This window comes from Vibrio sp. 10N.239.312.C11 (genome assembly GCF_041466065.1).
GTDB lineage: Bacteria > Pseudomonadota > Gammaproteobacteria > Enterobacterales > Vibrionaceae > Vibrio > Vibrio tasmaniensis_A.
In genome coordinates this window covers 1-41,797 of record NZ_JBFSRZ010000045.1, presented here as the reverse complement: position 1 = coordinate 41,797, position 41,797 = coordinate 1, and the positions used below count along the sequence as shown (strand labels likewise).

Genomic DNA, 41,797 nt, shown 5'->3' with positions numbered 1-41,797 from the left:
GCTTTTAGCCGAACCCTTCGGGCAGCGTTTGCTGGTCATTTCTACTACGTTATCGACTTCTCATGGAGGCTAGCTACACATCAAATCCTCTGCCTTGTATAAATACCCAGCAACTCGCTGCAAAAATCAGCTCGAAAGGTCAACACGCCCTAGTTATTATGGTTAAAATGAACCCGCCGCTTAGTCACTCTTAGTTACCTAACAAGAATAGCTTTGGGTTCATTTAGCTTCAGTTCAAAAACTGTCGATTATTTCGCTTGGCTATTTAAATAAGCTCTGTGTGAAATATCCGTCCATGAGCGCACTTGCTCTAGGTAGCTTGCTTGTGAAGCTTGGATCTCTTTCGCCAGCTCATCTTTCTCAGCATGTGCAGCAAGTAGGCGATCGTTCGCTTCTTTCAGCGCCGACATTACTTCTGGCGGGAAATCTTTAACTTGTACGTCTGGGTATTCTGTTTTCATTGAAACCCAGTTCTTGCCACTTTCGTGCGTTGCTTGTGTGTACATGTCGTAAGCCGCCGTACGCATTGCAACACGCAAGATTTCTTGTAGGTCTTCAGGAAGCTTGTTCCATGTACGCTTGTTCACTAGGAATTGAAGCTCTGAACCCGGCTCATGCCAACCGGTGTAGTAGTAAGGCGCGATTTTGTGGAAGCCCATTCGTAAATCAAGAGATGGACCTACCCACTCTAGTGCATCGATTGTGCGACGCTCTAGAGATGTGTAAAGCTCACCTGGGGCAATATTGGTAGGTTTAGCGCCTAGCTCCGCTAGAATCTCACCAGCAAAGCCAGGAATACGCATTTTCAGACCTTGTAGGTCTTCCACACTGTTGATCTCTTTTTGAAACCAACCGCCCATCTGGATATCCGTATTACCACCTGGGAACGACATCAAATTATGTGGAGAGTAAACCTGCTCCATCAACTCCATACCACCACCGTGATAGAACCACGCATATTGTTCAGCTGGCGTCATACCGAAAGGCATAGAAGTGAAGTAAAGCGTGTTTGGAACTTTACCTTTCCAGTAGTAAGAGCCTGAGTGCCCCATGTCGTATTGACCAGACTTAACCATGTCAAAAACGCCAAGCGGTGCTTTGTGTTTGTTCGCAGAATCGATTCTGATTTGCAGTCGACCGTTCGACATTTTCTCAGCCATCGCAGCCATGTTCTTCGTCGCGTCACCGAATACAGGGAAGTTTGGTCCCCATGTTTCAGCAAGCTTCAAGCGATAAACCTTATCAGCAGCAGTTGCACCAGTAGCGACCAAAGCTAAACAAGCCGCTGCAGTAACTGCAACGTTTTTAAAAACTCGTGTGAGGGAGTTAGAAATGAGACTCATATTCACGTCCTTTGTTGGGTTAACACTCTTTCTATGAGCATTTTTTATGATTCAACATAAGAGTGCACCGTGATGTAGCAACAAGATATCAGGGAGAGCACGCACGACGGACTCACATAAACTGCGTATTAGACCAAAGGATTACGTAGAACTACGTAGGAGATAATTTAGCGATGTCGATTTTAAAGGCTCTGGGAGATTCGTTAGGGTAATTAGTATTGATAAATACCTAAGTAGTTATAGTGAAACTGCATTAACAATTGATTTCCATTTCGTGAGGAAGCTCTATTCTCGCCACACATCGAATACGCACTTAAATGCATTCAACCCATGAGAATCAAAGTTTCAGAGAATCAGACGCCCTACTTTGGTGCTTACTGATTCGAAACATGGGACACGCGAAAGACAGGTGAATAACGGAAGGGGCCAGCCGATTGGAAGTAAGGCTTCTGGGGCTAGGTTCGAATGCTAGGTTTGAATATGAGTATGGGTTTAGGGGGTTGGATTTAGATATTGAGATTAACATGATCCGTCAGATACAAAAAAGCCTCGATAATCGAGGCTTAAAAACTTTAACGAAGCGAATGTAATCCCGCGGGATTACATAGCTTTGTAGATAACCTTGTTACCTGCAAGTTGCTCTTTCGCTACTAGGTTTTCTTCAAGAAGTTTTTTCAATGCGCCTGTTGCCCATGAAGCTGCTTTCGCGTCTTCTTGACCAGCTGCTAGGCCGATACCTTTAGGGTTAATGCCTTCAGCATTGCTAACAACGATGTCTAGAACTTGTTGTTGCTTAGGAGTCAGTGCTACTGCAACTTCTTTAGTTGCTGCTACTGCTTTCTCTACCGCTGGTTTTGCTGCTACAGTTTTTTCTGCTACAACTTTCTCTGCGACAGGCTTCGCTTTTTTCGGCGTTGCCACTGCTTTAACTACAGCCGCTTTAGTGCGTTTCTGCAGTTTAGCCTGCACCTTACGCTTATGAGCAAGTCTCATTGAATATTTCTCCAGTTCACTGCTCTTTTCGCAGTGGTGAAAATTTGAAGCGCGATTTATACCAAAAAACCGGAGCTATTTGTAGAGTGAAGCGTCGAAAGTCGACGAAAAATACCGATATTGTCTACTAGCGTCTATTATTTAATCATCGACTTATCAATTCAGGGTCATATACACTGGTTATCCATCCAGACAAAAATATGAAAATTTGGTGTTGCCTATGGACACTCGTCACCTTACAAATTTCTCTTTGCCTTCATTCAAACGTTCGTATCGTATTCTCGCCATCATTTTAGGCTTCGTTTGCTTGATCGTTGCGCTCTACAGTGACAACCCAAAGTTACTGATCGTGGGTGCTTTTTGCATTATTGCCCTACTAGGAACTGGCTATTATTTAATGTTGCGCAGCAGAGTGATGTTCACCCTCACACCGACTCATTTTCAGCAGCATTTTTATAAAGGCGGGTGGGTTTTAAAATGGAATAACATCCAAAAGATTGGGTTTTGTACCTATGAGCAAGATGGATGGCACCAACCTCTTCCTTGGATTGGTATCAAGGTTAAAGATTACTCGCCCTACCTCGATTCGATTTGCCCAAAAATAACCTGCGAATTATTGCTCAGCCAACGAGCACTTTTGTACTTGGGAGCGAAGCAAGCGGGTAAAGAATCGAACTTTGAAGATATGGTTTTAGACTCATCGCACTACCACACTCGTTGTACCGAAAACGGGTGTGTGGAATTAAGCCAATATAAAGAATCAAAGAATACCGACGAAGTGAGTTTCAGCACTCAACAAACGCAAATGGATGCGGATTCATCCGATAAAGCAAATAATCACAACGCGGTGATTAAAGATTATTCAGGATTACAGGCGATGCTTGCCAACAGGATGAAATATCAAAGAGGCTTCCACGGGTATGACATTTTCATATCAACCCATGATCTGAATATCAGTGGGGAGGAGTTTGTTGGACTGGCTCGACGCTACTTGGCGGCAGCCGAACGTCTTTCTGATTAAAATTAAACAGGTTTAAAAGTAAAACCGCACGCAATAAAAAAGCTTAGCTTCCGTAACAAAAGCTAAGCTTCATTTTCAATCGTTCTTATATTAAATCAAAGATTTAATTAATAAAGAGGCATCTCGTCGGCAACGAATGGATTTGATGCGCGCTCACGACCAAATGTAGACTCTGGACCATGGCCCGGTACAAATGTCACGTCACTGCCTAGCGGCCAAAGTTTAGTCTTGATTGAAGCAATTAGCGTGTTGAAGTCGCCTTGCGGGAAATCCGTGCGACCAATAGCACCGTTAAATAAAACATCACCAACAAACGCCATACGCGCTTGCTCACTGAATAGCACGACGTGACCCGGAGTATGACCCGGCGTGTGAATCACATCGATAACTTGGTTACCAAAAGTCACTTTGTCGCCCTCTTCTAACCAAGTGTTTGGTTCAAAAGCTTTACACAGTGGGAAGCCGAACATCTGGCTTTGATTCTCTAGACCTTGAAGCCAAAAGTTATCGGCTTTATGTGGGCCAACAATGTTCACGTTCAAGATTTCAGCAAGCGGTACTGTTCCGCCCACATGGTCTAGGTGACCGTGAGTCAATACCAAATTCACCACTTTAACACCTAACTCTTCGATGATAGCAGCCAGTTGCTGAACATCACCGCCCGGATCGACAACAATGCCTTCCATTGTCTCATCACACCACACAATTGAGCAGTTTTGAGAGAACGAGGTAACAGGGACAACTTGATACTTAAGAGACATATACAAACCTTAGAGGGCAAACTGAAATTTGGGCAAACTATGACATTGGATGTCTACTTTGACAAGTACCTAGCATTCGCTCGTAAATTCAGCTTAACGCTACCAACTGCGGGCTGGACCTGTATCAATATGGATAAAGTTGCTACGTGCATAATAACCGACGCCACCCGCATTCAAGCTTTTAGCAACGTCTCTTAATTCTTTTAGGTTAACGCCATCAATACGGAAATCGATCGCTTTACCTAACATGTGGTAGCTCTTCTTGGCTACGCCACTCGACTTTGAGCGCAGTGCTTCATTGGTCGCTGGAGAACGGTAACCAGAGATGATTTGAACTTCTTTTTGAATACCCAGTACATTTTGAATCTGAGTGATCTGATCAAACAGGTTCTTATCCATTGGATGAATCTCATTACGACGGAAATCACGGCACAGTTTGCTTAGACGAGCCATTTCATCACCAACATAGTTAGTACCATCGAAATAACAGGTCTCTAATCGTTCACCTGTGTGAAGATTGTTCATGCTAATCGTTCTTGGTTGATCAGGGTATGAAGCAAAAGCGATAGAAGGAGTAATTGAGGCGACAACAGCAGTACCACCAGCGTAAGTCAGAAACTGACGGCGTGAAAATAAACTTTGAGACATACAGCAAAAAAACCAATTAGATCGAACGAAAAATGCACGATACATAATGGAAATTGCTGCGTCAACGTACAAAAACCGCCCAAAAGGTTAGTAATTGTAACCTTTGCACGATTAGTTATTGATCCACATTATAATTTTATCAATAGAAGCTTGGTTGTCATTTTTTGGTCAAGATCACCCTTATTGGCTTCAATGATGGTTAACCACCCTCTTTATCATATTGGTAGATGTCACCACGATACTGTATGCCCCCTTCTTCAAACAGCACGGTTTGATAGATGATATGCACGGGGATTCGCTTCTTGAGGCGAACCTTAGTATTAGGAGCAAGATCGTTACTTTGGTTAGGTACTTTCCTTACCTTGGTGGCAAACAACAATTCAGCCAATTCCTCTGCATGTTCGACACGTATACAACCTGAACTGTAAGCACGGAAGTCATCATTAAACAGGCCTTTACTTGGCGTATCGTGCAGATAGATAGCTCGCTTGTTGGGTGTGTTGAACTTGTACAAACCTAATGCATTACGTGAGCCCGCCTGTTGACGAATTCGATATGGGAACGAATTGAAATTGATGGTCTGCCAATCAATATCTGTGGTGTCGACGGTTTCCATGGTGCGCCAACCATCAATCACTTGAAAGTTGTGTGTCTCTAGGTAGCTTTCGTCCGCTTTTACTTTAGGCAAGATGTCTTTGACCATGATTTTCCATGGCACGTTCCAAGTAGGATTTAAGATAACCGAATCTAGGTTTATCTCTAAAAGCGGTGTTTTTCGCGACTTTCTGCCCACGACAACTTTGGACTCAAAGACCTCTTCACCATCTTCCCAATACTTCATATCAAAACTAGGGACATTGACGACGATGAGAGAGTCTCTGTCTCTTGGCCACAAACGAACACGTTCGGCATTGAGAGCCAGCGAAGTCAATCGTTCATCAAAGCTCATGTTGATCCATTTGATCGTATCCGGCCCAACGATCCCATCGTCTGTAAGGCCGTGCATTCGCTGAAAAGACTTAATCGCTGTTTGCAGATCTTGGTCAAATACAGGGAAATCGACCGCGATCATCGAGGTATCAACACCAAGCAAAGCAATGCGCTCAACAAGAATAGTTTTGTCTGAAAGCTCATCACCTAAGCGTTTCAATCCTTTCTGTCTGTATCGCTCTATATTGAGTTCAGACGCAGTTTCTAGCACGGAGTAGGTCGCCTTGAATTGGTCAAAATCCCCAACAGGCGGCGCATAGGACAATACCATTTCTAATAAGTAATCGTTGGTGACACTGCTTTTCAATCTCATCAGGATATGTGGAGAAGGCGCAGGCAACTTGGAATGCAGCTTGCCCGAGAAATACCACTCTTTACCGGCAAGTGGCGCATTCTCAACGTAGCTTAAGTAATAGATAAAGGTGTCGGTTAACAAGATATCCAATTCTTGCCATTGACCACGAGATTGATACTGGCGGATTTGTTTTAACTGACGATCAAAAAGAGGCGCCATTTGTGCTTGTTCTAAAAGCGACAATTGGAATTCAAACGCCTTAACAAGTTCAGGCGAATCCCAAAGAATAGGAAGAGAAGAGTCTTGATAAATGCTCTGGGTTAGCTCTGGATAAATCAGCATAAAAGAGAGCTCTGAATCAGCCGGAATAAATCGGCTCTCGTCAGAACTCGTATAGCTCCATGCATGCACAGAAACTAACACCAATAATCCACAGAAGTATTTTGCTAACATGCTTAACCCCATCACCAATCATCTCATAAGTATGGCAAAGAAATAGGAGTAAGCATGTTATTTTTTAAGGAGTTTTATGAACTAGATTGCACTCCAGTGGTTATCCCACTGGACCGATGATTGCTGAGTTGATTTCTCATAAGGCTTGTGTTGGCTCACCACACTGCCCGCTCCAGAGCTGAGTCGAAATTCACCATCAAGCAGCACGGCACCAGAAGCATCAGACAGCGCAGATAGCTCTACCAATTCTTGGGTTTCTTTAGACCAAATACCGTAGCAGTTGCCTCTTGGCGAAGTCGCAATAATCCAATCATCTGACGCCGCAATACTGGCGATATAGTGATTGAACCTTGCCCATTGCTCTGGTTCTGCATTCAGTGATTCAAACTGCCCACCTTTAGTATGCATCGCCAACAGCGAAGGATACTCGTCTGGCTCGCCACGATATTGCTGACCACAAAGTACAGTTTCAGCACCATCATGGGCTAAGTGTCGAATGCTCAGCTTCTTATCCAACAATTCAACCTGATCAAGCAGCACACCTTCAGGTGAAACATAACTTAAACTCGGTTGCATTGAATTCAAGTTTTTCGGTGTTCTACCGTCAGTATGAACGCCGCCAACACCAATCGCGAGATTACCATCCGGCATGATGATCACTTCATGAGGGCCAATACCAAAGCCAGTGAACTCCTCGACCTTACGATAGCCTTGTGAGACATCGTAAACACCAATCACACCTTGGCTGCTGTCGGTTTTCCCTTCCGTGGCATACAGTAACTTGCCATCTAATGAGTAAACGCCATGACCATAGAAGTGGCGATTGTTACCTTTCACGACCATCTTGATCTGCTGACCATTTTTATAGTCAAACACCATAAAATAGTCACCAGGACGACGAGCAAATACCACCGCATGTGATGATGTTGGGCAAATCGCGACGCCATGGCCACGATCGGGAATCGGCAATTGACTCAGCGGCATACCATATTCGTCAGCCACAACCGCTGAATATTGGCCACGACCATTCAGCGCACAGCCGATCAGTTGAGGATCATTAGATGTGCTTGCGGCGCCAAAACGACTAGCGCAGCCAAACGGAAGTACAGGTACAGCTGCACAACCCAGTGCAGCCTTGAGTAGCGTTCTTCGTGCAGTATCAGTCACCATCGGTAGCATTAAATCCTATTACCACGCCAAGCTCTATCGCCACTTCTTCATGAATCAAGTACTTCAAACGTTCTAGTTTGTTGTATTGAGTCAGCACATTTCGGTAGCCCTCTTTGCTCTGCAGCAACTCGAACAAACTAGAGTCTGTAGGCCAGGTATCTAGCGTTAGCGTGAACTGATCAGCAACACGATCAGCCAGGTCGTTTAAGCCCTTCTCTCTCAACAAGCCGTCTAAGCCATTGCCATCGGCTAGGTACAAATTCTGAAGTGCTGCTACATTCGCTTTTAGTTGAGTCATCGAAGTTTGTGCACGCCATGATTCTGAGAAGTAAGGACGCGGATGACCGATTTTAGCCATTGGGCGACTCAGCTTTTTCATACTGTAATCAAGTTGGTTGGTCAATAAAGCGATGTATTCAGACTCCCAACGAGTCTCGTCTAACGCTAGCCAAGGGTTAACCTGCCATGCCTGTGCAATCGAAGATGACTTAATCGCTAAGTTTTCAGTAATCGCTTGTGATGATTGGCAGCCTAGTGCTTTGTCTTGAAGTAGTGGCGATTGCTCGTCATAAAGCGACCATTCCAACGCGCCTAGCCCTTGAACGGTAACACTCTGCTGCGCGATTTCGTCTTGAGACCATGCTTTATCCTGCTGAGTCAATTGACGCATTTTAAGACCGGTGGTGTTCTTCTTATCTGGCCAAAATTGAATATTCCAGCTCTCTTCAAGTGCCGCTGTTGGGCCTCTTTCTTGTCCTTGCAGTGCCATCCAACTGTTCATGGTGAGCTGCCACTGATTTTTCAAAGCATCTAACTCAACATCATTAGTTTGGCAGTAACCCTGCATCAAGACTTCTAGCTCGTTGGCTTGCTTGGCGAATAGGACGGCTGAATCAAACTCTTGTTGATAGACACTGCGACTGATGTGATCGGTCGTATCTGCTTGATAAGAAAAACCATTAACCTCAGATGAAGCAGCTTGCTCACCCGATGATTGGCAGCCTGCCATGATTAATACCGACAAAGGCATTAACAAAAATTTATGCGTCATGCTGTTACCTTACTTCCTAATTTTTCTTTTAATTATATGAGTTCACTAAATACCAAACGACCGCTGAACTCGTATTCCTACACGTTCAGCGGTTGTGTTCTTTGGGTTAACTCGATCTTTGAATGTCTGAATCTCAGACCGACTATAGCGAATTCAAAAACGCCAGTAGTGCTTCACGCTCAGTGGCATTCAAAGACAGAACGTTTTGTTTCGCCATTTCTGCTTCACCACCGTGCCAAAGTACCGCTTCCATAACGTTTCTTGCGCGACCGTCATGAAGCAGGAACGTATGACCATTCACTTCTTTGGTATAGCCTAATCCCCATAATGGCGTCGTACGCCACTCTTGGCCATTGGCAAGATATTCAGGGCGATTGTCGGCTAAGCCTTCCCCCATATCGTGCAACAACATATCGGTATACGGACTGATTAATTGCTTAGACAACGCAGGTAACCCTTCACGCTCTGCTGTGCGAATTTCAGCTTGGTGGCAACTCTGACAACCAACGTCTTTGAATAATTTTTTACCTTGCACGACGGCTGGGTTGTCGACGTTGCGACGAATAGGGACCGCTAAATGCTGCGAATAGAACTCAACAAAATCTAGAATATTGTCGCTGACTTCTGGCTCGCCACCATTCGGAAAATCATCACAGGTTGATTGCGCTGATGTGCAGTTTTCATTCGGGAATAAGCGACTCGTTAAGCCCAAATCACCGTTAAACGCCGCCGCATTTTGCTGCATTAGGTTTGGCTGGCCAGCTTTCCAACCGAATCGACCCAACGCCATTTCGTTAGTTTGAACATCAAGAACGTAGTTCGCTTTGCCTGAAACACCTTGCTTGTCGGCCAACTGCTGTTTAGCAAATCCGAGAATCGTTTCTTGCGGGATGCTTTCAAGTAAACCAAGGCCAATCATTGGCGGCGCAACACGAGCTGAAAACTCAGTTTTAGGATGCATCTCGCCAAAGGCAAGATCAGTAATCTTTAAAATTGGTTTACGCAAAGTAACGACTGTACCGTCTTTGAATTCAACAGGAACATCGGTGTAGCTGATGTTCACTTTGCCCTCGGGTTTTACACCTTGAAGCGCGAAATCTTGTAACTGGCCGCCGTAAGTTGGTTCAGGAATACCACCATCACGAATGAAGGCTTGTCTCTGTTCTGGCGTTTCAGCAGGGATACTTAAGCGGACCAACAATGAAACCGCGTTCTGGTCATCTTTTTCAGGCGCATGACCACGACCATCTTTGATATGGCAATTTTGACAACCGTTGGTATTGAATAGTGGGCCTAACCCATCACGTGCATCGGTTGATGACGGCGCAGGAACCCAAGGGTTTCTAAAGAAGCTGTTACCTACGCTGAAATCCAAGCGTTTGCTCATTGGAAGGTTGGCTGCAGGAAGAGAAAAAGCGTTCGCGCCTTCTTTCTTTACTGTGGTTTTTCCACCAGAGTAGGTTTCATGGGCGTGCAACGGAGATAAGAAAAACAGTGCGGTTAATAGTGAGGCTGAGAGATACGACTTCATACATTGCCTTGCTGTGTTTTTGATTTTAGTTTTTATTAGGGAGTAACTTTTTTGAATAACAAACAATTAAGGGCTCAATAAGAGCCCTTACAATAGTTTTGGACTCGGGTTCTTAAAACTCGTGATCCGCTGTGTCTGGGTTTAGGCTATCAATGCCAATAACACCAGCAGCACGCTCGATTGCAGCGGTTTGAGACACTAGCGCAACAATCGTTTTGTTTACGAGTGCGTTACCCGCAGCGTTGTCAGCAGCAATTAGCTGATCGAAGTGCTGGTTATTTTTCTCTGCTGACACAACAAGTTGACCAACTTGTGCACGTGCTAGGTCAAACTGCTTTTGAATCTCTTTCGCCGCTTGCTCGTCTTTTTGCTCAACGAGGTCAAACAGGCTAGGACCAGAAAGTAGAGAACCATCTTCACGCTTGTACAAGCCAGTGTATACGTTGTAGATACCTTGCTCGTTGTAGTAATGAGAGTTATGCGTGTTATCAGAGAAACAATCATGCTCGTCTTCAGTAGAGTTTGCTTCTAGTGCAACTTTCATACGCTCACCCGCTAGTTCACCTAGAGATAGTGAGCCCATACCAAATAGCATTTTACGTAGACCGTTCTCGCTAGATTCAGAAAGAAGCTCTTGACGGTAGTTGCCTTTCTCGCCTTCAGCCCACTGCTTTTCCATCCACTCTAGGTCTTGGATAAGTAGTTCAGCTGATGCTTTTAGGTATGCGCCACGACGGTCACAGTTACCATTAGTACACTCAGCACCAACAACGAAATCAGTGTAAGCACGCTCACCTGCACCGCTGTTAGTACCGTTTAAATCTTGGCCCCAAAGTAGGAATTCAATCGCGTGGTAGCCTGACGCTACGTTCGCTTCAGAACCACCGATCTCGTTCAGGTCTGCAATTAGCTCTGGAGTAATGTTAGTTGCGTCTACTGTTGTCTGACCAATTTGGAAAGTCTTATTTGCAACGATGTTTGCGCTAGCGCCTTCGTTACCAAGTTCATATTGGTAATCAGTCGAAACGTAATCGATAAGGCCTTCATCTAGCGGCCATGCATTTAATTGGCCTTCCCAATCATCTACAACAACGTTACCAAAGCGAAATACTTCAGACTGTTGGTAAGGTACACGAGAGTCTAGCCAAGCTTGCTTTACTTGTTCGAAATTGCCAGCAGAAGGAGAAGCTAAGAAGGTATCAATAGAAGAGTTCAACGCTTTTGCTGTAATTACTGAATCTGCAAACACTGCATGAGCAATATCGGCGTAATGTTCTACAACTTGATCTTGAGTTACTGCTGCAAAAGAAGAAGCAGAGGCAAAAATGAGTGACGAAGTTACGGCTTTTGTCACTAAAGATTTAATGGTCATGAAGCATCCTTGTTGAGCTTTGAATTATTATTCGTAGTAATAGTGCAAACCATTATCATTTACACTACAGATTTGAATAATACAAACTTACAATTTTATTGCAAGATAAATACAAAAAAACCTCACATTTGTGAGGTCTTTAAATACTTTTGTGCTATAGCAATAAAAGGAAGCTTATCAAATATCCAGATTATGCTTACCGTGTGAGACTTTCGCCTTCAGGTAACTCTCATTTCCCGACTTGATATGTGCAGAAGTATTCACCACTTCTTCAATCTCAATACCGAAAGATTTCAGCTCATTGATCTTCTTAGGGTTGTTAGTAACCAAGCGGATTTTTGTGGTTCCTAAAGCGCGAAGCATTTCTGCAGCTTCGGTAAAGTCGCGTAAATCATCACCAAAACCTAGGTGGTTATTCGCTTCATATGTGTTCATGCCTTCGCTTTGCAGACGGTACGCATCGATTTTGTTATACAAACCAATACCACGACCTTCTTGGCGTAAGTAAAGAATCACTCCCCCCGTCTCACCCATAATTCTGATGGTTTCATCTAACTGCTCACCACAGTCACAGCGAGAAGAATGAAAAACATCACCAGTCAGGCACTCAGAGTGCATACGAACAAGAGGTATGTCTTGTGTCTTATCCGCTGATTTAAATATCACAGCAACATGCTCTTTATCTGTTTTCAATCCATGAAAAGACAGAAGTTCAGCATCAATACTGCTTGTTACCCCTACTTTGAAATCTATTCTGGCACGCACTTCCGCCATAGCTATACTCACTTGAAAATTCGATGTATTTAACAACACTACACTATATGTCTAGGCAATATTTTGTAGCTAACTATCTAATGATAGACACTATGAGGCTGTTAACAATTTTTTTCAAGGTCGACCACGTACAAATTGTTATATTATAACAATTAATTTTCTGGGTAACAAAAAACCCCACGTTGGGATGACCAACATGGGGTTATAAATCAATCAATTGCGGCTAAGACTACACTTTTTGCGGAACGATCAGCTTAGTTGAGTTTGCTTCCAGATAACAAGCTGCACCCAAGCATTCTCTAATTCACTTAACTCTTCTTGTGTCAGTGTAGAGATGCTCGACTTTGCACTGTATTTTTCTGCCCATTTATCAGAACGGACATGAGTATAGAACTCTTTTTTTAAATTTGAGATTACGTTATCCACAAACACATCCTTATATAACAGTGCTTAGCCTTTATAATCCGTTAATATTACAAAATACAGCTCAATTGGTAAACAGTAATACACAATTTTTATGAGTCCTTCCTAACACTCGCTACTGACAAATATACAAACAAAAGAAATAATAGGCTCGGTAACAACCAAAGTAATATGTTTGAAACACTCATTGCTGGCTTATAAAGCACAAATTCACCAAACCTTTCTGTCATGTACTGAGTGATTTCATTGTTACTCTTCCCTGCTTTCACCATATTGAATACAACAAGGCGTAAATCTTTTGCTATGGGAGAGTTCGACTCAATCAGATTTTGATTCTGACATTGTGGGCAGCGCAGCGATTTTGCCAAACTAATAGCACGCTGTTGTTGATTAGGGCTTTCAAACTCAAATAACTCTACCTGAATGCTTGTATCTTTATCAGTCGCCGTAAACAAGTCCTCGGCTATTACAGGGAAGTTGACGACAATAGCAGCGCTAAGTATGAGCACTATGTTGAGCAGGAACTTCATCATCCATTTTTACCTTTAAAATAGTGAGCGAGTTCTTTGCGCCAAACCGATTCATTAATCACACCTAGCAACTTCTTAACTATTTGGCCTTCAGCATCGACTAAATACGTCTCAGGAGTCCCTATGACACCGAGTTCTAAAGCCAACTTCCCTTGAGGATCACTGATCACAGTTGCGTACGGATTGCCGTCGTTGGACAATACATTAAGCGCAGCACCGGGGTTATCTCGATAATTGAGACCCACAATTGGAATGCCTTTCTTCTGCAGTTCGAGTAAAAAAGCGTGCTCGGTTTTACATATTCCGCACCATGAAGCCCATACATTGACCAGTTGGTAAGGATGTTGAGTAATATCAGTAAGCGTAAGCTTAGCCGTTTCAGAGCTTAATATTTCAGAGCTTAATGCTTCAGAATCGAATGACTCATCAGTAACGAGTTTTTCTGCCGTAAATTCAGGGAAAGCCCTTTTTTGATCTGAAACGCTGGTCGTTTGTTGCTTATTGTCGAGCGCATATGAAAATGCAACGACCAAAGCAACAGCCACTGAAAATAGAGCAATGAGTTTATTACGAACGCTGGTATGCATACTGTGCAGCCTTAACGGTTTTCTTTTTACGATTGGTCAGTGAAAGCACAGCACCTAGAATTGAGAACAGCCCACCAAGCCATATCCAACGAGCATACGCTTTGTACTGAACTCGAAATGCGTAAGCGGTAGCGTCAACTTTCTCACCCATGGTGATATACACATCGCCATGCCAGAACCATTTCATTGCGGGCTCGCTCATGTTCATCACTCGAACTTGATAATGTCTTCTTTCAGGTGTAATGGAAAAACTTTGCTCACCAGTTTCTAGCTTAAGTATCGCCTTCTCTGCGGTAAAGTTTGAGGCGACATAAAGCTCTGTATCTTCATGAGCAAGCGTCCAATCCATGAACTCTACTTGTGCTCCTGGGCTCAGTTTATAGCTGCGCTCAAACGAGTGGTAGCTATTCATTGCCGCACCTACCGCTAATACCGCGACACCAACATGGGCAAATGTCATCACCCAGACTTTTCGTTGGAACTTGGAACTGCGCGTTACCGCTAAGCCATAAACATGAGTGAGTAAAACCCAAAATGCGAGTGCCCATGTCATCAGAGCCATCACTTGTCGTTGGACTTGTTCCACTTGCCAAGAATAACAAACGTAACCCAATGCCAACGACATAAGAACTAACAATGAAATAACACCTTTGGTTGCTTGAGGTTTAACACTCAACAATGGGGCTAAGCCAACCACGCCAAGTGCAAGCAAAGCCAAAGGTGCAATCAACAGATTAAAGTATGGCGCACCGACCGATATGTTACCCAGCCCAAGGAGCTCAAAGACCATTGGATAAAATGTACCAAACACCACAACAGCGGTCGCTAATACAAAAATGAGCACCGCAACTAGGCTTAAAAAGCTCTTACTGGCGAAGCTAGTAATCGGGTTAGATTCAAAAGATTCCCCTCTGATGATAAGAAGAGAGAAAGAGCTCACTAGCACCAACATCAATATGAGTAGTAATGCGATACCTTTAGTCGGGTCTACAGCAAAAGCATGTACCGATGTGAGTACGCCAGAACGAACAATAAAGGTGCCTAAGATACTCAAACAAAATGTAATAAAAGCAAGGCTTAGAGACCACTTCAGAAGCTGTTGTTTGCCCTTGGCAACACCTAAACAATGCAACAAGGCTGTCGAAGTGAGCCATGGCAACAAACTGGCATTTTCAACAGGATCCCAGAACCACCAGCCGCCCCAGCCTAATTCGTAATACGCCCACCAAGAGCCAAGAATGATCCCTGCGGTTAAAAAGATCCAAGCGACTAGACACCAACTGCGACAATGAGCAACCCAATCAAATTCAATTGGCTCAACCAGCAAAGCGGCAACTGAAAATGCCAGCACCACAGAAAAGCCGACATAGCCAAGGTAAAGTAGTGGCGGGTGAAAGATCAGACCGACATCTTGCAGCATTGGGTTAAGGTCACGCCCTTCTAGCGGCAAGATCGAATTCATTTCAAATGGGTTTGATGCGAATAACGTGAACCAAGCAAATATCGCGAGCAGTAGATTCATTACCCACAACACACGGCTTTGGTATTCATTCGAATAGTGTTTTTGTAAGGCAATCACGCCAGACCAGACGCTGATCGTCAGTACCCAAAATAACAAGGAACCTTCATGGCCTGCCCATACGGCTGCTAGCTTAAAAAATGAAGGTAATTGAGTATTTGAATGTTCAGCGACATAGAGAATAGAGAAGTCATCACTGACAAAAGCATAGCCAAGCAATGCGACAGAAGTGAGAGAAAACAATGCACTTGAAAGAGAGAAACTGCGGATTAAACTTATATTTTGCGTCCGTTTGTTTAGCATTTGATAAAACGAATGCACACCAATAATGCTACTGAGTACAGCAATCAACACTAAACTAAACAGCCCCAAAGAACCGACCATATCACCTCAATAAGGCTCCGCTAGAGCAGAGCCGATCTGAACACGCATCTCATGCTTACTAAAAGCATGTTCATTAATAAGCAGATGTTTAGTATCCGACATCTGCTCACTAATAAACTTGCGCGAAATTAAGCTATCGTTAACTGCCCTGCATAAAGAACAAAAGTTCGCAGCATTAATACGCCCATTAAGCTTAGCGAAGTCACGGAGAAAATATACACCGAGCTATGGCGGATTGAGGTTGGTGTCACTGCATTCAACAACAACGGTAAAACCATGCCGACACCTATGACCCCATACCAGAACCAACTCGCCCAGAAACCACTGCCAATTGCATTCCATACTGCTTGTTCACTTTGACCACCAGCGAAGATTAGCCCAGTAAAGAAAGTAATAAGAACAAACAACTCAAACATCACTACCGGACGTTCAAATCCGTGGATCCATGAAATACTCGGGCTATGAGGTGATTCTTTAAAGACCAACACACCAAATAAAATACACGCCGCCGCTCCCGAAGATAAGCTCGAGAATAAGAACAAAATCGGCAGCACTGGGTTATTCAATAGTGGGAAAGTATTTAAAGCTGAAAGCAAGAATCCGGTATAAGCGGCAAGCATAAGAGCAAGAACAGCTAAGAATATTTCCAGAGCATTCTCAAACACTTCTAATTTGCCAATCCAATTACCGACAAAATCAAGTCGTCCTTTTAGCCATGCTTGATCATTCAAGAACACGACTATTTGATCTCTAAATATAATGCCGATCCAAAGGAATAAGATCACCATATATACTTGGAATAAGATCACACCCATCGACATCACAGACGTTGGATTATAGAAGATCATGATCTTCCAAAATGACAGTGGTTTTGTCAGATGGAAAACCAAGATCAGCAGGCCTGAAATGATCCCAAATGGCGCAAGAAAAGCTGTCGCCTTTAACACACCATTATGAGCAGGATCGCCTTCAATAACCTTGCGCTTAAGGTAAATGGAGATCATTACGGCACCCGCCGACATCCCCGCGAGAAATAGATAGATTGCTATAATCCAGTCCCATACCACGGTACCAGACTGAAAAGCTGCGTCCCATGCACTCATAATCAAATCTCCCCTTTTTGGTGTGGCACTTTATAGAGTTTTGGTTGAGTGCCTAGATAGGCTTTATCTCTGTAAACCACCTCGGATTGAAGTACTTGGTTTATCTCACTCTTAGGGTCATTCAAATCGCCGAATGTCAGCGCTTTGGTTGGGCAAGATTCGACACAAGCAGGCAACTTCCCTTGTGCTAGATTGGTATCACGACAGAAGTTACATTTATCGGCTGACTTGTTCTCTGGATGGAAAAAGCGCACTTGATATGGACACGCTAACAAACAGTAACCACAACCGACACACTTCTCTTGATGAACGTCGACAATGCCGGTTTTTTCATCTTTGTAGGCTGCACCTGTTGGGCAAACCATGACACACGGCGCGTTATCACAATGTTGGCAAGAGTTACGAGTAAAACGGTAATCAACATTTGGATATTCGCCTTGGGGTTCGCTCTTAATAATTTCTAAGCGCGACACGCCTTCAGGCACTTTATTCACTTCACGACATGCTTCTGTACAAGCAGTACAACCAATACACGCGGTTTCGTCATGAATCATTCCATAACGTTTAGCACCATCTTCTTGAACATTGGCTAACGTTTTACGACTTGTCACCGCCGCAGTTCCCGCTACACCCGTGGTAAAAATAACGGCACCAGCGCCTGCTAAAAAGTTTCTTCTTGAGCAGCTCATAGATTACTCCCCTTCTTTCTTCTGGTTGAAGTCTGAATGGCAATCCACACACAGCTTAATGGTTTGCTTTTTATCTAAGCCCAACACCTTTGCTTCAGTCGCATGAACATCATGACAGTTTGAACACGTTAAGTTTTGCGCGTGAACATCGTGGGTCCAGCTAGCTTCACGCAGATCATCAGGTTTGTGACAATCGATACATTGGCTATTGGCATCCAAAATTAAGCTAGGATCGAGGAAAACCTTTTCGGTTCCTGGTTGTGATTGAGCCGCGCGATACTTCACCACTTCTGGTGCACCTTCACGGTGATCGGGGCTAATTGAACTATGACAATCGGTACAATTTACTTCACGGCCAAGTAAAGCGTGTGCACTTTCACCATGTGAACCCAATACCGTTTCTTTTGAATCTTTATGGCATTGAACACACTTGTAGTCTTTGTCGCGGATTAATTCGACTTCATGTCTTGTTGATTCTCCTACTGGCGTAACAGCAGGCTCAGCAACAGCATGAATGGAATAACCATAGAGGCAGAATGCTAGAAGGGATTTAAGCATTATGACTATGGCCAATTTAATATTGCCCATTTTATCCTTTCCTTATACCGGCATTATTTAACTCTCAACTAAATAATATTCCGGTTAAACAAAAGTACCCTTAAACGATATTATTACCGCTTAAATGATATCAATTCTTATTTTGGATAAGCCACAACGCTTTCTATAGTTAGAATATACCTCTAATTAGGTAATACGAAATTTGGATAGGTTAATCTGTGAACGCAATCACCCTATTTATACCATGGTCAATCTAGGTAATTGATTGTTATATATGATAATAATTCTCAATTAAATTTTAATGCCACTAACCGGCAATACCTCTTTAGGGGTATATAAACTTCAACGTGATTGAAGTCACTACCGTTAATTGATCTAAGACAAGCTATATCCAACACGTAACAAAATGTGTTTGTTTATGAATTAATATAAACAGGAATTCTCCAGTTCTTAATTTGAATAGCAAACTCACAACGCTTGGTATAAGAATCAGTATATTGGAGATATCACTGTGAAAAAGCATTGGATACGTAATTCGGTCACAGCACTATTAATGGTTAGCGCATCACTAGCAAGCGCGACCAGTTTTGCTGCGTCTGAACAAAAAGAAATTGGCGACCCTCGTAACGACCAGTTCGAGCAAAACCACCCAGATCAATATCATTCATGGAGACAGACTTCAGAAAGCGAAGTTATTGAAGACGCACTAAAAGAAGATCCAAACATGGTCATCATGTGGGCTGGCTACGGCTTCGCAAAAGATTACAACAAAGCACGCGGCCACTTTTATGCCATTGACGATGTAAGACAAACACTTCGTACTGGCGGCCCAACGGACGAAAGCTCTGGTCCAATGCCAATGGCGTGTTGGAGTTGTAAGAGCCCAGATGTCGCTCGTGTTATCGAAGAGCGTGGCGAAGATGGTTATTTTGAAGGTAAATGGGCGCGTCTTGGCAACGAGATCATTAACCCTATTGGCTGTTCAGACTGTCACGACACCCAAAGCGAAGGCTTTAAGAATGGTGAGCCTGCACTGAAGGTGACTCGTCCTTACGTTGAGCGTGCATTTGAAACGATTGGTAAAAAGTTTGATGAGCAAAGCCGCTTAGACCAACAAGCTTCTGTTTGTGCTCAGTGCCACGTGGAATACTACTTCACAGGGCCAACCAAAGGTGTGAAATTCCCTTGGGACCAAGGTACAACCGTTGGCGACATGGAACGCTACTATGATGCAATCAACTTTAAAGATTGGACGCATAAAGTATCGAAAGCACCCATGCTGAAAGCGCAACACCCAGGTTTCGAAACATGGCGCGAAGGTATTCACGGCAAAAACAAAGTTGTTTGTGCTGACTGTCATATGCCGAAAGTGACCAAAGAAGATGGCACCGTTTATACCGACCATAAAGTGGGTAACCCATTCGACCGCTTCGAAGATACGTGTGCAAACTGTCACACTCAATCGAAAGAAACTATGCGTAACATCGTTTCAAGCCGTAAAGCGCAAGTACTAAACATGAAGCTGACTGCTGAGAAACAAATCGTTGCTGCTCACTTTGAAGCAGGCGCAGCATGGGAAGCGGGTGCGACAGAGCAAGAGATGGAATCTATCTTACTCGATATCCGTCACGCTCAATGGCGTTGGGACTACGCTATCGCGTCTCACGGTATTCACATGCACGCACCTGAAATCGCTCTAGAAGTGCTAGGTACTGCCGTTGACCGCGCCGCGGATGCTCGTACTAAGATTGTTCGTCTACTGGCGAAGAAAGGCATCACCGATCCAATCGAGATTCCAGATATCTCGACAAAAGAAGCGGCTCAAAAAGCGCTTGGAATGGACATGGATAAGATGAACGCTGAGAAACAACACTTCTTAGACACGGTTGTTCCTAAATGGGAAGAGCAAGCTGAAAAGCGTGAAGCCGACTACGAATACTAGTTTCTTCAATTAGACCATTAAGTAAAAACCAGTCACACTATTGTTGTGTGGCTGGTTTTTTTAGGTTTTAGGGGAATACAGATCAATATCGAATCCCCGATCCACTCGCCAATTCAAGGAATAAACAATGAAAATCTTACTTTCGCTTTCGGCATTATGTATTGCACTACTCAGTTCAAGCGTTCACGCATCTGAGCGTGCTGAGACAGGGTGGGAATTAATAGAGAAAGGTGCATTAGTGGTTGATGTCAGAACACCTGCAGAGTTCGAACAAGGGCATCTAGACAACGCCATCAACTACCCTCTTTCTGAAGTGGCTACTCACTTTGCTAAGATAGATAAAGACCAACCCATCGTGTTGTACTGCCGTAGTGGCAATCGTTCAGGGCAAGCTTATCAATTCTTGCGTGCTCAAGGGTTTACTCAAATCCACAATGCTGGTGGCTTAATCGAAATGCAGGAAAACCAATAGTCTTCGAAATAAGCTCTTAAGTAAGATCGCCTCTTTAGCAATTAGCCAAGCTTAACGGATCATCTGTTTAGCTTGGTTGATCGAATGGATAATAGAGACACGATCAATGCCCTTCTGATTGGAATCTAAGATTTGAGTCCACGCATCGATCGCTTGTTGATAGCGCATGCTGATGAAGTGATCGGTCGCAATCAACATCAATGCCGTACGATCATTGGGATCAAGCTGCATTGAGTGCTCCAACAGCGCATTAACATCATCACTCATCGCTTGAGAGCTCAGATAATAAAGTGCGGTTGCTTTGGCAGCATAGAGGCCAGAAGGCGCTTGAGGATCTAAGCGAATCGCATAATCGTAGCAAGTGAATGCCGCATCAAACTCCCCTCTCTGCATGTACAAACCACCAAGCTTAAACCACAAGTCGGATTGATTCGGGTCTTGTTTGAGGCTTTGTTGAAGCTCATCTTCGAAATCTGTTGCCGTGTAGTTATTGCTATCATCCAAAGGAAGTTGAGGTAACTCTTGTTTCAGTTGAGACCAAACCAGCACGCTCAAAGCCACCGCAGTAAGAGAAATCACCACATTGCCTTTTAGATGGCTGCCATTATTGCTCGCGGCAATAACGACCACAATCAAAAACAGACTCATTAGTACCAACGCAACCAACAACCAGATATCCATTCCGCATCCCTTTTATTTAGATCTACCTCTACTCTATCGTTTTCGTACTGCCTCGTTATTGATCAAAGTTTAGCGTTCGAGATTTAGTGCTCAAACTTTTGCATAAAAGCGACGGGTTAAGGTTGGTATTCAGACCTAAGCCATAAGCCATAAGCCATAAGCCATAAGCCATAAGCCACATGAGAAGAGAAATGACAGGCAATAAAAAACCGAACACTTAGGCTCGGTTTTTTTCATTGGTAAGCTTAATTACTTAACGTAATCGAGATTACTCAGTGTCTTGCTCGCTATCACTTTCAGAGTCAGAAGCATCTGATGCTTGCTCTTCACTTGATTCAGAAACAACAGCCGTTTCAGCGTTTACTGCGTCAGCATTTGCTTCTTCAGTTTCTTCGCCTTCAACAATCTCAGCTTCTTCTACTTCGTCGATACGTTGTAGACCTACAACATTCTCGTCTTCAGCAGTACGAATCAGTGTTACACCTTGAGTGTTACGACCAACTTGGCTTACTTCCGCTACGCGAGTACGTACTAGTGTACCTGCGTCGGTGATCATCATCATTTCATCGCCTTCTTCAACCTGAACAGCACCAACTACTGGGCCATTACGATCAGAGACTTTGATAGATACTACACCTTGCGTTGCACGGCCTTTCGTTGGGTATTCAGCCAGCTCAGTACGCTTACCGTAACCGTTTTGAGTCACAGTTAGGATATCGCCTTCGTTTGAAGGAACAATCAGTGAAACCACTTGATCGTCTTCTGGAAGCTTCATACCACGAACACCAGAGGCAGTACGACCCATTGGACGTACTTTGTCCTCGTTAAAGCGAACAACTTTGCCCGACTTCGAGAACAGCATGATGTCGCTATTACCGTCAGTAATATCAACGCCAATCAGTGAATCATCGTCACGTAAGTTAACTGCGATTAGGCCGTTAGCACGTACGTTTGCGAATTGATCCAGTGATGTCTTCTTAACGGTACCGTCGCCTGTTGCCATGAAGATGAATTTCTCGTTAGAGAACTCAGAAACAGGCAGGATAGCCGTAATACGCTCACCTTCTTCTAGAGGAAGAATGTTAACGATAGGCTTACCACGAGCCGTGCGGCTTGCTTGAGGCAGTTGGTAAACTTTCAAGCGGTACGTTTTACCACGAGTAGAGAAACATAAGATGTTATCGTGAGTATTAGCAACAAGCAGACGCTCAATGTAATCCTCATCTTTCATCTTAGTTGCACTCTTACCTTTACCACCACGACGCTGAGCTTCGTAGTCGCTTAGGATTTGGTACTTAACGTAACCTGCGTTAGAAAGCGTTACTACAACGTCTTCTTGAGCGATTAGCTCTTCCATGTCGATGTCATGAACCGCTGCTGTGATTTCTGTACGACGTTCGTCGCCATAGATATCACGTACCGCTTCAAGTTCTTCACGGATAACTTCCATCAAACGCTCAGTGCTTGCAAGGATATGCATTAGCTCAGCGATCTCTTCTAGAAGTGCTTTGTATTCGTCTAGAATCTTCTCGTGCTCAAGGCCAGTTAGGCGGTGAAGACGAAGTTCTAGAATAGCTTGCGCTTGAGTTTCCGTTAGGAAGTATTGACCATCACGGATACCGTATTGGTCTTCAAGCCAATCTGGACGGGCTGCATCAGTACCAGCACGTTCAAGCATTGATGCAACGTTACCAAGATCCCAACCACGAGATACTAGACCAACTTTAGCTTCTGCTGGTGTTGGTGCGTTCTTGATCAGTTCAATGATTTCATCAATGTTTGCAAGCGCTAAAGATAGAGCTTCCAAGATATGTGCACGGTCGCGCGCTTTCTTCAATTCGAAGATAGTACGACGTGTCACAACTTCACGACGGTGATCAACAAAACACTTCAACATATCTTTAATGTTGAAAAGTTGTGGTTGGCCGTTGTTCAGAGCAACCATGTTGATGCCGAAAGTTGTTTGCAGTTGAGTTTGTGAGTAAAGGTTGTTTAGTACAACTTCACCGACAGCATCACGCTTACATTCAATAACAATACGCATACCATCTTTATCAGATTCGTCACGCAGTGCACTGATGCCTTCAACTTTCTTGTCTTTTACAAGTTCTGCAATCTTCTCGATCAGACGAGCTTTGTTCACTTGATACGGAATTTCAGTAACGATAATAGTTTCTTTACCGTTCTTTTCCGTTTCAATTTCAGCTCTCGAGCGCATGTAGACTTTGCCTCGGCCAGTCTTATATGCATCGACAATGCCCTTACGGCCACTGATTAATGCTGCTGTCGGGAAGTCTGGACCCGGGATGTAGTCCATTAGCTCATCAATAGTGATGTCTTCATTATTGATAAATGCTAAACAGCCATCAACAACTTCGCCAAGGTTATGCGGCGGGATGTTGGTAGCCATACCTACTGCGATACCAGAAGCACCGTTAACCAATAGGTTTGGTATTTTTGTTGGTAAAACTGCTGGTATTTGCTCGGTTCCATCATAGTTAGGAACGAAGTCAACCGTATCTTTATCAAGATCCGTTAATAGCTCACCAGCTATTTTTGACATACGAACTTCGGTATAACGCATTGCCGCAGCTGAATCGCCGTCAACCGAACCAAAGTTACCTTGGCCATCGACTAACATATAGCGTAGTGAAAACGGCTGAGCCATACGAACAATTGACTCGTATACCGCACTATCACCGTGTGGGTGATATTTACCGATTACATCGCCTACTACACGAGCAGACTTTTTATATGCTTTGTTCCAATCATTACCTAATACATTCATCGCGAACAAAACGCGGCGGTGTACTGGTTTTAGGCCATCACGCACATCAGGAAGGGCACGACCAACGATGACGGACATCGCGTAGTCTAGGTATGAACCTCTAAGCTCATCTTCAATATTTACGGGCGTGATCTCTTTCGCTAGATCGCTCATAGAGCCATTTTCCCTCTATAGTCAGATCGTATTTTTGAATACGTATAAGACCGAAAAATATAACACAAATTTACCTACGGAGGCATCACTTTCCCTCTCCTTTTACCATCTTGTGACCCTTGTAGCCAATCTATTGATGAGAAATTGCACCTCAGCGTCATATCTTGCTGAAACATGGTCACTTTACACTCAATAAACTAGCAAAATTGTAGATCTTCTGGTCAGCAGGAAAAGGCAAGTTATAATGCCTGCAATTTCATGGATGCATTATTTAACTTGGAAATGCCGATTATGACTAAATCACAAAACGTAGACCCAGCAGAAATCAAAAAATTCGAAGACATGGCGTCGCGCTGGTGGGATCTAGAAGGCGAGTTTAAGCCACTACATCAAATCAACCCACTGCGCCTAAATTACGTTCTAGAGAAAACCGAAGGCCTATTTGGCAAGAAAGTTCTCGATGTTGGCTGCGGTGGCGGTATTTTGGCTGAGAGCATGGCCGTTGAAGGTGCGCTAGTCACTGGTTTAGATATGGGTAAAGAACCGCTAGAAGTCGCTCGTCTGCATGCATTAGAAACCGGCACCAAGCTTGATTACATTCAAAGCACCATTGAAGATCATGCTGAGCAAAACCCACAAACTTACGATGTGGTGACCTGCATGGAAATGCTAGAGCACGTACCAGACCCACAATCGGTTATCTCGGCTTGTTCAAAGTTGGTTAAACCGGGCGGCCATGTGTTCTTCTCGACATTGAACCGTAACTTTAAGTCTTACCTATTCGCTATAGTAGGTGCAGAAAAGCTACTTAAGATTGTCCCAGAAGGTACTCACGACCACGAAAAGTTCATTCGCCCAGCGGAACTTATCAAGATGATAGACAACACTCCGCTGCAAGAATTGGGGATTACAGGACTGCACTACAACCCGTTAACGGACACTTACCGTTTGGGCACAAATGTAGATGTTAACTACATAGTCCACACGCAAAATCTCACCCGATAACTATTAATATCACCAGCTTAAAATCTTTTAGAAAAAGACGATTGAAAAGAGTTGTAATTAACATAACTTTACGACTTTTTTCAGTCTAAATTTCGTGCGCTCGCTTCCATTTTGACCACCTAGATTTAATTTTAATCATCCAAAATCCATTGCCCATTTTGCTCAAAGATCAAGGGATTTTTTTTTATGTGTGCGCAAAAATAAAGCAACCTTAAAAGGCTATTTTTATACAATCAAGTCACATCGAACCTCGTCAGTTAGTGGTCACTTACAGTTTTTTTTCAATCCACCACTTATCCACAAGCACTCCCATTTCTTTACCTTGAAAAATATAAGCTGTAGCACTATCTTGTAACCCAACAAACAAATGACCCCTATATGTTGTGTTTGAACTACAATGTATGGGTAGACCAAGATCACAAAGCCGAAACGTAATTTACAAAAATTACACAGAAATACACAAAAACACGGCTTTGTTCAGTTTTGTTAGGGAAATTAAGCAGAATGAACCAACAACTTACTGTTACCAAACGTAACGGGCGCAAAGAAACAATCGATTTAGAGAAAATCCATCGAGTGATCACTTGGGCAGCTGAAGGCTTGCACAATGTTTCTGTATCACAAGTAGAATTGAAAGCTCACATTCAGTTTTACGATGGCATCACCACCACTGACATCCATGAGACAATCATTAAGTCAGCAGCGGATTTAATCTCTGAAGAGACTCCTGATTACCAATATCTAGCAGCACGTCTGTCAGTATTCCACCTACGTAAAAAAGCGTACGGCGAGTACGAGCCACCGGCTCTATATGACCACGTTGCAAAACTGGTTGATATGGGTAAATACGATAGCCACCTAATGGAAGACTACACGAAAGCTGAGTTTGACGAGCTTGACGCGTACATCGACCACAAGCGTGACTTAGACTTCTCTTATGCAGCGGTCAAGCAGCTTGAAGGTAAATACTTCGTGCAAAACCGTGTAACAAAAGAAATTTACGAGAGTGCTCAGTTCCTTTACATCCTAGTTGCTGCTTGTTTATTCGGTAAATACCCGAAATCAACTCGTCTGGATTACATCAAACGTTTTTACGACGCCTCATCTACGTTTAAGATTTCTCTACCTACACCAATTATGTCTGGTGTACGTACGCCTACTCGTCAATTCAGTTCTTGCGTACTGATCGAGTGTGGTGACAGCCTTGATTCTATCAACGCAACAGCAAGCTCTATTGTTCGTTACGTATCTCAACGTGCTGGTATTGGTATCAACGCAGGTCGTATCCGTGCGCTTGGTTCTGAAATTCGTGGTGGTGAAGCGTTCCACACTGGCTGTATCCCTTTCTACAAATACTTCCAAACAGCAGTAAAATGTTGTTCTCAAGGTGGTGTTCGTGGCGGTGCAGCAACCGTGTTCTACCCACTATGGCACGGTGAAGTTCAGTCTCTATTAGTACTGAAAAACAACCGTGGTGTTGAAGAGAACCGTGTTCGTCACATGGACTACGGCGTACAGCTTAATAAGCTTATGTACTCTCGTCTTGTTCAAGGTGGCAACATCAGCCTGTTCTCCCCTTCAGATGTACCTGGACTTTACGATGCGTTCTTCGAAAACCAAGAGCGTTTTGAAGAGCTGTACGTTAAGTACGAAAACGATCCTTCAGTGAAACGTGAAACTGTGAAAGCGGTTGAACTGTTCTCTCTACTAATGCAAGAGCGTGCTTCTACTGGTCGTATCTACATTCAGAACGTTGACCACTGTAATACACACAGCCCGTTTGATTCTGAAGTAGCACCTGTTCGTCAATCGAACCTATGTCTAGAAATCGCGCTACCAACTAAGCCACTTTCTAACGTGGAAGATGACGAAGGTGAGATTGCACTGTGTACGCTTTCAGCGTTCAACCTTGGCGCAATCAATGAACTCGACGACTTAGCAGAGCTTTCTGAGTTGGTTGTTCGTGCACTTGATGCACTGCTTGATTACCAAGACTACCCGCTTCCAGCAGCATACAAATCGACAATGAATCGTCGTACTTTAGGTGTGGGTGTCATCAACTATGCATACTACCTGGCGAAGAATGGTGTTAAGTACTCTGACGGCAGCGCAAATGGCCTGACTCACCGTACTTTTGAAGCAATTCAATACCACTTACTAAAAGCGTCTGTTGAACTAGCGAAAGAACAAGGCCGTTGCCCATCTTTCCACGAGACCAACTACGCGAAAGGCCTACTGCCAATCGATACTTATAAAAAAGATATCGACTTAGTATGTGAAGAGCCTCTGCACTACGATTGGGACACGCTACGTGAAGAGATCATGGAGCACGGTCTGCGTAACTCTACGCTAACAGCGCTTATGCCTTCTGAGACTTCGTCTCAAATCTCGAACGCGACTAACGGTATCGAGCCACCACGTGGTTATGTATCAGTGAAAGCGTCGAAAGACGGTATCCTGAAGCAAGTTGTTCCTGATTTCTTAAATCTTAAAAACAACTACGAGCTACTTTGGAACATTGGCAATAACGACGGTTACCTACACTTAGTGGGTATCATGCAAAAATTCGTTGACCAAGCTATCTCTGCAAACACTAACTATGATCCAAGTGTTTACGACAGCGGTAAAGTACCAATGAAGAAGCTGCTTCAAGACCTACTAACAGCGTACAAGTACGGTGTTAAGACGCTTTACTACCATAACACTCGTGATGGTGCTAAAGACGACCAAGGCGATGCAGTTCAAGTGCCGGAAGAAGATTGTGAAGGCGGCGGTTGTAAGATCTAAACCGCAATAAACATTAAGACCCCAGAGAAGAGTTATCTTCTCTGGGTTTAAAGCATTAACAGGGTCCGTTTTATTACGGGTCTTTAAAGGATTTGAGGCATTTATGGCTTACAGTACTTTTTCTCAGCAAAAAAATGACCAACTAAAAGAACCAATGTTCTTGGGTCAGTCGGTAAACGTTGCACGTTACGACCAACAAAAATTCGAAATCTTCGAAAAGCTTATCGAGAAGCAGCTTTCTTTCTTCTGGCGTCCAGAAGAAGTAGACGTGTCTAGCGACCGTATCGACTACAACAAGCTTCCTGAGCATGAAAAGCACATCTTCATCTCTAACTTGAAGTACCAAACGCTTCTAGATTCTATCCAAGGCCGCAGCCCTAACGTTGCCCTACTTCCATTGGTATCTCTACCAGAAGTTGAAACTTGGATTGAAACTTGGTCTTTCTCTGAAACGATTCATTCTCGTTCTTACACGCACATCATCCGTAACATCGTGAATGATCCAGGCGTAGTATTCGACGACATAGTTGAAAACGAAGAGATTCTAAAGCGCGCTAAAGACATCGCTTTCTACTACGACGACCTAATCAAGCTAACGGCTGACTACCACCGCTACGGTGAAGGCAACCACAGCATCAACGGCGAAGACGTTAAGATTTCACTTCACGACCTGAAGAAGAAACTTTACCTATGTCTAATGTCTGTAAACGCACTGGAAGCGATTCGTTTCTACGTAAGTTTCGCATGTTCATTTGCATTCGCTGAGCGTGAGCTAATGGAAGGTAACGCGAAGATCATCAAGCTAATCGCTCGTGATGAAGCCCTTCACCTTACTGGTACACAGCACATGATCAACTTGCTACGTAACGGTCAAGATGATTTCGAATTCATGCAGATCGCTGAAGAGTGTAAGCAAGAGTGTTTCGACCTATTCAAAGAAGCGGCTGAGCAAGAGAAAGAGTGGGCAGAATACCTATTCAAAGACGGCTCTATGATTGGTCTGAACAAAGACATTCTTTGCCAATACGTTGAGTACATTACCAACATTCGTATGCAAGCGGTTGGCCTAGGTACGGCTTACCCAGCAGCAACGTCGAACCCAATTCCATGGATCAACGCTTGGTTGTCTTCAGATAACGTTCAAGTTGCTCCACAAGAAGCTGAAATCAGTTCTTACCTAGTTGGCCAAATCGACAACGAAGTAAAAGCTGACGACTTTGAAGGATTTGAGCTGTAATGCCAACAATCAAAATCAACAAGCTGACTTCAATTGAATCTAACCCTTCAAACACTCTGTTGGAAACAATGGAACAAGCTGGGTTAGAGCCAGAATACAACTGCCGAGATGGTCACTGTGGCGCTTGCCGCTGTACGTTGGATTCCGGGGAAGTTGAGTACGTTGGTTTTGCTATGGCTTACACGCAAGGCAATGAAATTTTGCCTTGTATCTGTAAAGCAAAAACAGAACTATCGCTGAGTAACGTTATTCACAGAAATAAGCAAAAAAGTGCTTAATACTTGTACTTAGATCTTATACTTAGCTACTTAGCGCGATTAGTACAATGTTGAATCGTTAACAGAAAAGCTTAAAAATTTAAGGGCCCGATAATCTTCATTATCAGGCCCTTTTTGTTTTTCATGTTGGCTCAATCAGACAACTCGCTTATTGCACCAACTCGGCTTTGTTGATGTATATGATTTATTACATATATAGCTTTATAGCTTTAATTTGGACTTTATAGCGTTAACTTGGTTTATAGTACCGCTTTAGGAATAAACATGTCTTTCAATCGCTTAACCGAAGAGTAAGTACCAAACATCGGTTTGTTGTCTAGATGCCTTCTCAGCATATCGGCGGCAACGGTCTTAATCACGTTGCGTTGGTCTTCGCGTGAGTACTGACGATAAAACTCAAGCACCTGCCCCCACTCTCCTGCTTCAGTCGACAATGCGACGCTGAATGTGTTGCCTTCTAATTTACCAGTAACCAAAGCTAGTTCTGTACCGCACTTCTCTCTTGTAGCGCCAGCCAGTGCAAAGGTTGCGGCTAATGGATCACTCTTTTCAAGTTCGCTCTCTTTTGGCTCAGCCATGACCCATGAATGCCCAAAGCAGTCTTCAACCTGCTCATTCAATTGCAGCCACGCTGATAGGGCGCCTTTGGTCGACACTTCAGATACAGATAACGTCTTCTTTTTTTCCGCCATGATGTGTCCAATATGGTCAATCATTGGCTCATCAACGCTCACGACATTACTCTCTAGCAGCTTGTAAACCATTTGCAGAAGCTTAACGCGAGTTTCTAAGTCTGCCTTAGGACCAAACAGTTTGACCTCAATAAAAGGCAGATAAGAGCGGTAGCCAAGTTCATAGCCTGCTGGAAGCTTAAGCTGGTCTAACACATCCGAGATACCCGATTCAGACAAACCAAACGTAAACAATCGACTGCATTCAGAGGCAACCACTTGAGGGTAGGTACGCGACAAGTCAGGAAGAATCTCAAACGTCACCATACGTTTGAATTCACTCGGCACACCAGGAGTGAAATAGAAAGTCGCATCGTTGATTTTCAGCTTGAAGCCGCAAGCCGTACCCACAGGATTATCAACAATCTCTGAACTCGCGGGTAATAAAGCTTGCTTAAGGTTACTGTCAGGCATCGGCATACCACGTCCAGAGAACATCTCTTCCATACGAGTCAGCCACTCAGGGAACATGACAAGCTTTTGATCTGAGGCCGCAGCCGCAGCGGCCGCACTCATATCATCAGTTGTCGGCCCCAAACCACCATTGACGATAACCACATCATAGTTGAAGCTCAGCATCAGCAGTTCTTCGATCAGAGCGTTCATTCGGTCGCCCACAGTTGAACGCTTTGCCAAAGCAAAGCCGTGCTGATAAAACTCAGCAGACATCCAAGCTGCGTTTGTGTCGACAATGTCCCCATGAAGAACTTCTTCACCAGTGCTTAACATTGCGATTTTCGTCATATTTATATCCCTTGTGGCCATTAAAAGACACGGCATTATTTACAAACTAGTCTAAGGTTGAGTTTGAGTCATTCACCTTTTCACAAATATTACTAATGCTTAATCTAAGGTTTTCTTAGGAAAAGCAATAAATTATTAGTTCCCTAAACTAAGCATTTAATAGATAATTGTGACTCGGATCAATTATTAACTTCTCATGGAGACCCTTGTGGCCAAATCACCGTTACTAACGAAGGTTACTGCTGCATTTACAATGCTAATGTCAGTTAACTCGGTTGCAAGCCAATACGACTTCGACCAACCAATCAACCTTTCTTATTCGGATGAATGCGCTCAAGATTACTGTGTTAATGAAAGCTTGTACACCTATAAGCCTAGTAACAATTATGCGCTAAGCGAAACAAGCGACCAATATGATTTAACCATCGAAAAACAACCACTCTACCTTACCGTTAGCGATGGCAAAGATTGGGATTACCTCATGGGCCAAACTTATACCATTCTTGGTTTAAGTGTCGCAACCGTTGGCCTCATGACGCTTTTACCTGAAAGTATCACTAAGTGGGATGATGACCAGCGTGATATCAGTGCACTAGGTAAAAAATGGAAAGATAACGTTTCTGAAGGCCCAGTATGGGACCGTGATGAACACTTCCTAAACTACGTAATGCATCCGTATTTCGGTGGTGTTTACTACACCGCAGCTCGACATGCTGGTTATGACGAGTTTGAGTCTTTCTTATACTCTTGGACAATGTCGACATTTTTCTGGGAATACGGCGTAGAAGCGTTTGCTGAAGTACCGTCATGGCAAGATATCTTTATTACACCATTCTTTGGGGCTGTTGTCGGTGAAATGATGCTAGAAGCAGAGCAAGACATTGTTGCTTCAGGTGGCGAAGTGATGGGCTCTCAAACCATGGGTGATGTTTCATTATTCTTCCTCAACCCTGTTGGCCATATCCACTACTGGGTAAGTGATGCATGGGGTGGTGACGCAGAAGTTAATCTGAATACTAACCCTTGGTGGGATAACAAAGACGCAGCCCGATTCGCCTACGATGCAGGGGCAACATACGACTCTCAGTTTGTTGGTATGAACTTTAAAGTAACGTTTTAAATCGACTTCCAGTCTCTGAACTCTATGTTACTGCATTTCAAATAAATGCGACAACTCTTCTAAAAGCGGCTCTCTAGCCGCTTTTTTTGTGCCCTACTCTTCATTCTCTTTTTTTGCATCACAGCTTAGTTTCAAAAATTGACACAGGTCAAACATTGTTCGATGTAACCTTCTACACTGAAATTAAAGAACTTTATCACGTGATATCAAACATTTAATTAGCAACGAACAATTGAGACTTTGGGGGCTGATATGAACAGTACATTTATCGTAAACTTTATCGGACAAGCATCACCAGCAACAATCAAGCAACTTGCTGCGGTTACTCACGAAAACGACGGAAAATGGCTCATCAGTAAAGTTAACTTTATTGAAGATCAAGTTGCAGGCGTATTAAAGATTCAACTTCCTGCCATCAACGAATCAATTGTTAAGGATGCTTTCAGTGCCAATGCTGACTTGATCGTGCAGTTTGTTGATTCAGACCACACTCACAACGCACAAGACACAATACATCATTTACGACTCGACTCTAACGACCGAGCTGGCATCGTCAACGAAGTGACACATGTACTAGACAGACAAGGGATTAGCATTCTAGATATGGATTGCCACCGAGTATTTATCGCTGGTGGCGGTGGTGTTAGCTCAAGCTTATTTACTTCCAAGATTGCCGTTAAGCTACCAATCGAAGTTTTGATTGATGACGTAGTGAATGAATTAGAAACGCTCAGTGAAGATACTCGAGTGATGATTGAAAGCTAACAAGCTAGCCTCCTGATGATAAATTCATCATTGGGAGGCTCCCCTCCAGAAAGCCCCCTCCTCTTACATAACTTACAAAAAACCATATGGAAACATTCGAAATACATAACTTAACCATATGAATTCAGGCATTCGTATAATATTTTTGTTACCATAGATTATCTTATACAATTTAATGGTTTAGGTTCAAACATGGAAAGAAACAGGTCGAGTTGGCAGCTCAATACCATCTCAGTAATCCTTCTCATAACACTATTCAGTGGCTGTAAAAGCGGTCATGAGAATAATGGTAAAACAACGTCTACTTCGTCATCATCACAAATTAACGTTAGCATCCCGAAAAGTGTTTCATTTTCTGAACCACAATCAGGGTCGAAGACAGAGTCAATTACAGTTTCTTTTTCCAAAGCCTTAAGCCAAGAGCTCACTCTCACTATCGTCACCAGCGATATCACAACACGCTCTACTGGTATGTTTAAAAGCTACGATGCTATCTCTAGCCAAAACGTCAAGGTTTAGGCGGGTGCAACTAGTGCAGCTCTTCCTTTGAATCTTACCCATAATAATCTTTACGAAGGGAACAAGACCTTTCACTACACCATTGGTGTGGATAACAGTGCAAATTACACTCTGACCAACAAGCAAACCGAAGTAACCATTAATGATAGTGACGCTCAGCCAACAGTCCGGTTTAGCAAAGACTTAAGTACCGTTGTAGAGGGTGACAGCGTTGTTCAGCAAGCGACTTTAAGCCACTACACCTCTAAAGAGGTTACGCTGACACTCGCTCAAACGGGTATCGCCACAGCTAAAGACTTTAGTGTTGATATCGCTGGTTCAAGTATCAAGATAGCCGCTGAAACCCTGTCAACAAGCATCAAGTTTTCTGCGATTGCTGACAGCTTCAATGAAGGCGGAGAATCCGTAATTTACACCATCGCTAGCGCAGGAAACGCAGCTATCGATGCTAAGAAAAACTCGCTTGCGTTCTATATACCCGGACAGAAAAGCTTCAACGATACTGGCTATGTAACCTATTTCGATGGCACAGCTTACGACAGCACCACCCCTCCAGCATCGCACCCTAATCAAGATGCCGATTTTGGTTTAGATAAAACGGATGGAAGTGAGCACTCTGATGGTGCATATGGTTTCCGCTACACCAAGATTGATGCGAATGGTAATCCAGTAAATTCATCAGCCTCTAGTTGGCGCTGTGTAAAAGATGAACGAACAGGTTTATATATTGAAAACAAACAAACCGCTAGAGCGCTGCCTACGACAAGCAACATCGAAACTTGGGTTGAAAAACATAAACTAGACGCTAACGCAAACCCTTACCCTTGGGGAACTGAATCAAGTTATTGGCGAAGTGCTTCATACACCTACACTTGGTACGATTCCGATGCAACCACCAATGGCGGTTATGCCGGAGCGCCTAACGATCTGCTGTACAGCGCCGGCCCTATATCTTCTCAATGCGCTTATCCCAATGACAATTCTGGTAGTCGCAACTGTAATACCAAAAGCTATATTGAGAGCCTAAACAGTTATGCTATCTGCGGCATCACGGATTGGCGTCTGCCCTCTCCTATTGAGGCTCGTTCATTCATTAACTTTAATGTCGGCAGCAAACCATCAAGTGGTGTGGACTTCTTCCCTAACCTAGGTACCAAGCTCTTTACCAAAACAAGCTCAGTAAAACAAAACGGTAGCGTACGATGCGTTGATACGGCTACGGGAGAGCTAGAGCTTTGTAATAAAAACATTTCAAGTTCAGCGGGTATTGTCGCTGTGAGCGGAGGCTTAGACTAATGAAACTTCATATATGCTTAGGGACACTAACCGCCCTACTATGCGGTAACGTATTAGCACAAACATGTGTAACGACACAGTCGGCATCGGTTAAAGACGGGCAGCTTATCGACCGTAAAGATGGTACATTACTGGACGTTACCACTAATTTACTTTGGTCTAAATGTAACTTAGGTGAAAGCTACAATTCCGCACAAGATAAATGTGATGGAACAGCACTTAAATACAAAAGCTGGCAAGATGCACTCAATGCAACTAAAGACACAAACCTAACCACAATTGCTAGTCAAACGGGCTTTCGCTTGCCAAATATCAAAGAGCTCAGTTCAATCGTAGAGTACCGCTGCACGAAACCTGCTATCAACCTGACACATTTCCCCACGACAACCAATGAGCCTTACTGGACGAACACACCAGACGCACACAAAATTAACAGTGCCTATGATGGTTTGATCATTGATTTCGAAGAGGCCCTGGAAACGATTATAGATCCAAGTAACCCCCCTTCTCCTCTGATTAGATTAGTTAAGCCATTTAACTAGTTTTAAAGGAAAATAAAAAGAGCAGCTCATTGGCTGCTCTTTTTATTTTTATGAACTTATATAGTTACTTAACCGACCATTGCGACAATGAGCGTTTGAAGTCTTCATAGCCGAATTCATTTAGCTTCTGAACTTCGCCATTGCTGCGATCGCAATAGATCGATGGCATTTTTAGGCCGTTGAACCAGTTCAATTTCACCATAGTGTAACCAGCACTGTCCAACAGATGCAGCTTTTGACCAATGTTCAGCGGCTCATCAAAACTCGCTTCGCAGAACTGGTCGCCAGCCAAGCATGAACATGAGCCAATCACATAGTCATGACTACCATTTTCAGACGCTTCTAATACCGATGCTGGTTCATTATAGATAAGCGTATCAAGGCGATGTGCCTCAGTCGCTGAATCCACAATCGCTGTTTTCTTCACGTTCTCAACAATATCGACCACTGTCACAACTAGGTCGGTTGTTTTAGTGATGATGGCTTCACCCGGCTCAAGATACATCTGCACACCGTGCTTTTCAGAGAAGGCTTTCAGCGCAAGGCCGAGTTTTTCGATGTCATAGCCCGGCCATGTGAAGAACACACCACCGCCCATGCTCACCCAGTCCAACTTATCTAGGTGCTTACCAAACTGCTCTGAGATTGAATCAAGCAGGCCGATAAATGCATCGACGTCTTTGTTCTCGCAGTTCATGTGGAACATCACACCATTAATCTCATCGAAGATTTCCGGTTTAATGTGATCTGCTTGCACACCCAAACGCGAGAATTGACGCGCTGGGTTAGCCAAGTCTTGTCCTGCATAGCTCACGCCCGGATTTAAACGTAAACCCAATGAAGCTCTATCTTCAACAATATGACGGTAAGCAGCAAGTTGACTTTGAGAGTTGAAGATCATCTTGTCGCAGATATCCGCAACTTCTCTCACGTCATCTTCGCTGTAACCCACACTGTAAGCGTGCGTTTCACCACCAAAGGTTTCGTGGCCAAGCTTGACTTCGTATGGGCCAGAGCTTGTCGTGCCATCGAGGTAAGGTTTGATGATGTCAAACACACCCCATGTCGAAAAACACTTGAGTGCCAATACCAATTTCACACCTGAAATCTCTTTCAGTTGCTTGGCTTTCTCTAGATTCGCAATCAACTTGTCTTCGTTGATCATGAAATATGGGGTTTTTAGTTCTTCTTTCTTAAACGTCATTTTTGTAAACACTCAAGCAGCATCTATAGATGGAAAGGTAAATTAACAATTTTGGTGTGATTTATTTTGATTTTGTCCTGTCCGAGCGCAGTGAGTTACAAAATCAAAATAAATGATACCAAAGCTTCAAGGCTATCATCATCGAAAAGGGAACAATCCATGTCCCCTTTAATTAGCAATCAAAACAAGAAATCAGTTCTTATTTTTTCAGCTCTTGAATCACAGGAAGACCTTGGCCTGCTTCAAGTTCTTGAACATGCCAATCTAGACCGATTTCCGGCATGGTTGCTAGGAACGGGTCTGGGTTTAGCTGTTCCATGTTGAACACGCCTTTATCAGCCCATTCGCCACGGAAGAACTGAAGTGCAGCAGTAATCGCAGGTACACCTGTTGTGTAAGAGATCGCTTGGTGCTCTACGTCTTCGTAAGCCACTTCGTGGTCTGCGTTATTGTAGATGAATACGCTACGCTCTTTACCGTCTTTCTTACCTTGAACCCAAGTACCGATACACGTTAAACCTGTGTAACCCGGAGCCAAAGATGTTGGATCTGGTAGCAGCGCTTTAAGAACATGAAGAGGCTGAACCACAGTGCCGTCGTGCAGTGTTAGCGGATCAGGGCTAAGAAGGCCGATATCACGCATGCAGTTGAAGTAGTTCAAGTATGCATCACCAAAGCCCATCCAGAATTCGATACGCTTAGCTGGGATGAATTCCTTCATTGAACGCACTTCATCGTGTGCCATTGAGTAAACTTTGTGAGAACCACAGTTCGGGAATTCAAACTCAAGCATACGAGAGTGGCAAGGTACTTGCTTCCACTCTTCATTTTCCCAGTAGAAAGAATCACCTTGGATCTCAAGCATGTTGGTTTCTGGGTCAAAGTTTGTCGCAAACTTCTTGCCGTGGTCGCCAGCATTGACGTCCATTACATCAATTGAGTCAATCTCATCGAACAAGTGCTTAACCGCGTACGCTGCAAAGATTGATACCACACCTGGATCGAAACCAGCGCCAAGAATACCTGTGATGCCCGCTTCAGCGAACTTCTCACGGTAGCCCCACTGCCAATCGTAAGCTTGTGGTACTTGTTGGCCTTCAGAACATAGGTCAACCGCTACCGATGTATCTAGGTAAGAGACTTTCGATTGGTAACACGCTTCCATGATCGCCATGTTTACCCAAGGAGGACCAGCGTTGATCACTAGATCCGGCTTAACTTCTTTAATCAAAGCAACAAGCGCATCAACATCGTCAGCGTCTACTGAACGAGCTTCTAGTTTCTTAGTAGAATCTTTAAGGTTGTTTTTGCCTTTGATAGATTCGATGATTTTTTCACACTTCGCAATTGTGCGAGAAGCGATTGTGATATCACCCAGCACTTCGTTATTTTGTGCTGCTTTGTGTGCAACAACCCAACCAACGCCGCCTGCACCAATTTGTAGAATAGCCATAGTTTTAATTACCCTTGTTGTTCTGCTAGCTCAATAGCTAAAGTTTGAATTTTATTAATTAGAGATTTGAAATCTGATGTCGTTAAGCACGGATTCAAGATAGTGAATTTCAGCGCGCTTTTACCATCAACGACCGTTTCGCCAAGTACTGCAACGCCACGAGTCAGCGCCTCCAGTCTTAACGTCTGATTCAGTTTGTCTAAATCAAGAACGCCGTTTGCTGATAGCTCGTTGTTCGGTAACGCACGGAACAGCACAGTCGACAGTGACGGCTCAGCAAGCAGCTCAAAATCGTCATGCTTCTGAATCAGACCGGCAACTTCAAGCGTCTGCTCTAGAAGATGGTCGTACATATCACCCAGTTGCTTTGGTCCAACGCTTTGCATCGTCATGAACACTTTCAATGCATCGAAACGCTTGGTGGTCGCGATAGACTTATCGACTAGATTTGGCAGTTCATCGTGTTCGCGGTTCAAGTAGTCTGCGTGATGCAGTAGGTACTTAAAGTTCGCTTTGTCTTTCAGCAGCACTGCACCACAGCTGATTGTTTGGAAGAACAACTTGTGGAAGTCGACACTCACTGAGTCCGCTTTTTCGATACCTTTCAGACGAGCTTTATGGCTACTTAAGATAAGCGCGCCACCGTAAGCACTGTCGACATGGAACCAAAGATCTTGTTGGTTGGCGATGTCAGCAATCGCTTCAAGGTCATCAATAGCACCGTGATCGGTCGTACCCGCAGTACCGACAACCGCAAAAGGAATCAACCCTTGAGCTTTAAGCGCTTTCACTTCTGCATCTAACAAGTCAGGCTTGATAGTGCCGTTTGCATTGATGTCAACACAGCATACTGCCGCTTCACCTAGCCCTAATAGAGAGGCTGACTTTTGAACCGTGAAGTGCGATTTCTTTGAACATAAGATACGCAGCTTGCTCGCGTATTCTGGTAAGCCAAGCTTTTGGATAGAATGACCATTGTGCTTATCCGCAACCCAGTCTCTCGCAAGCAATAAACCCATTAGGTTACTTTGCGTGCCGCCGCTAGTGAAAACACCGTCAGCTTGTGCGCCAAGTTGGTATTTGTCGCACATCCAATCCACGACACGCTGCTCTACATAAGTCGCAGCAGATGCTTGGTCCCATGAATCCATTGATTGATTCAACGCCGCGATAATCGATTCCGCAGCTACCGAAGCCATAAGCGGTGGAGTGTGAAGGTGCGCAATGCAGTCTGGGTGTTGCACGAAGATGGAGTTTGCAGCGACAAGGTCTGCAGTGCTATCTACAACATCAACCAAAGCGTGTTGATTGTTATCGAGATCAACAGCATTGATAGCAGCTTCTAACACTTTTGGATCTAAACCCGAATAAGGGGTTTCAACCTGTTCAAAAACGGCTTTCATCGCTTGAGTGGTTTGGTTCATCACGCTAGCAAATTCGTCGCTACCGCCTAAACCTGTCTGGATGAAATGCTTGTTCCATTCTTGGTTAGTTTGTTCGCTTGAAGCTGGGTCTTGTTGTAAACCACCACCCGCTGCGATGATCGCTTCTTCCATGACGCGCAGTGCAAAGTCGATCTGCTCAAAAGAGATAATCATTGGCGGAAGGAAACGAATTACGGAACCATCGCGACCACCCTTTTCAACCATCAAGCCGCGCTCTAATGCTGCTCGTTGAATAGCTAGAGTCAGTTCGCCGTCTGATTGCGGCTCGCCAAATTTGTTGAGCTCACCATTTGGTTGCTTGATCTCAGCGCCAAGCATCAAGCCTTTACCACGAACTTCAGCAATACAGTTCACACGCGATTGAATCTTCTCGAGCCCGTGACGTAAATATTGGCCTGCGATGTTCGCGTGCTCAACCAAGCCATCACGCTCGATGATTTCCAGTGCCTTAGCGCCAGACACCATTGCTAATTGGTTACCACGGAATGTACCGGTGTGCTCACCCGCTTTCCATGTATCAATGCTCTTATCGAACACAAGCAGCGACATAGGCAGTCCGCCACCAATCGCTTTAGATAAACATAAGATATCAGGGTTAACGCCTGACTCTTCAAACGCGAATCGATGACCCGTTTTACCCACGCCACACTGAATTTCATCAAAAATCAGTAGGATGCCATGTTCATCACAGATGCGACGTAGGCCTTGTAACCAAGATGCAGGAGCTGGAATCACACCGCCCTCACCTTGTACAGGCTCGACGATCATCGCTGCAGGTTTCATGATGCCAGATTCATCGTCATTCAACATACGCTCGATGTAACGAATGCTCGCGTTAGCACCCGCTTCACCACCAATGCCAAACGGGCAACGAAGATTGTATGGGAAAGGCATGAAATGTACGTCAGACATTAAGCCGCTACGACGTTCTTTAGTACCAAGGTTACCCATCATGCCCATGGTGCCGTTAGTCATGCCGTGGTAAGCACCACGAAAAGCAAACATGGTGTTGCGACCTGTAGTTTGCTTGGCTAGCTTGATCGCGGCTTCCACAGCATCAGCACCAGACGGGCCACAGAATTGAAGAACCGAGTTCGTTGAAAAGTCTTGAGGGAGAAAAGCTTTAACTCGCTTGATAAACGTCTCTTTTGCTTGAGTCGTAATATCAAGAGTCTGGTATGGCAAACCTGAATCGAGTTGGTCTTTAAGTGCTTGGTTAATCTCAGGGTGGTTGTAACCCAGAGAAAGTGTACCTGCACCGGCCAAGCAATCGAGAAAGAGTTGGCCACGAGTATCTTCAACTAAAACACCACATGCTCGTTTAATAGCAATTGGTAGGCGTCTTGGGTAAGAGCGAACATCCGATTCATGCTGTTCTTGCTCAAGCAAAATAGCGTCGGGTGTTAGGTCATAAGTTCCCTCTACGATAGGAACCATAGTTGAAAATGAATTTGCGATAGTATTAATATCGACTTCAAAGGCGGTAGTCATAAAAGTCCCCTTGAATGTGTTCATACTCACCTCCATCAGACGCAATTGCACACCGTCCCTCTATTGATTTAGAGAGAATTCATAGTGAAACACGCGTATTGTCTAGAAATGAGATATAGCTGTACGCTCGCATAAGTCAAATGACGAATACGAAATTAGGCCGTCTTAGGACAGCAAAAATTAGTTAGCGTGAGCTCAAGGTTCAGTAATGCTACTGTTTTGAAGAATTGGACATTTGTGCAGTATCGGACAGCTATGAAGAACTGGCCCTTTTGGAAATGCAGAGCTGATTAGCAATGTTGTTATTAGTGTGTTCAATGTTGGGTTTCCCATTAGCATGGCGAATTGCGCCATAAGTATCCCGTCTATCAGCTAAAGGCTAGCTGATACCTACCCTACGTAATGTCCCAATCAGCAAGAATGGTCATTACGCGTATCCCCCAGAAGCAATCATTGCTCTTCTTGAACATTGTTCATTCCGAGATTGCGCGGGAAAATAACATAAAGTGAAATGAACGATCAATAGTTTTTAATAATCGCTTGATAAATAGGAGCGGTGACTGACAAATTGCTGAAAATATCGACAAGTTAATCTTTAGGTAAGGAGATCCCCGGTTCGCTCGTTCCTCGCGGCCGAGGATGACGACATGGGTATACAGGCGGTGTTAGTGAGGGCTTTGAGGCTGTGGCGCCTTTCCGTCATTCCCTAGCACGAGGAACGAGTTCATAGGGAATCTCGCTTTTAAAAGCTAAGTAATGTAAACGAACTTGATAGCAACATTTTGAGATAGAAAAGGAAGTTTGGGTGTGTTCAAACAGAAAGAGGAATAACGCATAAAAATCAGAACAGCAGAAGCCAAAAAGCCCGAACATTTCTGTTCGGGCTTTTTAATTTGGAGCGATACATCGGGTTCGAACCGATGACCTCAACCTTGGCAAGGTTGCGCTC

At 43.9% G+C, this 41,797-nt stretch carries 35 protein-coding genes; 12 read left to right on the top strand and 23 right to left on the bottom strand.

Annotation, left to right across the window (positions count from 1 at the left end; genetic code table 11):
* Nucleotides 1–248: 248 nt before the first annotated feature.
* Both AB6D07_RS17310 and AB6D07_RS17305 read right to left on the bottom strand, forming a co-directional pair.
* Complete coding sequence (locus AB6D07_RS17310; RefSeq protein WP_017060957.1) at nucleotides 249–1,343, bottom strand: TRAP transporter substrate-binding protein; 1,095 nt, start codon at nucleotides 1,341–1,343, stop codon at nucleotides 249–251.
* Between the two features lie 600 nt (nucleotides 1,344–1,943).
* Complete coding sequence (locus tag AB6D07_RS17305; RefSeq protein WP_012604302.1) at nucleotides 1,944–2,336, bottom strand: hypothetical protein; 393 nt, start codon at nucleotides 2,334–2,336, stop codon at nucleotides 1,944–1,946.
* A 220-nt stretch (nucleotides 2,337–2,556) separates the two neighbouring features.
* On the opposite strand from AB6D07_RS17305, the gene AB6D07_RS17300 reads away from it, so the two are divergent.
* Nucleotides 2,557–3,357: a DUF2982 domain-containing protein gene (locus AB6D07_RS17300; RefSeq protein ID WP_017103452.1), complete on the top strand. Its 801-nt coding sequence runs from the start codon at nucleotides 2,557–2,559 to the stop codon at nucleotides 3,355–3,357.
* Between the two features lie 107 nt (nucleotides 3,358–3,464).
* Here AB6D07_RS17300 and AB6D07_RS17295 read toward each other — a convergent pair whose 3' ends face one another.
* The 15 genes from AB6D07_RS17295 to nrfB form a co-directional block, all read right to left on the bottom strand.
* Nucleotides 3,465–4,118, bottom strand: coding sequence for an MBL fold metallo-hydrolase (locus tag AB6D07_RS17295; RefSeq protein WP_004733386.1), 654 nt, complete (start codon nucleotides 4,116–4,118; stop codon nucleotides 3,465–3,467).
* Nucleotides 4,119–4,217: 99 nt separating this feature from the next.
* Nucleotides 4,218–4,766 carry a YcbK family protein gene (locus AB6D07_RS17290; protein ID WP_009848830.1) on the bottom strand — a complete coding sequence of 183 codons (549 nt, stop codon included), beginning with the start codon at nucleotides 4,764–4,766 and terminating at the stop codon, nucleotides 4,218–4,220.
* Between the two features lie 199 nt (nucleotides 4,767–4,965).
* Nucleotides 4,966–6,504 carry a murein L,D-transpeptidase gene (locus tag AB6D07_RS17285; RefSeq protein WP_029222998.1) on the bottom strand — a complete coding sequence of 513 codons (1,539 nt, stop codon included), beginning with the start codon at nucleotides 6,502–6,504 and terminating at the stop codon, nucleotides 4,966–4,968.
* Nucleotides 6,505–6,585: 81 nt separating this feature from the next.
* Nucleotides 6,586–7,674, bottom strand: a complete 1,089-nt coding sequence (locus tag AB6D07_RS17280) for a DUF1513 domain-containing protein (protein ID WP_032500733.1) — start codon at nucleotides 7,672–7,674, stop codon at nucleotides 6,586–6,588.
* On the bottom strand, nucleotides 7,664–8,725 hold the full coding sequence (locus tag AB6D07_RS17275; RefSeq protein ID WP_017103449.1) for an imelysin family protein: 1,062 nt from the start codon (nucleotides 8,723–8,725) through the stop codon (nucleotides 7,664–7,666). The genes AB6D07_RS17280 and AB6D07_RS17275 overlap by 11 nt, the downstream gene beginning before the upstream one ends.
* 142 nt (nucleotides 8,726–8,867) lie before the next feature.
* Entirely contained in the window at nucleotides 8,868–10,256 is a 1,389-nt protein-coding gene (locus tag AB6D07_RS17270; protein WP_029222997.1) for a di-heme oxidoredictase family protein, read from the bottom strand.
* A 112-nt stretch (nucleotides 10,257–10,368) separates the two neighbouring features.
* A complete protein-coding gene (locus tag AB6D07_RS17265; RefSeq protein ID WP_009848835.1) occupies nucleotides 10,369–11,628 on the bottom strand; it encodes an imelysin family protein in 1,260 nt (419 codons plus the stop codon).
* Between the two features lie 177 nt (nucleotides 11,629–11,805).
* A complete protein-coding gene (gene ribA, locus AB6D07_RS17260; protein WP_009848836.1) occupies nucleotides 11,806–12,402 on the bottom strand; it encodes a GTP cyclohydrolase II in 597 nt (198 codons plus the stop codon).
* A 249-nt stretch (nucleotides 12,403–12,651) separates the two neighbouring features.
* Nucleotides 12,652–12,828, bottom strand: a complete 177-nt coding sequence (locus AB6D07_RS17255; RefSeq protein ID WP_009848837.1) for a hypothetical protein — start codon at nucleotides 12,826–12,828, stop codon at nucleotides 12,652–12,654.
* Between the two features lie 89 nt (nucleotides 12,829–12,917).
* On the bottom strand, nucleotides 12,918–13,358 hold the full coding sequence (locus tag AB6D07_RS17250) for a cytochrome c-type biogenesis protein CcmH (RefSeq protein ID WP_017103447.1): 441 nt from the start codon (nucleotides 13,356–13,358) through the stop codon (nucleotides 12,918–12,920).
* On the bottom strand, nucleotides 13,355–13,942 hold the full coding sequence (locus AB6D07_RS17245) for a DsbE family thiol:disulfide interchange protein (RefSeq protein WP_017103446.1): 588 nt from the start codon (nucleotides 13,940–13,942) through the stop codon (nucleotides 13,355–13,357). Before AB6D07_RS17245 ends, AB6D07_RS17250 begins: the two co-directional genes overlap by 4 nt.
* Complete coding sequence (locus AB6D07_RS17240) at nucleotides 13,923–15,845, bottom strand: heme lyase CcmF/NrfE family subunit (RefSeq protein WP_017103445.1); 1,923 nt, start codon at nucleotides 15,843–15,845, stop codon at nucleotides 13,923–13,925. The genes AB6D07_RS17245 and AB6D07_RS17240 overlap by 20 nt, the downstream gene beginning before the upstream one ends.
* A 128-nt stretch (nucleotides 15,846–15,973) precedes the next feature.
* Nucleotides 15,974–16,948, bottom strand: a complete 975-nt coding sequence (gene nrfD, locus AB6D07_RS17235; RefSeq protein WP_029222996.1) for a cytochrome c nitrite reductase subunit NrfD — start codon at nucleotides 16,946–16,948, stop codon at nucleotides 15,974–15,976.
* A 2-nt stretch (nucleotides 16,949–16,950) separates the two neighbouring features.
* Complete coding sequence (gene nrfC, locus AB6D07_RS17230) at nucleotides 16,951–17,637, bottom strand: cytochrome c nitrite reductase Fe-S protein (RefSeq protein ID WP_012604317.1); 687 nt, start codon at nucleotides 17,635–17,637, stop codon at nucleotides 16,951–16,953.
* A 3-nt stretch (nucleotides 17,638–17,640) separates the two neighbouring features.
* Complete coding sequence (gene nrfB, locus AB6D07_RS17225; protein WP_009848843.1) at nucleotides 17,641–18,225, bottom strand: cytochrome c nitrite reductase pentaheme subunit; 585 nt, start codon at nucleotides 18,223–18,225, stop codon at nucleotides 17,641–17,643.
* Nucleotides 18,226–18,706: 481 nt separating this feature from the next.
* Between nrfB and nrfA the strand changes: the two genes are divergently transcribed.
* Both nrfA and AB6D07_RS17215 read left to right on the top strand, forming a co-directional pair.
* On the top strand, nucleotides 18,707–20,137 hold the full coding sequence (gene nrfA / locus AB6D07_RS17220; protein WP_017103444.1) for an ammonia-forming nitrite reductase cytochrome c552 subunit: 1,431 nt from the start codon (nucleotides 18,707–18,709) through the stop codon (nucleotides 20,135–20,137).
* A gap of 127 nt (nucleotides 20,138–20,264) precedes the next feature.
* Nucleotides 20,265–20,609, top strand: a complete 345-nt coding sequence (locus AB6D07_RS17215; protein WP_009848845.1) for a rhodanese-like domain-containing protein — start codon at nucleotides 20,265–20,267, stop codon at nucleotides 20,607–20,609.
* Between the two features lie 51 nt (nucleotides 20,610–20,660).
* Here the strand turns inward: AB6D07_RS17215 and AB6D07_RS17210 are convergent, their stop codons facing one another.
* Both AB6D07_RS17210 and gyrA read right to left on the bottom strand, forming a co-directional pair.
* Nucleotides 20,661–21,290 (bottom strand): tetratricopeptide repeat protein, encoded by a 630-nt coding sequence (locus tag AB6D07_RS17210; protein WP_017103443.1) that lies wholly within the window; start codon nucleotides 21,288–21,290, stop codon nucleotides 20,661–20,663.
* A gap of 268 nt (nucleotides 21,291–21,558) precedes the next feature.
* On the bottom strand, nucleotides 21,559–24,231 hold the full coding sequence (gene gyrA / locus AB6D07_RS17205; protein WP_017103442.1) for a DNA topoisomerase (ATP-hydrolyzing) subunit A: 2,673 nt from the start codon (nucleotides 24,229–24,231) through the stop codon (nucleotides 21,559–21,561).
* Nucleotides 24,232–24,489: 258 nt separating this feature from the next.
* Here gyrA and ubiG point away from each other — a divergent pair, with 258 nt between their 5' ends.
* The 4 genes from ubiG to yfaE all read left to right on the top strand — a co-directional run bounded on the left by ubiG (nucleotide 24,490) and on the right by yfaE (nucleotide 29,538).
* Entirely contained in the window at nucleotides 24,490–25,236 is a 747-nt protein-coding gene (ubiG, locus tag AB6D07_RS17200) for a bifunctional 2-polyprenyl-6-hydroxyphenol methylase/3-demethylubiquinol 3-O-methyltransferase UbiG (RefSeq protein ID WP_017101817.1), read from the top strand.
* A 504-nt stretch (nucleotides 25,237–25,740) separates the two neighbouring features.
* Nucleotides 25,741–28,023: a class 1a ribonucleoside-diphosphate reductase subunit alpha gene (nrdA, locus tag AB6D07_RS17195; RefSeq protein WP_017103441.1), complete on the top strand. Its 2,283-nt coding sequence runs from the start codon at nucleotides 25,741–25,743 to the stop codon at nucleotides 28,021–28,023.
* Nucleotides 28,024–28,126: 103 nt separating this feature from the next.
* Complete coding sequence (gene nrdB / locus AB6D07_RS17190) at nucleotides 28,127–29,260, top strand: class Ia ribonucleoside-diphosphate reductase subunit beta (RefSeq protein WP_017063554.1); 1,134 nt, start codon at nucleotides 28,127–28,129, stop codon at nucleotides 29,258–29,260.
* Nucleotides 29,260–29,538, top strand: a complete 279-nt coding sequence (yfaE, locus tag AB6D07_RS17185) for a class I ribonucleotide reductase maintenance protein YfaE (RefSeq protein ID WP_009848850.1) — start codon at nucleotides 29,260–29,262, stop codon at nucleotides 29,536–29,538. Before nrdB ends, yfaE begins: the two co-directional genes overlap by 1 nt.
* 239 nt (nucleotides 29,539–29,777) lie before the next feature.
* Here the strand turns inward: yfaE and AB6D07_RS17180 are convergent, their stop codons facing one another.
* Nucleotides 29,778–31,013 carry a CinA family nicotinamide mononucleotide deamidase-related protein gene (locus AB6D07_RS17180; protein ID WP_029222995.1) on the bottom strand — a complete coding sequence of 412 codons (1,236 nt, stop codon included), beginning with the start codon at nucleotides 31,011–31,013 and terminating at the stop codon, nucleotides 29,778–29,780.
* A 208-nt stretch (nucleotides 31,014–31,221) separates the two neighbouring features.
* Here AB6D07_RS17180 and AB6D07_RS17175 point away from each other — a divergent pair, with 208 nt between their 5' ends.
* The 5 genes from AB6D07_RS17175 (at nucleotide 31,222) to AB6D07_RS17155 (ending at nucleotide 35,255) form a co-directional block, all read left to right on the top strand.
* Nucleotides 31,222–32,133: a DUF3943 domain-containing protein gene (locus AB6D07_RS17175; RefSeq protein ID WP_009848852.1), complete on the top strand. Its 912-nt coding sequence runs from the start codon at nucleotides 31,222–31,224 to the stop codon at nucleotides 32,131–32,133.
* 252 nt (nucleotides 32,134–32,385) lie between these two features.
* Nucleotides 32,386–32,898, top strand: a complete 513-nt coding sequence (locus AB6D07_RS17170; RefSeq protein WP_009848853.1) for a glycine cleavage system protein R — start codon at nucleotides 32,386–32,388, stop codon at nucleotides 32,896–32,898.
* Between the two features lie 192 nt (nucleotides 32,899–33,090).
* The gene (locus AB6D07_RS17165; protein ID WP_372091235.1) at nucleotides 33,091–33,417 is read left to right on the top strand and encodes a hypothetical protein; all 327 of its coding nucleotides are present in this window, start codon (nucleotides 33,091–33,093) and stop codon (nucleotides 33,415–33,417) included.
* Between the two features lie 27 nt (nucleotides 33,418–33,444).
* Entirely contained in the window at nucleotides 33,445–34,713 is a 1,269-nt protein-coding gene (locus tag AB6D07_RS17160) for a DUF1566 domain-containing protein (protein WP_372091234.1), read from the top strand.
* Nucleotides 34,713–35,255 carry a DUF1566 domain-containing protein gene (locus AB6D07_RS17155; protein ID WP_017100618.1) on the top strand — a complete coding sequence of 181 codons (543 nt, stop codon included), beginning with the start codon at nucleotides 34,713–34,715 and terminating at the stop codon, nucleotides 35,253–35,255. Before AB6D07_RS17160 ends, AB6D07_RS17155 begins: the two co-directional genes overlap by 1 nt.
* A gap of 64 nt (nucleotides 35,256–35,319) precedes the next feature.
* Here AB6D07_RS17155 and nspC read toward each other — a convergent pair whose 3' ends face one another.
* From nspC to AB6D07_RS17140, 3 genes are all read right to left on the bottom strand, one after another.
* Nucleotides 35,320–36,459, bottom strand: coding sequence for a carboxynorspermidine decarboxylase (gene nspC, locus AB6D07_RS17150; protein WP_029223124.1), 1,140 nt, complete (start codon nucleotides 36,457–36,459; stop codon nucleotides 35,320–35,322).
* A gap of 199 nt (nucleotides 36,460–36,658) precedes the next feature.
* Nucleotides 36,659–37,912: a carboxynorspermidine synthase gene (locus AB6D07_RS17145; RefSeq protein ID WP_017098192.1), complete on the bottom strand. Its 1,254-nt coding sequence runs from the start codon at nucleotides 37,910–37,912 to the stop codon at nucleotides 36,659–36,661.
* Nucleotides 37,913–37,920: 8 nt separating this feature from the next.
* The gene (locus AB6D07_RS17140) at nucleotides 37,921–40,872 is read right to left on the bottom strand and encodes a pyridoxal phosphate-dependent class III aminotransferase (RefSeq protein WP_029223125.1); all 2,952 of its coding nucleotides are present in this window, start codon (nucleotides 40,870–40,872) and stop codon (nucleotides 37,921–37,923) included.
* Nucleotides 40,873–41,797: the final 925 nt, after the last annotated feature.

Excerpts from the sequence above, each read along its gene's own strand:
- AB6D07_RS17310 (WP_017060957.1), bottom strand. The coding sequence starts at position 1,343 with ATGAGTCTCATTTCTAACTCCCTCACACGAGTTTTTAAAAACGTTGCA.
- AB6D07_RS17305 (WP_012604302.1), bottom strand. The coding sequence starts at position 2,336 with ATGAGACTTGCTCATAAGCGTAAGGTGCAGGCTAAACTGCAGAAACGC.
- AB6D07_RS17300 (WP_017103452.1), top strand. The coding sequence starts at position 2,557 with ATGGACACTCGTCACCTTACAAATTTCTCTTTGCCTTCATTCAAACGT.
- AB6D07_RS17295 (WP_004733386.1), bottom strand. The coding sequence starts at position 4,118 with ATGTCTCTTAAGTATCAAGTTGTCCCTGTTACCTCGTTCTCTCAAAAC.
- AB6D07_RS17290 (WP_009848830.1), bottom strand. The coding sequence starts at position 4,766 with ATGTCTCAAAGTTTATTTTCACGCCGTCAGTTTCTGACTTACGCTGGT.
- AB6D07_RS17285 (WP_029222998.1), bottom strand. The coding sequence starts at position 6,504 with ATGTTAGCAAAATACTTCTGTGGATTATTGGTGTTAGTTTCTGTGCAT.
- AB6D07_RS17280 (WP_032500733.1), bottom strand. The coding sequence starts at position 7,674 with ATGGTGACTGATACTGCACGAAGAACGCTACTCAAGGCTGCACTGGGT.
- AB6D07_RS17275 (WP_017103449.1), bottom strand. The coding sequence starts at position 8,725 with ATGACGCATAAATTTTTGTTAATGCCTTTGTCGGTATTAATCATGGCA.
- AB6D07_RS17270 (WP_029222997.1), bottom strand. The coding sequence starts at position 10,256 with ATGAAGTCGTATCTCTCAGCCTCACTATTAACCGCACTGTTTTTCTTA.
- AB6D07_RS17265 (WP_009848835.1), bottom strand. The coding sequence starts at position 11,628 with ATGACCATTAAATCTTTAGTGACAAAAGCCGTAACTTCGTCACTCATT.
- ribA (WP_009848836.1), bottom strand. The coding sequence starts at position 12,402 with ATGGCGGAAGTGCGTGCCAGAATAGATTTCAAAGTAGGGGTAACAAGC.
- AB6D07_RS17250 (WP_017103447.1), bottom strand. The coding sequence starts at position 13,358 with ATGATGAAGTTCCTGCTCAACATAGTGCTCATACTTAGCGCTGCTATT.
- AB6D07_RS17245 (WP_017103446.1), bottom strand. The coding sequence starts at position 13,942 with ATGCATACCAGCGTTCGTAATAAACTCATTGCTCTATTTTCAGTGGCT.
- AB6D07_RS17240 (WP_017103445.1), bottom strand. The coding sequence starts at position 15,845 with ATGGTCGGTTCTTTGGGGCTGTTTAGTTTAGTGTTGATTGCTGTACTC.
- nrfD (WP_029222996.1), bottom strand. The coding sequence starts at position 16,948 with ATGAGTGCATGGGACGCAGCTTTTCAGTCTGGTACCGTGGTATGGGAC.
- nrfC (WP_012604317.1), bottom strand. The coding sequence starts at position 17,637 with ATGAGCTGCTCAAGAAGAAACTTTTTAGCAGGCGCTGGTGCCGTTATT.
- nrfB (WP_009848843.1), bottom strand. The coding sequence starts at position 18,225 with ATGGGCAATATTAAATTGGCCATAGTCATAATGCTTAAATCCCTTCTA.
- AB6D07_RS17215 (WP_009848845.1), top strand. The coding sequence starts at position 20,265 with ATGAAAATCTTACTTTCGCTTTCGGCATTATGTATTGCACTACTCAGT.
- AB6D07_RS17210 (WP_017103443.1), bottom strand. The coding sequence starts at position 21,290 with ATGGATATCTGGTTGTTGGTTGCGTTGGTACTAATGAGTCTGTTTTTG.
- gyrA (WP_017103442.1), bottom strand. The coding sequence starts at position 24,231 with ATGAGCGATCTAGCGAAAGAGATCACGCCCGTAAATATTGAAGATGAG.
- ubiG (WP_017101817.1), top strand. The coding sequence starts at position 24,490 with ATGGATGCATTATTTAACTTGGAAATGCCGATTATGACTAAATCACAA.
- nrdA (WP_017103441.1), top strand. The coding sequence starts at position 25,741 with ATGAACCAACAACTTACTGTTACCAAACGTAACGGGCGCAAAGAAACA.
- nrdB (WP_017063554.1), top strand. The coding sequence starts at position 28,127 with ATGGCTTACAGTACTTTTTCTCAGCAAAAAAATGACCAACTAAAAGAA.
- yfaE (WP_009848850.1), top strand. The coding sequence starts at position 29,260 with ATGCCAACAATCAAAATCAACAAGCTGACTTCAATTGAATCTAACCCT.
- AB6D07_RS17180 (WP_029222995.1), bottom strand. The coding sequence starts at position 31,013 with ATGACGAAAATCGCAATGTTAAGCACTGGTGAAGAAGTTCTTCATGGG.
- AB6D07_RS17170 (WP_009848853.1), top strand. The coding sequence starts at position 32,386 with ATGAACAGTACATTTATCGTAAACTTTATCGGACAAGCATCACCAGCA.
- AB6D07_RS17165 (WP_372091235.1), top strand. The coding sequence starts at position 33,091 with ATGGAAAGAAACAGGTCGAGTTGGCAGCTCAATACCATCTCAGTAATC.
- AB6D07_RS17155 (WP_017100618.1), top strand. The coding sequence starts at position 34,713 with ATGAAACTTCATATATGCTTAGGGACACTAACCGCCCTACTATGCGGT.
- nspC (WP_029223124.1), bottom strand. The coding sequence starts at position 36,459 with ATGACGTTTAAGAAAGAAGAACTAAAAACCCCATATTTCATGATCAAC.
- AB6D07_RS17145 (WP_017098192.1), bottom strand. The coding sequence starts at position 37,912 with ATGGCTATTCTACAAATTGGTGCAGGCGGCGTTGGTTGGGTTGTTGCA.
- AB6D07_RS17140 (WP_029223125.1), bottom strand. The coding sequence starts at position 40,872 with ATGAACACATTCAAGGGGACTTTTATGACTACCGCCTTTGAAGTCGAT.